The organism is Serratia proteamaculans, from assembly GCF_949794035.1.
In the GTDB taxonomy this organism is placed as follows: domain Bacteria; phylum Pseudomonadota; class Gammaproteobacteria; order Enterobacterales; family Enterobacteriaceae; genus Serratia; species Serratia proteamaculans.
Window position 1 is genome coordinate 1,259,641 of record NZ_OX461105.1, and the last position, 57,671, is coordinate 1,317,311.

48 protein-coding genes, 6 tRNA genes and 1 pseudogene (2 of these 55 only partly in view) are annotated in these 57,671 nt (G+C 55.4%); 18 read left to right on the forward strand and 37 right to left on the reverse strand.

The annotated features are described in order from the left end of the window. The 3 genes in view from holA to leuS are tightly spaced (at most 14 nt apart) and all read right to left on the reverse strand, a layout consistent with a single transcriptional unit that may run on beyond the window. Positions 1-705, reverse strand: partial view of a DNA polymerase III subunit delta gene (gene holA / locus QOT07_RS05860; RefSeq protein WP_099065412.1) — the 5' portion only. Its footprint begins 330 nt before the window's first position; 705 of the gene's 1,035 nt are visible here — the first part of the coding sequence; its start codon is at positions 703-705; its stop codon lies beyond the left edge, outside the window. Continuing rightward, a complete protein-coding gene (gene lptE, locus QOT07_RS05865; RefSeq protein WP_099065413.1) occupies positions 702-1,262 on the reverse strand; it encodes an LPS assembly lipoprotein LptE in 561 nt (186 codons plus the stop codon). The genes holA and lptE overlap by 4 nt, the downstream gene beginning before the upstream one ends. 14 nt (positions 1,263-1,276) lie before the next feature. Then, on the reverse strand, positions 1,277-3,859 hold the full coding sequence (gene leuS, locus QOT07_RS05870) for a leucine--tRNA ligase (protein WP_099065414.1): 2,583 nt from the start codon (positions 3,857-3,859) through the stop codon (positions 1,277-1,279). Positions 3,860-4,125: 266 nt separating this feature from the next. On the opposite strand from leuS, the gene QOT07_RS05875 reads away from it, so the two are divergent. After that, positions 4,126-4,608 (forward strand): zinc ribbon-containing protein, encoded by a 483-nt coding sequence (locus tag QOT07_RS05875; protein WP_085115576.1) that lies wholly within the window; start codon positions 4,126-4,128, stop codon positions 4,606-4,608. Between the two features lie 57 nt (positions 4,609-4,665). On the opposite strand, the gene QOT07_RS05880 is transcribed toward QOT07_RS05875, so the two are convergent. The 12 genes from QOT07_RS05880 to miaB all read right to left on the reverse strand — a co-directional run bounded on the left by QOT07_RS05880 (position 4,666) and on the right by miaB (position 16,591). Further along, on the reverse strand, positions 4,666-5,364 hold the full coding sequence (locus QOT07_RS05880; protein ID WP_099065416.1) for an FMN-dependent NADH-azoreductase: 699 nt from the start codon (positions 5,362-5,364) through the stop codon (positions 4,666-4,668). A gap of 150 nt (positions 5,365-5,514) precedes the next feature. Next, positions 5,515-6,447 (reverse strand): pyrimidine-specific ribonucleoside hydrolase RihA, encoded by a 933-nt coding sequence (gene rihA / locus QOT07_RS05885; RefSeq protein ID WP_283602715.1) that lies wholly within the window; start codon positions 6,445-6,447, stop codon positions 5,515-5,517. Between the two features lie 310 nt (positions 6,448-6,757). Continuing rightward, positions 6,758-7,483 carry an amino acid ABC transporter ATP-binding protein gene (locus QOT07_RS05890; protein WP_099065419.1) on the reverse strand — a complete coding sequence of 242 codons (726 nt, stop codon included), beginning with the start codon at positions 7,481-7,483 and terminating at the stop codon, positions 6,758-6,760. Further along, positions 7,483-8,157: a glutamate/aspartate ABC transporter permease GltK gene (gltK, locus tag QOT07_RS05895; RefSeq protein ID WP_085115580.1), complete on the reverse strand. Its 675-nt coding sequence runs from the start codon at positions 8,155-8,157 to the stop codon at positions 7,483-7,485. The genes QOT07_RS05890 and gltK overlap by 1 nt, the downstream gene beginning before the upstream one ends. Further along, positions 8,157-8,897 carry an amino acid ABC transporter permease gene (locus QOT07_RS05900; RefSeq protein ID WP_099065420.1) on the reverse strand — a complete coding sequence of 247 codons (741 nt, stop codon included), beginning with the start codon at positions 8,895-8,897 and terminating at the stop codon, positions 8,157-8,159. Before QOT07_RS05900 ends, gltK begins: the two co-directional genes overlap by 1 nt. A gap of 199 nt (positions 8,898-9,096) precedes the next feature. After that, on the reverse strand, positions 9,097-9,993 hold the full coding sequence (locus tag QOT07_RS05905) for an amino acid ABC transporter substrate-binding protein (protein ID WP_099065421.1): 897 nt from the start codon (positions 9,991-9,993) through the stop codon (positions 9,097-9,099). 381 nt (positions 9,994-10,374) lie between these two features. Next, complete coding sequence (gene lnt / locus QOT07_RS05910) at positions 10,375-11,904, reverse strand: apolipoprotein N-acyltransferase (protein WP_207976150.1); 1,530 nt, start codon at positions 11,902-11,904, stop codon at positions 10,375-10,377. Positions 11,905-11,911: 7 nt separating this feature from the next. After that, positions 11,912-12,790 carry a CNNM family magnesium/cobalt transport protein CorC gene (gene corC / locus QOT07_RS05915; protein WP_099065423.1) on the reverse strand — a complete coding sequence of 293 codons (879 nt, stop codon included), beginning with the start codon at positions 12,788-12,790 and terminating at the stop codon, positions 11,912-11,914. 84 nt (positions 12,791-12,874) lie between these two features. After that, the gene (gene ybeY / locus QOT07_RS05920; protein WP_085115585.1) at positions 12,875-13,348 is read right to left on the reverse strand and encodes an rRNA maturation RNase YbeY; all 474 of its coding nucleotides are present in this window, start codon (positions 13,346-13,348) and stop codon (positions 12,875-12,877) included. After that, on the reverse strand, positions 13,345-14,400 hold the full coding sequence (locus QOT07_RS05925) for a PhoH family protein (protein ID WP_085115586.1): 1,056 nt from the start codon (positions 14,398-14,400) through the stop codon (positions 13,345-13,347). The genes ybeY and QOT07_RS05925 overlap by 4 nt, the downstream gene beginning before the upstream one ends. A 215-nt stretch (positions 14,401-14,615) precedes the next feature. Beyond that, a complete protein-coding gene (locus QOT07_RS05930) occupies positions 14,616-14,951 on the reverse strand; it encodes a zinc ribbon domain-containing protein YjdM (protein WP_261432736.1) in 336 nt (111 codons plus the stop codon). A 203-nt stretch (positions 14,952-15,154) separates the two neighbouring features. Further along, a complete protein-coding gene (gene miaB, locus QOT07_RS05935) occupies positions 15,155-16,591 on the reverse strand; it encodes a tRNA (N6-isopentenyl adenosine(37)-C2)-methylthiotransferase MiaB (protein WP_207976143.1) in 1,437 nt (478 codons plus the stop codon). Between the two features lie 322 nt (positions 16,592-16,913). Here miaB and ubiF point away from each other — a divergent pair, with 322 nt between their 5' ends. Further along, positions 16,914-18,095 (forward strand): 3-demethoxyubiquinol 3-hydroxylase, encoded by a 1,182-nt coding sequence (gene ubiF / locus QOT07_RS05940; RefSeq protein WP_207976141.1) that lies wholly within the window; start codon positions 16,914-16,916, stop codon positions 18,093-18,095. A gap of 103 nt (positions 18,096-18,198) precedes the next feature. On the opposite strand, the gene QOT07_RS05945 is transcribed toward ubiF, so the two are convergent. The 12 genes from QOT07_RS05945 to nagB form a co-directional block, all read right to left on the reverse strand. Beyond that, positions 18,199-18,273: transfer RNA gene (locus QOT07_RS05945), tRNA-Gln, on the reverse strand. A gap of 19 nt (positions 18,274-18,292) precedes the next feature. Further along, a tRNA-Met gene (locus QOT07_RS05950) sits at positions 18,293-18,369 on the reverse strand. 37 nt (positions 18,370-18,406) lie between these two features. After that, a tRNA-Gln gene (locus QOT07_RS05955) sits at positions 18,407-18,481 on the reverse strand. Between the two features lie 47 nt (positions 18,482-18,528). Further along, positions 18,529-18,603: transfer RNA gene (locus tag QOT07_RS05960), tRNA-Gln, on the reverse strand. Between the two features lie 29 nt (positions 18,604-18,632). Beyond that, positions 18,633-18,717, reverse strand: a tRNA-Leu gene (locus QOT07_RS05965). Positions 18,718-18,727: 10 nt separating this feature from the next. Then, positions 18,728-18,804, reverse strand: a tRNA-Met gene (locus tag QOT07_RS05970). A gap of 220 nt (positions 18,805-19,024) precedes the next feature. Beyond that, positions 19,025-20,689, reverse strand: coding sequence for an asparagine synthase B (gene asnB / locus QOT07_RS05975; RefSeq protein WP_099065033.1), 1,665 nt, complete (start codon positions 20,687-20,689; stop codon positions 19,025-19,027). A 289-nt stretch (positions 20,690-20,978) separates the two neighbouring features. Beyond that, a complete protein-coding gene (gene chiC / locus QOT07_RS05980; RefSeq protein WP_219015586.1) occupies positions 20,979-22,433 on the reverse strand; it encodes a chitinase ChiC in 1,455 nt (484 codons plus the stop codon). A gap of 300 nt (positions 22,434-22,733) precedes the next feature. Beyond that, positions 22,734-23,486 (reverse strand): HAD-IIA family hydrolase, encoded by a 753-nt coding sequence (locus tag QOT07_RS05985; RefSeq protein WP_085115591.1) that lies wholly within the window; start codon positions 23,484-23,486, stop codon positions 22,734-22,736. Between the two features lie 67 nt (positions 23,487-23,553). Next, complete coding sequence (nagC, locus tag QOT07_RS05990; RefSeq protein WP_085115592.1) at positions 23,554-24,774, reverse strand: DNA-binding transcriptional regulator NagC; 1,221 nt, start codon at positions 24,772-24,774, stop codon at positions 23,554-23,556. Positions 24,775-24,801: 27 nt separating this feature from the next. Beyond that, the gene (gene nagA / locus QOT07_RS05995; RefSeq protein ID WP_261415487.1) at positions 24,802-25,941 is read right to left on the reverse strand and encodes an N-acetylglucosamine-6-phosphate deacetylase; all 1,140 of its coding nucleotides are present in this window, start codon (positions 25,939-25,941) and stop codon (positions 24,802-24,804) included. An 18-nt stretch (positions 25,942-25,959) separates the two neighbouring features. After that, positions 25,960-26,760, reverse strand: a complete 801-nt coding sequence (nagB, locus tag QOT07_RS06000; protein WP_012005664.1) for a glucosamine-6-phosphate deaminase — start codon at positions 26,758-26,760, stop codon at positions 25,960-25,962. Between the two features lie 334 nt (positions 26,761-27,094). On the opposite strand from nagB, the gene nagE reads away from it, so the two are divergent. From nagE to QOT07_RS06040, 8 genes and pseudogenes are all read left to right on the forward strand, one after another. After that, positions 27,095-29,041: a PTS N-acetyl glucosamine transporter subunit IIABC gene (gene nagE / locus QOT07_RS06005; protein WP_207976137.1), complete on the forward strand. Its 1,947-nt coding sequence runs from the start codon at positions 27,095-27,097 to the stop codon at positions 29,039-29,041. Positions 29,042-29,282: 241 nt separating this feature from the next. After that, a complete protein-coding gene (gene glnS, locus QOT07_RS06010) occupies positions 29,283-30,947 on the forward strand; it encodes a glutamine--tRNA ligase (RefSeq protein ID WP_283602716.1) in 1,665 nt (554 codons plus the stop codon). 581 nt (positions 30,948-31,528) lie between these two features. Beyond that, complete coding sequence (gene chiP / locus QOT07_RS06015) at positions 31,529-32,932, forward strand: chitoporin ChiP (RefSeq protein WP_099065037.1); 1,404 nt, start codon at positions 31,529-31,531, stop codon at positions 32,930-32,932. Positions 32,933-32,979: 47 nt separating this feature from the next. Beyond that, complete coding sequence (chiQ, locus tag QOT07_RS06020) at positions 32,980-33,306, forward strand: ChiQ/YbfN family lipoprotein (protein WP_099065038.1); 327 nt, start codon at positions 32,980-32,982, stop codon at positions 33,304-33,306. 14 nt (positions 33,307-33,320) lie between these two features. Then, complete coding sequence (locus QOT07_RS06025) at positions 33,321-35,978, forward strand: beta-N-acetylhexosaminidase (protein WP_283602717.1); 2,658 nt, start codon at positions 33,321-33,323, stop codon at positions 35,976-35,978. A gap of 76 nt (positions 35,979-36,054) precedes the next feature. Beyond that, complete coding sequence (locus QOT07_RS06030) at positions 36,055-37,200, forward strand: MFS transporter (protein WP_099065040.1); 1,146 nt, start codon at positions 36,055-36,057, stop codon at positions 37,198-37,200. A gap of 48 nt (positions 37,201-37,248) precedes the next feature. Beyond that, positions 37,249-37,323, forward strand: a pseudogene (locus QOT07_RS06035) (NAD-dependent epimerase/dehydratase family protein); the annotation flags it as partial. 131 nt (positions 37,324-37,454) lie between these two features. Next, positions 37,455-39,416 carry a glycosyltransferase gene (locus QOT07_RS06040; RefSeq protein WP_283602718.1) on the forward strand — a complete coding sequence of 654 codons (1,962 nt, stop codon included), beginning with the start codon at positions 37,455-37,457 and terminating at the stop codon, positions 39,414-39,416. A gap of 198 nt (positions 39,417-39,614) precedes the next feature. Here QOT07_RS06040 and fur read toward each other — a convergent pair whose 3' ends face one another. The 4 genes from fur to ybfF form a co-directional block, all read right to left on the reverse strand. Beyond that, on the reverse strand, positions 39,615-40,061 hold the full coding sequence (gene fur, locus QOT07_RS06045; RefSeq protein ID WP_085115541.1) for a ferric iron uptake transcriptional regulator: 447 nt from the start codon (positions 40,059-40,061) through the stop codon (positions 39,615-39,617). Between the two features lie 320 nt (positions 40,062-40,381). Further along, entirely contained in the window at positions 40,382-40,921 is a 540-nt protein-coding gene (fldA, locus tag QOT07_RS06050) for a flavodoxin FldA (protein ID WP_012005674.1), read from the reverse strand. Between the two features lie 229 nt (positions 40,922-41,150). After that, the gene (gene ybfE / locus QOT07_RS06055; protein WP_012005675.1) at positions 41,151-41,438 is read right to left on the reverse strand and encodes a LexA regulated protein; all 288 of its coding nucleotides are present in this window, start codon (positions 41,436-41,438) and stop codon (positions 41,151-41,153) included. Between the two features lie 291 nt (positions 41,439-41,729). Then, positions 41,730-42,503 (reverse strand): esterase, encoded by a 774-nt coding sequence (ybfF, locus tag QOT07_RS06060; RefSeq protein WP_219015591.1) that lies wholly within the window; start codon positions 42,501-42,503, stop codon positions 41,730-41,732. A gap of 241 nt (positions 42,504-42,744) precedes the next feature. Between ybfF and seqA the strand changes: the two genes are divergently transcribed. The 4 genes from seqA to QOT07_RS06080 all read left to right on the forward strand — a co-directional run bounded on the left by seqA (position 42,745) and on the right by QOT07_RS06080 (position 46,146). Next, positions 42,745-43,284: a replication initiation negative regulator SeqA gene (gene seqA, locus QOT07_RS06065; protein ID WP_283602719.1), complete on the forward strand. Its 540-nt coding sequence runs from the start codon at positions 42,745-42,747 to the stop codon at positions 43,282-43,284. A gap of 77 nt (positions 43,285-43,361) precedes the next feature. Beyond that, positions 43,362-45,005, forward strand: coding sequence for a phosphoglucomutase (alpha-D-glucose-1,6-bisphosphate-dependent) (gene pgm, locus QOT07_RS06070; protein WP_283602720.1), 1,644 nt, complete (start codon positions 43,362-43,364; stop codon positions 45,003-45,005). Positions 45,006-45,190: 185 nt separating this feature from the next. Further along, positions 45,191-45,847: a PadR family transcriptional regulator gene (locus QOT07_RS06075; RefSeq protein WP_283602721.1), complete on the forward strand. Its 657-nt coding sequence runs from the start codon at positions 45,191-45,193 to the stop codon at positions 45,845-45,847. Then, positions 45,847-46,146 carry a DUF3861 domain-containing protein gene (locus QOT07_RS06080; RefSeq protein WP_112350226.1) on the forward strand — a complete coding sequence of 100 codons (300 nt, stop codon included), beginning with the start codon at positions 45,847-45,849 and terminating at the stop codon, positions 46,144-46,146. The genes QOT07_RS06075 and QOT07_RS06080 overlap by 1 nt, the downstream gene beginning before the upstream one ends. 69 nt (positions 46,147-46,215) lie before the next feature. Here the strand turns inward: QOT07_RS06080 and kdpE are convergent, their stop codons facing one another. The 6 genes from kdpE to QOT07_RS06110 form a co-directional block, all read right to left on the reverse strand. Beyond that, the gene (kdpE, locus tag QOT07_RS06085) at positions 46,216-46,905 is read right to left on the reverse strand and encodes a two-component system response regulator KdpE (RefSeq protein ID WP_020825653.1); all 690 of its coding nucleotides are present in this window, start codon (positions 46,903-46,905) and stop codon (positions 46,216-46,218) included. An 18-nt stretch (positions 46,906-46,923) separates the two neighbouring features. Beyond that, positions 46,924-49,617: a two-component system sensor histidine kinase KdpD gene (kdpD, locus tag QOT07_RS06090; protein ID WP_283602722.1), complete on the reverse strand. Its 2,694-nt coding sequence runs from the start codon at positions 49,615-49,617 to the stop codon at positions 46,924-46,926. A 78-nt stretch (positions 49,618-49,695) separates the two neighbouring features. Beyond that, positions 49,696-50,265 carry a potassium-transporting ATPase subunit KdpC gene (kdpC, locus tag QOT07_RS06095; protein WP_261251796.1) on the reverse strand — a complete coding sequence of 190 codons (570 nt, stop codon included), beginning with the start codon at positions 50,263-50,265 and terminating at the stop codon, positions 49,696-49,698. Between the two features lie 19 nt (positions 50,266-50,284). Continuing rightward, positions 50,285-52,354 (reverse strand): potassium-transporting ATPase subunit KdpB, encoded by a 2,070-nt coding sequence (kdpB, locus tag QOT07_RS06100; protein WP_099065116.1) that lies wholly within the window; start codon positions 52,352-52,354, stop codon positions 50,285-50,287. Positions 52,355-52,509: 155 nt separating this feature from the next. Then, positions 52,510-54,198 carry a potassium-transporting ATPase subunit KdpA gene (gene kdpA, locus QOT07_RS06105; RefSeq protein WP_283602723.1) on the reverse strand — a complete coding sequence of 563 codons (1,689 nt, stop codon included), beginning with the start codon at positions 54,196-54,198 and terminating at the stop codon, positions 52,510-52,512. Then, complete coding sequence (locus QOT07_RS06110) at positions 54,198-54,287, reverse strand: K(+)-transporting ATPase subunit F (RefSeq protein ID WP_004949718.1); 90 nt, start codon at positions 54,285-54,287, stop codon at positions 54,198-54,200. The genes kdpA and QOT07_RS06110 overlap by 1 nt, the downstream gene beginning before the upstream one ends. A 445-nt stretch (positions 54,288-54,732) precedes the next feature. Between QOT07_RS06110 and QOT07_RS06115 the strand changes: the two genes are divergently transcribed. The 4 genes from QOT07_RS06115 to QOT07_RS06130 form a co-directional block, all read left to right on the forward strand. Beyond that, complete coding sequence (locus QOT07_RS06115) at positions 54,733-54,939, forward strand: YbfA family protein (protein ID WP_012005686.1); 207 nt, start codon at positions 54,733-54,735, stop codon at positions 54,937-54,939. Between the two features lie 144 nt (positions 54,940-55,083). Beyond that, positions 55,084-56,037, forward strand: a complete 954-nt coding sequence (locus tag QOT07_RS06120; RefSeq protein WP_099065123.1) for a YbgA family protein — start codon at positions 55,084-55,086, stop codon at positions 56,035-56,037. A 15-nt stretch (positions 56,038-56,052) separates the two neighbouring features. Continuing rightward, the gene (phrB, locus tag QOT07_RS06125) at positions 56,053-57,483 is read left to right on the forward strand and encodes a deoxyribodipyrimidine photo-lyase (protein ID WP_283602724.1); all 1,431 of its coding nucleotides are present in this window, start codon (positions 56,053-56,055) and stop codon (positions 57,481-57,483) included. A 22-nt stretch (positions 57,484-57,505) separates the two neighbouring features. Further along, on the forward strand, positions 57,506-57,671 hold the 5' portion of the coding sequence (locus QOT07_RS06130) for an MBL fold metallo-hydrolase (RefSeq protein WP_099065125.1). Its footprint extends 815 nt past the window's final position; only the first 166 of its 981 coding nucleotides appear in the window; the start codon lies at positions 57,506-57,508; its stop codon lies beyond the right edge, outside the window.

Sequence of the window (57,671 nt, forward strand, 5' to 3'; positions counted from 1 at the left end):
CTGCTGCAGGATATGCCAGGCGCGCTTGCTTTTGCCCGCCAGCAGGGCGTCCAGCCAGTGGAATGGCGTGAAGTGCGCGGCGTCATTGACCGCCAGTTCAACGCGCGGCAGGGTAAGCTTGCCGTCCGGGTGCAGCAGCGACAACCGTTCCAACGCCTGCGACAGCGCCAGCAGGTTACCTTCGTAGCAATAACACATCAGTTGATTGGCTGCGTCGTCCAGTTCCAGCTTCATGGCTTTGGCGCGTTGCGCTACCCAGCGGGGTAACTGCGCCTGTTCCGGTGTCTGGCAACTGACGTAAGCGCCATGCGGGCTGAGCGCCTTGAACCAGGCGCTGTTTTCCTGCGCTTTGGTCAGGCGTGGCCCACGCAGCATCAGTAAAATGTCGTCATGCAGCAGAGCGGCCAGCTTGATCAGCTGTTCGCCGATCGGGGCGGTCGGTCCGTTATCGGGGAAGATCAGCAGCAGCGTCTGACGGCTGGCGAACAGGCTCATGGCCTGACAGATACTGAAAATGGCGTCCCAGTCGGTATGGGCGTCGAGCGAAATGCTGTAGTGCTCGGTGAATTGTTGTTGCTGTGCCGTTTGGCGGATCAGATCCTGACTCTCCTGCAACAGCAGCGGCTCATTGCCACTCAATAAATAACAAGCGCGCAGCCCCTCTCGGAGCTGCGCGGCAAGTTGTTCAGGGTAAATACGGATCATTGATCGACGCGACTTGCCGCTTTTTCACCAGCGGCAGCAGCTTTTTGCTGAGTTTCTTCTTCCGCTGCGTGTACCGTCAGCAGTTTACGCACCAGTTGCTGGGCGGCCTGGTCACGCATTTCCTGGCGAATAATGTCCTGTTCGGAATCTTTTGCCAGTGCGGTCAGCGGGTTATCGAAGAACGAACGGAACACTTTCACGTTCAGCGGATACAGATCGTGACCCGGGATCAGCACCTGTGCCTGGACCGACAGTACCATCTGGTACTCAGCGGTTTTACCGTCCTGGAAGATCGAGGCGGTATCCTGGCTTTCAGTGGCGCCAATGATGCGCAGGGAAGGGAGATCCTTACGTTTTGCATCTTTGACAATGGTCACGTCGCTCAGACGTAATTGTTCACGCACCGAGCGGGTCAGCGGACCATAAGGGTCTGAGCTGTCCAGAATCAGCGTTTTCATTTCCGAGGGTACCTGCGTGGTGCCACGCAGGTGAAAACCGCAGCCGGCGGTGACCAGCACCGCCAACCCCAGCAACAGCGTCAGAATACGTTGTCGCACAATTCCTCCTTGTGTTAACCCACAACCAGGTTAAGCAATTTGCCCGGAACATAGATCACTTTACGAACCGTAACCCCGTCCAGATATTTAGCGACCAGATGTTCCTCAGCGGCGCGCGCACGCACCTGTTCTTCGGTTGCATCGGCTGCCACAGTGATTTTAGCGCGAACCTTGCCGTTGACCTGTACCACCACCAGCTTGGAGTCTTCGACCATGGCTTGCTCGTCGGCTTGCGGCCAGGCTGCGGTATCCACATCGCCTTCACCGCCCAACGCCTGCCACAGTGAGAAGCACACGTGCGGGGTGAACGGATACAGCATGCGAACCACAGACAGCAGCGCTTCCTGCAGCAGGGCGCGATCTTGCTCGCTTTCTTGCGGTGCACGAGCCAGCTTGTTCATCAGTTCCATCACGGCGGCAATCGCGGTGTTGAAGGTCTGACGGCGGCCGATATCGTCGGTCACTTTGGCGATGGTTTTGTGCAGATCGCGGCGCAGTGCTTTCTGGTCTTCGGTCAGCGTTGCTACGTTCAGCGGCTGCACTGCCCCTTTCTCCAGGTGTTCGTAGGCCAGTTTCCAGACGCGTTTCAGGAAGCGATTTGCCCCTTCTACGCCGGATTCTTGCCATTCCAGCGTCATTTCTGCCGGCGAGGCGAACATCATGAACAGACGCACGGTGTCTGCACCGTATTTCTCAACCATCACCTGTGGGTCGATGCCGTTGTTTTTCGACTTCGACATTTTGCTCATGCCAGCATAGACCAGTTCACGACCTTGTGGATCGGTGGCTTTGATAATGCGGCCTTTGTCATCGCGCTCAACGGTGGCGTCGACTGGGGAAACCCAGACGCGTTCGCCGCTGTTGCCGCTGTAATAGAAGGCGTCTGCCAGTACCATGCCCTGACACAGCAGGCGTTTTGCCGGCTCGTCGGAATCGACCAGGCCCGCGTCACGCAGCAGCTTGTGGAAGAAGCGGAAGTACATCAGGTGCATGATGGCGTGTTCGATACCCCCGACATACTGATCCACCGGCAGCCAGTAGTTGGCGGCGGCTGGATCCAGCATGCCCTCGTCGTACTGCGGGCAGGTGTAGCGCGCGTAGTACCAGGAAGACTCCATAAAGGTGTCGAAGGTGTCGGTTTCACGCAGCGCCGGCTGGCCGTTAACGGTGGTTTTCGCCCACTCGGGATCGGCCTTGATTGGGCTGGTAATACCGTCCATCACCACGTCTTCCGGCAGGATCACCGGCAGTTGGTCTTCCGGGGTTGGCATTACGGTGCCGTCTTCCAGCGTGACCATTGGGATTGGTGCACCCCAGTAACGTTGGCGAGAAACACCCCAGTCACGCAGACGGTAGTTAACCTTGCGCTGACCGACGCCTTTGGCGACCAGTTTGTCGGCAATGGCGTTGAAACCGGCCTGGTGATCCAGCCCGTCAAACTCGCCGGAATTGAACAGTGCGCCTTTTTCGGTCATCGCTTCGGCCAGGACATCCGGTTGGCTGCCGTCGAGTGTGAGTACGACCGGCGTGATCGGCAAACCGTATTTGGTGGCGAACTCCCAGTCACGTTGGTCGTGAGCCGGAACCGCCATTACCGCGCCGGTGCCGTATTCCATCAGCACGAAGTTGGCGACCCAAATCGGCACTTGCTCACCGGACAGCGGATGGATGGCGAACAGGCCGGTCGGCATGCCTTTCTTCTCCATCGTCGCCATTTCGGCTTCGGCCACTTTGGTGTTGCGGCATTCTTCGATAAATTCAGCCAGCGCCGGGTTGTTCACCGCGCCTTGTTGCGCCAACGGGTGACCCGCAGCGACGGCGACATAGGTGGCACCCATAAAGGTGTCTGGACGGGTGGTGTAAACGGTCAGTTTCTCTTCGCTGCCCGCTACATCAAAGGTGATATCCACCCCTTCGGAACGGCCAATCCAGTTACGCTGCATGGTTTTCACCTGCTCTGGCCAGCTTTCCAGCGTATCCAGATCGTTCAGCAGTTGGTCGGCGTAAGCGGTGATTTTGATAAACCACTGTGGGATCTCTTTACGCTCTACCTTGGTGTCACAGCGCCAGCAGCAGCCGTCGATAACCTGTTCGTTGGCCAGCACGGTCAGATCGTGTGGGCACCAGTTCACCGCAGAAGTCTTCTTGTAGACCATGCCTTTTTCGTACAGCTTGGTGAAGAACCACTGTTCCCAACGGTAGTAATCCGGATCGCAGGTGGCGATCTCGCGATCCCAGTCATAGCCGAAGCCCAGCAGTTTGAGCTGGTTCTTCATGTATTCGATGTTGTCGTAGGTCCACGGGGCCGGAGCGGTGTTGTTCTTGACCGCGGCACCTTCCGCCGGCAGGCCGAACGCATCCCAGCCGATCGGCTGTAGTACGTTTTTGCCTAGCATGCGCTGATAGCGCGAGATCACGTCGCCGATAGTGTAGTTACGAACGTGTCCCATGTGCAGACGGCCTGATGGGTATGGCAGCATGGATAGGCAGTAATACTTTTCCTTGCTCGCATCTTCGGTAACCTTGAAAGTCTGCTTCTCTTGCCAGTGAAGCTGTACGTTCGATTCTATGTCTTCTGGACGGTATTGCTCTTGCATGGCGGCTGGTGGTCCTGTAGGTGTAAAACAGCTACATCCGTAGCATTCTGTTGAGTACTTATAGATCCGCATAGCATAGCTGATAAGACCTCTCGGCAACAACACCAAGCGCCCGACTCGACGTATTTAAAAAATCCCCGCCATGATATGACTCACATCTTGAGGATCCCGTGCCTTGCCAAGTGACATCAGCAATTTACGGCTAAAATGATAAGGGATAGTTTGAAGAGGTAAGTCCCGTCACGTAAGTTCATCGAGGAGAGATTATGAACAAGGTTGCTCAGTACTACCGCGAATTGGTGGCATCTCTGACCGAACGCTTGAAAAATGGCGAACGTGATATTGACTCGCTGGTCGCGAGCGCTGAAAAACGGCTGAACGAAGCGGGTGAGCTGACGCGCGATGAAGTGGAGCAGGTGACCCTGGCGGTACGGCGCGATCTGGAAGAATTCGCTCGCAGTTATCAGGAAAGCCGGGAAGAATTTACCGACAGTGTTTTTATGCGGGTGATTAAAGAGAGCCTGTGGCAGGAACTGGCGGACATTACCGACAAAACCCAGTTGGAATGGCGCGAAGTGTTCAAGGACGTCAGCCACCATGGCGTTTACCACAGCGGTGAAGTGGTTGGGCTGGGGAATCTGGTGTGCGAGCAGTGCCACCATCATATGGCGTTTTACACGCCGGAAGTGCTGCCGCTGTGTCCGAAATGCGGCCACGACCAGTTTCAGCGTCGGCCTTTCGAACCTTAAGTTCTCCGCACCCTGGCCTTCTCCTGAGTGGAAAGGGCCGGGGCAGGGAGATCGTCATTAACCGAAAAGCTTTTTCATCAGGTTACTGAGAAAACCGCCGCCAGTCGGGGCCGTTGCCCGTTCAGGCTCGCTTGTGAGGGCGGTGTATACGGTTGCAGGGACTTTCTGTGCCACCGCGATACGGCTGTCCTGTGCCGCTTTTTCTGCCGCTTCCGGCCCGTAAGCAAACCCTTCCGCCAGCACGAATTCCACGTCCGTAATACCGATAAAGCCCAAGAACAGCTTCAGATAAGGCGTGATCAGGTCGGTTGGCGTCTCGGCGTGGATACCGCCACGGCTGGAGATTACGATCGCTTTCTTGCCGGTGACCAGGCCTTCGGATCCTTCAGAGGTATAACGGAAAGTTTGGCCGGCGCGTGCTATCAGGTCGAAGTAAATTTTCAACTGGGTCGGGATGTTAAAGTTGTACATCGGTGCGCTGATGATCAGGGTGTCATGCGATTTCAGTTCGGCAATCAGCTCATCGGAAAGTGCCAGCGTCTGTTGCTGATAGGGGGTTAAGGGTTTATCCCCGGCACTAAAACCGCCGATCACTTCACCGTTCAGTTCTGGCAGAGTGGGGTTGGCCAAATCGCGGAAGGTAAAGGTGTCACTTGGGTGCGCTTCTTGCCACTGTTGAACAAAAAAATCGACCAATTTTCCAGACTGGGAGTAATCGCCCAGAATACTTGATTTCAGGACCAGTATACGACTCATGCGGTTATCTCCAGGCTTGTTCTAAGGGCGTCAGCAATGCTGTGCGTTTAACAGCATCTTAGAGGCAAGCCGGGATCAGTGATAGCGTAAAAATTCGCTCAGTTAAATCAAAAAAATTGAACATTAGGGCGCATCTTGCGCCCCAGTGGGTCAGTAACGCGCAACGCGTTCAGCCAGCAGGCTGATAAACCCTTCACGATCGATAGCGGTCAGCACTTCCACGTTGGCCGCTTTGCCGGTTTGCTGGAATACATCTACTACCGTCATGCCCTGGGTGTATTCCCCTTTGGTTTCCACCCCGACCCAGCGTTCGATACTGCTAAACAACTGAGGGGCCAGCAGCCAGGCGATGGTGCAGGGGTCGTGCATTGCGGCACCCGGTAACCCACGTGGGTGGCTGAGATACAGCGGCAGGTAGAAGTCGAGCATTTCGGCCACCGCCTGTGCCACCGGGTTGTCAATTTGGCGGATACGTTCGATATCTTGTGGTAGCACCAGAGCCTGGTGGGTGACGTTCAACCCGGCCATGGTCAAGGGCACGCCGGACTTCAGTACCATCTCGGCGGCTTCGGGATCGACAAAAATATTAAATTCCGCCACCGGGGTGGTATTACCGGCGTTCATGCCACCGCCCATAAAGACGATGCGCTCGATGTTGCCTTTCAGTTCGGGGTGCTGGGCCAGCAGCAGGGCGATATTGGTCATCGGGCCGGTGACCACCAGGGTGATCGGTTCCGGGCTGCTGCGCAGTAGGCTGGCGATCAGCTCGACGGCGCTTTGCCCGACTGGCTTGAGGGTGGGCGTCGGCAGGTGGGTATTGCCCATGCCGGTTTTGCCGTGGACGTAGTCGGCAATCACCAGCTCACGCATCAGTGGGGCGGCGGCACCGGCCGCGACAGGGATGTCTTCACGCTTCATCAGCGTCAGCAGGCCGAGCGCGTTATGCAGGGTTTTCTCCGGCGTCTGGTTGCCGGCGGAGGTGGTGATGGCTTTAACGTCCAGTTCCGCTGAACTCAGTGCCATGGCGAGGGCAATGGCGTCGTCGAGGCCGGGATCGCAATCGATAATGATAGGGCGTGGCATATGTATCTCCTTTTTACCCGTCGTCTTTCAAGCTGCAGCGTTGTTACCTGCATTACAAGACCCATCCGTGGGTCTTGCCCCTTCGGGGCCGCTGCAAGCAGCGTTCAAATCTGTTCCCGACAGATTTGTCACTCACCCCAGTTACTTACTCAAGTAAGCGCCTGGGGATGAGCGAGCTGGTCGCCTAGCTGCAACTTGAAAGCCATAGGGTAGAGTTGTGCTGCGAGCATCGGATCAAAACCAGGGAGAAACAAGCGCTTTTAGTGCCGGGAAGGGGGAGATGCGCCCCGAATGGAGCGCATCAGATAAATCAGTGCAGGATTTTTGCCAGGAAGTCTTTGGCGCGCTCAGACTCAGGGTTGTTGAAGAAATCGTCTTTATTGCGGTCTTCGACAATTTTGCCTTCATCCATAAAGATCACCCGGTTGGCCACCTTGCGGGCAAAGCCCATTTCGTGGGTCACCACCATCATGGTCATGCCTTCGTTCGCCAGTTCGACCATCACGTCGAGCACTTCGTTGATCATTTCCGGATCGAGTGCCGAGGTCGGTTCATCGAACAGCATGGCGATGGGATCCATACACAGCGCACGGGCGATAGCCACACGTTGCTGCTGACCACCGGAAAGCTGCCCAGGGAACTTGTTGGCATGGGCGGTCAGGCCGACGCGCTCCAGCAACTTCAGGCCTTTCTCGCGGGAAGCGGCTTTATCACGCTTGAGCACTTTTACCTGTGCCAGCGTCAGGTTGTCGATGATCGACAGGTGCGGGAACAGCTCAAAGTGCTGGAACACCATGCCGACCTTGGAACGCAACTGCGCCAGGTTGGTTTTCTTGTTGTTGACCGGCGTCCCGTTCACCTGGATATCGCCCTGCTGGATCGGCTCCAGGCCGTTGACGGTTTTGATCAGGGTAGATTTGCCCGAGCCTGAAGGACCGCAGACTACCACCACTTCGCCTTTTTTGACTTCGGTGGTGCAATCGGTCAGAACCTGAAAGTGACCGTACCACTTAGAAACATTTTTCAGGGATATCATCAAACAGTCCTTTTCTTCAAATAGCTTACCAGCGCCGAGGCGGCGAGACTGATAACAAAATAGACAAAGCCGGCGAACAGGATCATTTCAACCTGGGTGCCGTCGCGCTCGCCGATGGTTGAGGCGGTACGGAAGAAGTCAGCCAGGCTCAGTACGTACACCAGCGAGGTATCCTGGAACAGTACGATGCCCTGGGTCAGCAGCAGCGGCACCATGGCGCGGAACGCCTGCGGCAAAATAACCAGCTTCATTGACTGCCAGTGGGTCATGCCCAGAGCCAGTGCGGCGGAAGACTGGCCGCGCGAGATGCTGATAATACCGGCACGGATAATTTCCGAGTAATAGGCCGCTTCAAACAGGGAAAAGGCTACCATAGCCGAGATCAGGCGAATATCGGTTTTCGGCGACAGCCCCAGAACTTGTTGTAATAAGCTTGGAACCACCAGATAGAACCACAGCAGTACCATCACCAACGGCACTGAGCGGAACAGGTTGACGTACAGGGCGGCGAACCAGCTGATTGGCTTGATCGGCGACAAACGCATTACCGCCAAAATGGTGCCCCAAAGGATACCGAAGACGATGGCGGTCACGGTGATCTTCAGCGTGATGAACAGACCCTGCAGCAGATAAGGGAAGCTTGGGACAATCGATGCCCAGTCAAATTCGTACATTATTTACTCCCCATATTGCCGGGCAACTGCACTTTTCTCTCTACCAGCCGCATAAACAGCATGATCACGGCGTTGATGGCGATATAAGCCAGCGTAATCGCGGTAAAGGATTCATAGGCGTGCGCCGAGTAATCCAGCAATTTACCAGCCTGGGCAGCCATGTCGACCAGTCCGATGGTGGAAGCGATGGCGGAGTTTTTCACCAGGTTAAGCATTTCCGAGGTCATCGGCGGCACAATCACCCGGTAGGCGTTCGGCAACAGCACGTAGCGATAGGTTTGCGGCAGCGTCAGGCCCATGGCCAGTCCGGCGGCTCTCTGACCGCGTGGCAGTGACTGAATGGCAGCGCGTACCTGTTCGCACACGCGAGCGGCGGTGAACAGCCCGAGGCACAGCATCGAAGAAACGAAGAACTGCACGTTAGGATCGAGTTCGGTTTTGAACCACATACCGATATTCACCGGCAGCAATTCAGGGATCACCAGATACCAGGTAAAGAATTGCACGATCAGCGGCACGTTACGGAAAAGTTCGACGTAACAGGTACCGAGGGTGGAAAGAAAGCGGTTAGGTACGGTACGCAAAATACCGAATAGCGAACCGACAAAGAAAGCGATAATCCATGCACAGACGGAGAGGGCCACCGTGACCTGAAAGCCGGACCAAATCCAGCCGAGGTAGGTGGTATTCCCAAACGGGGCCTGCTGCAGGAAGATACCCCAGTTCCAATCTATTGACATAACAAACTCCGTTAAGCGGGCGCAGAGCGCCTAAAGATTGATGACTATTCAGCGCCAATGGCACCGCGGCCAGTCGGGCTGACTTATCTGTGCGGGCATCGGTGGTGCGTTATGGGGAAAATGCGGGAGGGGAACGACCTCCCGCATGCCTGTCTGTCCCAGTCATCAACAGAGCCAGGTTGGCCTGGCGCCTGTTTTATTAGTTCAGTGCTTTATCGTTAGGCTCTTTGAACAGTTGCTTCATATCGTCTGACAGTTCGAAGTTCATGTTGAGGTTCTTCGGTGGGATCGGTTGTTTGAACCACTTATCAAACCATTTGGCCGCTTCACCTGAAGTCTGAGCCTGAGCGATGGTGTCATCGACCAGTTTTTTGAACTCAGGATCGTCTTTACGCAACATACAGCCGTAGGCTTCTTTCGACTGTGGTGTGGCGATGATTTCCCATTGGTCCGGTTTCTTCGCTTTCGCGCGTTCACCTGCCAGCAGAGCGTCATCCATCATAAAGGCGACTGCGCGGCCGCTTTCCAGGGTGCGGAATGAATCACCGTGGTCTTTGGCGCTGATGATACGCATGTTCATTTTGTTGCTGTCGTTCAGTTTATTCAGCAGTACTTCTGAGGTAGTACCGGATGTCACCACCACGGCTTTACCGGCCAGATCTTTGAAATCTTTGATGTCAGACCCTTTTTTCACCAGCAGACGGGTACCGACCACGAAGATGGTGTCAGAGAAGGCGGCCTGTTTCTGGCGTTCAAGGTTGTTGGTGGTCGAGCCGCACTCGAAGTCAAAGGTGCCGTTTTGCAGCAGTGGAATACGGTTCTGCGAGGTGATCGGCAGCATTTTGACCTGCAGATCCGGAGCGTTCAGTTTTTTCTTAACCGCTTCAACGATTTGGTTGGAGTAGTCCTGGGAGTAACCCACAACTTTCTGCTGGTTGTCGTAGTAGGAGAACGGCACTGACGATTCGCGGTGGCCGACAACGATCACGCCGTTGTCTTTGATTTTCTTCAGCGTACCGGTCAGTTCTTCCGCATGGGCTACGTTAGCCGCCATACCGATCAGCAGTAACGATAACGCCAATTTACGCATTTGCATGGTCCAACTCCTTTGCTGTTGTGGTAGCTCAAATTCAAAGAGCATCAGATTCTAAATGGAGATTTATTGCTCAAGTATAAAGATAGTCCTAGAACAGATAACCGTTAGAAAATAGCCGATTGTGAACGGATTGAAACTAAAATGTTTCATTTTTTGAGACGCCACGCGCACCAAATTAATGCAACAAAATATCAATGCACCCTTATGGTGCCAGTGATGCTCTCAGGTTGTGCACGGATGCGACGAAACGTCAGCAAAAGTAAATCGGTTCTAAATCACGGAGTAATTAAAGCAAGGAGTGTGCCAGAAGCATTGATTTGGCAATGATTTTGGACCGGTGGGGGAAACAGCGGGGCGCGCGGATGGCAACGCCCCGGGGGATTATTTACGACGCAGGCCGAGGACCAGCGCCAGACCGCCGAGCAGCAGGGTGATGATCCACAATGGCGTGGCGCCAAAGCGGGCATAAGGGGTAATGCCGGTGGTTGGGGTCATTTTCACCTCCAGCACCTTGCGAGTGAACTGCGGGATCTCTGCAATCACTTCACCATTGGCATCGACAGCGGCAGTCACGCCGTTGTTGGTGCTGCGCAACAGGGGTCTGCCCAACTCCAGTGCACGCATGCGCGCCATCTGGAAGTGCTGCCACGGGCCGATGGAATGGCCAAACCAGGCATCGTTGGAGATGGTCAGCAGGAAGTTGGTGTCCGGGCGGAAGTTATCGCGCACCTGCTGGCCGAGGACAATTTCATAACAAATCGCCGCCGTCAGGTTATAGCCCTTCACGCTGAGCTGTGGCTGGACGTAATCGCCGCGGCTGAATGAGGACATCGGCAGGTCGAAGAAGGGGGCCAGTGGCCGCAGCAGCGTTTCCATCGGCACAAACTCGCCGAACGGCACCAGATGGTGCTTGTTATAGCGGTCTTTGGCCGGATAAGTGTACGGCGTCGGTTCACCCAACACGATGGCACTGTTGTAAATTTGCTGGCCCTGTGGGGTGGCGCGGACGTCAACAATGCCGGTGATCAGACTGCTGTTTTTGGCTCGCATCAGGTCGTCCATCATGGTCAGGAAACCGTTCTGGCTGGCTTCGTAATCCGGGATGGCAGATTCCGGCCAAATGATGATCGGCGCTTTGCCCATATAAGGACGGGTTTCATCCAGATAGGTTTGCAGCGTACTGACCAGCGCTTTGGGATCCCACTTCATCGACTGAGCGATATTGCCCTGCACCATGGCGACGTTGACCGCCTTGTCCGGCTGTGGGGTATACCAGTGCAACTGGCGCAGCGGCCACGGTAACAGCAACAGGGCGACAGCTACCACCGCCGGCGTGATGCGGCGTTGATTGATGGCATATACCAGCAGCCCGGCGATCGCTATCAGCATAAAGGTGATGGTATCTACCCCCAGCAGCGGCGCCACGCCTTTCAGCGGGCCGTTGAGCTGGCTGTAGCCGAACTGCAACCAAGGGAAACCGGTCAGCACCCAGCCGCGCAGAAACTCAGTGACCTGCCACAGCACCGGTGCGGCAATCGCCAGACGGTACCAACTGGTGGTTGGCCAAAGGCGTGCCAGCAAGCCGGCGAACAGCCCGGTATACAGCGACAGATAGGCGGCGAGCAGCGCCACCAGGAAAATATTGACGGAGAACGGCATGCCGCCGAAGTCGGCAATGCTGACGTAAACCCAGTTGATCCCGGTACCGAACAGGCCGAAACCCCAGCAGAAGCCGAGCAGAGCAGACTGTTTGGTGGTGCGATTGAGGGTAACGGCCAACAGGCCGAACAGGGAGACAATGGCCGCTGGCCAGATATCGTAAGGAGAAAACGCCAGCGTGCCGCTGGCACCAGTCAACAGCGCCAGCAGGGCGCGAACCCACTGGCGATCAAGGTAAGAGGCTTTAGCCATGTTCGATTTATTCTTCCAGTTTCGGTTGCGGAGAATCGTCCGGAATTTTTACATGAACCTGGATGATACGTCGACTGTCGGCCATCGCAACTTTAAATAAGTAACCTTCGATTTCAATGGTTTCCCCCCGTGCTGGCAGGTGACCGAAGGCTTGCATGACCAGGCCACCGATGGTGTCGACCTCGTCGTCGCTGAAGTGGGTACCGAAGGCTTCGTTGAAGTCTTCAATCGGTGCCAGCGCGCGCACGGTATACATATGACGGCTGAGCTGGCGGATATCCACATCGTCCTCGTCGTCATACTCATCTTCAATTTCGCCGACAATCAGTTCCAGAATGTCTTCGATGGTGACCAGGCCGGACACACCGCCGAATTCGTCAATGACAATCGCCATGTGATAACGCTGGGAGCGGAACTCCTTCAGCATCCGATCGACCCGCTTGCTTTCCGGCACCACTACTGCGGTACGCAGCACCTTGTCGATGCTGAACTCCTCGGTTTCTGCGCGCATAAACGGCAGCAGATCCTTGGCCATCAGGATGCCTTCGATGTGATCTTTATCTTCGCTGATCACCGGGAAGCGCGAGTGGGCGGATTCGATAATCACGTCCAGGCACTCTTCCAGCGTTTGGTTACGCTTGAGCGTCACCATCTGGGAGCGCGGGATCATGATGTCGCGCACGCGCTGTTCGGCGATATCCATCACGCCTTCCAGCATGTCTCGGGTATCGGGATCGATCAGGTCGTTTTGCTCGGAATCACGGATCAGCTCTACCAGATCGCCACGGTTTTTAGGTTCGCCGTGGAACAGCTGGTTAAGGATAAGAGTAAAGAACCCCTTCTTGGGACTGGGGCTGTCATTGCTTTGTGAATGGTCGTCGCTCATGGCGTTTTAGTTAATATCACTCATGTCAGAGTTAGGGGAGTCAGCGACAGCCCCATACAGGGGCTGTGGGGAAATCAACTGACGTCAGAGGGGGTCTTTTTCCGCCAGGTACGGGTCCGGGTAACCCAGTCCGTGCATGATTTCGGTTTCCAAAGACTCCATTTCTTCGGCTTCATCGTCTTCGATGTGGTCATACCCTAGCAGATGAAGGCTGCCGTGAACAACCATATGCGCCCAGTGGGCCTCCAGCGCCTTGTCTTGCTCAACGGCTTCACGCTCAACCACCTGCCGACAGATGATCAAATCGCCCAGCAGCGGCAGCTCGATGCCCGGAGGGGCTTCGAAGGGGAATGACAGCACGTTGGTCGGTTTGTCCATGCCACGATAGGTCAGGTTCAGTTCATTGCTTTCGGCCTCGTCCACCAGGCGAATGGTCACCTCGGCCTCTTCCTGAAACTGCGGCAGCACGCCTTCCAGCCAGTGCTGGAAGGTGGCTTCGTCCGGCAAGCCGCTGTTGTCTGCACAGGCCAGCTGCAGATCCAAAATCACCTGACTCATCGTGTCTCCTGCTCGGAGGCGAGGGTCGCCTCACGTTGACGTTGTTCTGCAATCGCATCTTTGCGCTTTTGTTCGGCGGCTTCCCAGGCTTCATAGGCGATTACCACGCGGGCGACCACCGGATGACGCACCACGTCTTCACTATGGAAGAAGTTGAAGCTCAGTTCTTCGACGTCCGACAGCACTTCTATCGCGTGACGCAGGCCGGATTTTTGGTTGCGCGGCAGGTCTATCTGCGTCACGTCACCGGTAATCACCGCCTTTGAGTTAAAGCCGATGCGCGTCAGGAACATCTTCATCTGTTCGATGGTGGTGTTCTGGCTCTCATCAAGGATGATAAACGCGTCGTTCAGGGTGCGACCGCGCATATAGGCCAGCGGCGCAACTTCAATCACGTTACGTTCAATCAACTTCTCCACGCGCTCGAAGCCCAGCATTTCAAACAGGGCGTCGTACAGCGGGCGCAGATAAGGATCGACCTTCTGGCTCAGATCCCCCGGCAGGAAGCCCAGTTTTTCACCGGCTTCGACCGCTGGGCGGGTCAGCATAATGCGGCGTACGTCCTGGCGTTCCAGCGCGTCTACCGCAGCGGCAACCGCCAGGTAGGTCTTGCCGGTACCAGCCGGGCCAATGCCGAAGGTAATGTCATGGTCGAGAATATGGGCGATGTACTGCGCCTGGTTTGGCGTCCGTGGTTTCACCATGCCGCGTTTGGTTTTGATGGTGACCGCTTTGCCGTAATCCGGCACGCTGTCGGCAACCTGTTCCAGCACCCGGCTTTCTTTGATCGCCAGATGGATCTGTTCTGGATCGATATCCGGGATCACGCCGCGAATGGGGGAAGTGTCCACATACAGGTGGCGCAGAATATCGGCGGCGGCTACCACGCACAGGTTCTTGCCAACCAGCTTAAAGCGATTGTCACGACGGTTGATCTCAATGCCCAACCGGCGTTCGAGTTGTTTGATATTGTCATCAAACGGGCCGCACAGGCTGAGCAATCGCTGATTGTCTGCCGGCTCTAACAAAATTTCTTGTGTTGCGACGTTCAAACTATTCCTCAAGGCTCATATCGGGCCTGGTTGATTTTCGGTACGCGCATTCAGGGCAAACCCTGAGGTTCTCTACTTTGAATTATTCATGGTGCGAAGCACGGGCGCAAGTTTACCCATGATCTATCTGTGCGCCGACGGTGTAATTCAATGGGCGGCAGAGGAAAAACGCGGCCAAAACAGCCGCGTACTGACTTGAGAATAGGGACCGGGGATCAGTTCTTTTTCACGAACTCGGATTTCAGCTTCATTTGGCCAAAGCCATCGATCTTGCAGTCGATGTTGTGGTCGCCTTCCACCAGACGGATGTTCTTCACCTTGGTGCCAATTTTCAGCATCGAAGAGCTGCCTTTGACCTTCAGATCTTTCACTACGGTCACGGCGTCGCCGTCGGCCAGCAGGTTGCCGTTGGCATCTTTGACAATCAGGGCATCGTTGTCTTCTACCGGGGCGCTGTCGCTCCACTCATGGGCGCACTCAGGGCAGATAAACAGGTTGTTGTCCTGATAGGTGTATTCGGAATTGCACTTCGGGCAGTGTGGGAGTTGCATGCTATGTCGCCTCTTTAATCATCAAAAAAATAAAAAAAAGAAAAATTGCCGGGCGTATGGCCCGACAGAGAAATAAAGGGGTATGTGCTAATTGTCATCCCAAAATAATTGGCGCTGCATCAAGGCGGCAAGAACGTGAATCTCCGGGAGCTTAGAAAACTAAGTGACCGGGGCGAGCGTGCGCAGCCAACACAGATGCAGCTTCAAGTATGAAGGGAAGGTTGGTAAATGCCGACACCCAGCGCATTCTCTTTGCGGGTACGGGCGATCACCGACTGCGGGGATTCATGTACGCGCAGGTCCATCTGCTGTTCGGTACGCACCACTGCGCCACGCAGTGAATTGGTCAAGATTTCGGTGATTTCCACATCAACGAACTGGCCGATCATATCCGGCGTGCCTTCAAAATTGACCATGCGGTTACAGGCGGTACGGCCTGCCAGCTCCATCACGCTTTTACGTGAGGTGCCTTCCACCAGAATGCGCTGTACGGTGCCGAGCATCCTGCGACTGAACTGCAGCACCTGCTGGTTGATGCGATCCTGCAGGATATACAGGCGCTGTTTCTTTTCGTCTTCGCTGACGTCGTCCACCATATCGGCCGCCGGGGTGCCAGGGCGCGACGAGTAGATAAAGCTGAAGCTGGTGTCGAAGTTAATCTCGGCAATCAGGTTCATGGTCTGTTCGAAGTCGGCCTGGGTTTCCCCCGGGAAGCCGATAATAAAATCAGAGCTGAGCTGGATGTCCGGCCGCGCCTTGCGCAGTTTGCGAATGATCGCTTTGTATTCCAGTGCGGTGTGCGCGCGCTTCATCATGGTCAGTATGCGGTCTGAGCCGCTCTGTACCGGCAGATGCAGGAAACTGACCAACTCCGGAGTGTCTTCATACACCGCGATGATATCGTCGGTGAATTCAATCGGATGACTGGTGGTGTAACGGATGCGGTCGATCCCGTCGATGGCCGCCACCAGGCGCAACAGTTCGGCAAACGAACAGATGTCGCCGTCGTAGGTAGCACCGCGATAGGCATTAACGTTCTGGCCAAGCAGGTTGACTTCACGCACGCCTTGCGCCGCCAGTTGGGCGACTTCGAACAGCACGTCATCGCTTGGACGGCTCACTTCTTCACCGCGAGTATAAGGCACCACGCAGAAGGTACAGTATTTGTTGCAGCCTTCCATGATGGAGACAAAGGCGGTTGGGCCTTCAGCGCGGGGTTCCGGCAGGCGGTCGAACTTTTCGATCTCCGGGAAGCTGATGTCGACGATCGGGCTGCGGGTGCCCTGCACGTGGTTGAGCATTTCCGGCAGGCGATGCAGGGTTTGCGGCCCAAACACCACGTCGACGCAGGGCGCACGGCTGCGAATGTGTTCGCCTTCCTGCGAGGCCACACAGCCCCCCACGCCGATGATCAGCGCCGGGTTCTTTTCTTTCAGCAGTTTCCAGCGCCCTAACATGGCGAAAACCTTTTCCTGCGCTTTCTCGCGGATCGAGCAGGTATTCAGCAGCAGCACGTCGGCTTCTTCAGCGTTGTCGGTCCATTGGTAACCGTGCGTGCTTCCCAGTAAGTCCGCCATTTTTGATGAATCATATTCATTCATCTGGCAGCCCCAGGTTTTGATATGTAGTTTTTTGGTCATTGACTTGCCATTACTCAGTGCGGAGCGAAAGTTGCGATACGCGACATGCAGGGTGCTTATAACTTATGGCTTTCAAGTTGCAGTTAGGCGGCAAGTTCGGGAGTCCCCAGGCGCTTACTCAGGTAAGTAACTGGGGTGAGCGAATGCAGCCAACAACGCTGCAGCTTGAAAGACGACAGGTATATTGTAAACATTTGACGCCGTTGTGACCAGCGCGGGGAAAACGGCATGCGACCTGAAGCCAAATTAAAAATCCGTTACACTGATGCCAAACGCCATGTCGGTGGGGATGGCGATAATTAACCAAGAAAAAATAGCCAATATGAACACTTCTCAAAAACGGTATGACGCGGTGGTGGTAGGTGGCGGCATGGTCGGCGCGGCCGCTGCGTTGGGGCTGGCGCAGGCCGGCTGGTCGGTAGCCTTGCTGGAACATCAGGCACCACAGGCGTTCGATGCGCAAAGCCCGCCGGATTTGCGTATTTCCGCGATTGGCTGCACCTCGGTCGGGTTGCTCAAGCAGCTCGGCGCCTGGTCGGCGGTGCAAGCGATGCGCACCGCACCCTACCGCCGGTTGGAAACCTGGGAGTGGGCATCGGCACGGGTGGCGTTTGACGCCGCTTCGCTCGGCCTGCCGGAACTGGGTTTTATGGTGGAAAACCGTATTCTGCAACTGGCGCTGTGGCAGCAACTGGAGCAGTGCGACAATCTGACGCTCTGCTGCCCCGCCAGGCTGCGTTCGCTGCAACGTAATGATGACCATTGGCAAGTGACACTGGACTCTTCTGAGACGCTACAGGCGCGTCTGGTGGTTGGGGCTGACGGTGCCAACTCGCAGGTGCGTAATCTGGCGGCCATCGGCACCAGCGGTTGGCAGTACCGCCAGTCCTGCATGCTGATCACCGTCGAAACCGGTGCGCCGCAGCAGGATGTGACCTGGCAGCAGTTCTTCCCTTCCGGGCCACGCGCTTTCCTGCCGCTGTACGATCAATGGGCTTCACTGGTGTGGTATGACAGCCCGCAGCGTATCCGTCAGTTACAGGCGATGCCGCCGGCACAGCTTGAGCGGGAAATCGCGGAGGCGTTTCCTGCACGTCTGGGGGCGGTGAAAGTGCACGCCGCCGGTTCTTTCCCGCTGGCACGCCGTCATGCACAACGCTATGTGTTGCCGGGGCTGGTGTTGCTCGGTGACGCGGCGCATACCATTAATCCGTTGGCCGGGCAGGGGGTGAACCTGGGCTATCGTGATGTGGAAGCCTTGCTGGCGGTATTGAGTGAGGCGCGGGAACAGGGCGAGGACTGGAGCACTGAAGCGGTGTTGATGCGTTATCAGCGTCGCCGCCGTACCGATAACCTGCTGATGCAAAGCGGTATGGATCTGTTTTATACCGCCTTCAGCAATAATTTGGCGCCGTTAAGCGTGGCACGCAATATTGCGTTGATGGCGGCCCAGCGGGCGGGCAAGCTGAAGGAACATGCGCTGAAATACGCACTGGGCTTGTAGCGGCGGATTCGGGATAGGGCGTCGGGTACGGCGCCTTCATCACCCCGTATTTTACCTGAACGCCAGACAGCAAAAAGCCCGCCGAAGCGGGCTTTTCTAAATGTGGCTGGGGTGCCAGGATTCGAACCTGGGTATGCTGGTATCAGAAACCAGAGCCTTACCGCTTGGCGACACCCCAATTGTAAAACAGTAAAATATGGTGGCTACGACGGGATTTGAACCTGTGACCCCATCATTATGAGTGATGTGCTCTAACCAGCTGAGCTACGTAGCCATTTTCGATATTTTACTTTAAAAGTCAATAGTGTTGATGGCTGGGGTACCTGGATTCGAACCAGGGAATGCTGGTATCAAAAACCAGTGCCTTACCGCTTGGCGATACCCCATCAACAAATTTTCAACTCCTTCTTACTGCATCAAACCATTTAAAAAATGGCTGGGGTACCTGGATTCGAACCAGGGAATGCTGGTATCAAAAACCAGTGCCTTACCGCTTGGCGATACCCCATCTGATGCCTGCAACTCGATGAAAAGAAATGGTGCGGGAGGCGAGACTTGAACTCGCACACCTTGCGGCGCTAGAACCTAAATCTAGTGCGTCTACCAATTTCGCCACTCCCGCAAAAAAAAGATGGTGGCTACGACGGGATTTGAACCTGTGACCCCATCATTATGAGTGATGTGCTCTAACCAGCTGAGCTACGTAGCCATCTTTTTTCGCGCAACCTTCATCGGCGTTGCGGGGCGCATTATGCGTATATGGCCGTTTTGCGTCAACAAGTTTTTTCCCGAAAAAGCGACCGGATGTGTTGTTTGTCTGGGTTGTGAACATTATGGCGATAAAATCATCAATTCAGACAATTAATGGTTGAAAACATCAACAAAAAGGCGGGCCCGAAGGCCCGCCCAGGGAATAAAACGCAGGACGCTTATTTGTAGGCGGACTGGTGAACGCCGACTGCACGACCAGAAGGATCGTCCATCTTTTTGAATGACTCATCCCATTCGATGGCTTTCGCTGAAGAACAGGCCACTGACGGGCCACCAGGTACGCATTCAGCCGCGCTTGGCAGCGGGAACAGCTCTTCGAAGATTTCGCGATACAGGTAGCCTTCTTTGGAGCTCGGCGTGTTGTACGGGAAACGGAAACGTGCAGTTTCGAGCTGTTGATCGCTGATCTGCTTGGCAGCGACTTCTTTCAGCGTGTCGATCCAGCTGTAGCCAACACCGTCAGAGAACTGCTCTTTCTGGCGCCAGGCCACGCTGGCCGGCAGGTAGGACTCAAAACATTCACGCAGGATATGTTTTTCCATTTTGCCATTGCCGCACATTTTGTCTTTCGGGTTGATACGCATTGCCACGTCGAGGAATTTTTTATCCAGGAACGGCACGCGGGCTTCCACACCCCAGGCGGACATCGCCTTGTTGGCACGCGCACAGTCAAACATATGCAGCGCCAGCAGTTTACGCACGGTTTCGTCGTGGAACTCACGGGCATCCGGTGCCTTATGGAAGTACAGGTAACCGCCGAACACTTCATCGGCCCCTTCACCAGACAACACCATCTTGATGCCCATCGCCTTGATCTTGCGTGACATCAGGTACATCGGGGTAGAGGCGCGAATGGTAGTCACGTCATAGGTTTCAATGTGATAAATCACGTCGCGAATGGCGTCCAGGCCTTCCTGCACGGTGAAATGAATTTCATGGTGCACGGTGCCCAGGTGGTTAGCCACTTCCTGAGCGGCACGCAGATCCGGTGAACCTTCCAGGCCGACGGCGAAGGAGTGCAATTGTGGCCACCAGGCTTCGCTACGCTCTTGATCTTCCACACGGCGCGCGGCGTATTTTTTAGTAATGGCGGAGATCACTGAAGAGTCCAGGCCACCAGATAGCAGCACGCCGTAAGGCACGTCGGACATCAGGTGGCTTTTTACCGAGTCTTCCAGCGCGTTGCGCAGGGCGTTGGCGTCGGTCACGTTGTCTTTAACCACGTCGTAATCGAACCAGTCACGCTGGTAGTATTCGCGGATCTCACCGTCCTGGCTCCACAGGTAGCTGCCCGCCGGGAATTCTTTAATGGTGCGACAAACCGGCACCAGCGCTTTCATTTCAGAAGCGACATACAGGTTGCCGAATTCATCATGGCCCATGTACAGCGGGATAATACCCAGATGGTCGCGGCCAATCAGGTAGGCGTCTTTCTCTGAGTCGTACAGAGCGAAGGCAAACATGCCCTGCAGATCGTCGAGGAAGTCGGTACCTTTTTCCTGATACAGCGCCAGGATCACTTCACAGTCGGAACCGGTCTGGAACTCATAGCGATCGCTCAGCTGCTGGCGCAGCGCCTGGTGGTTGTAAATTTCACCGTTAACCGCCAGGACGTGGGTGTGCGCAGCGTTGTACAGCGGTTGGGCACCATTGTTGACGTCGACAATCGACAGGCGCTCATGCACCAGAATGGCTTTATCGCTGGCGTAAACACCGGACCAATCCGGGCCGCGGTGGCGCATCAGACGGGACAGCTCCAGCGCTTTCTTACGCAGTTCAACGGGATCAGACTTCAGATCGAGCACACCGAAAATAGAACACATATACCGACTCTCCTAACGACTTTTTTAGACTGTGATGTTGTTTTTGCTGTTATAGGCAGCGTGGCCGGCTCATCAACGATGGCGCGGTTTTGCTGCGTTGTGTTTATGAAAATGCGTCAAAAGCGGCAGGGGATGCAAGCGTTTTAGCGCTGCGCTGAAAAATAGTTGTTTGGGGTCGGTCGAAAATTAGCGGATATTCAGTTAATGGCGGTTTAAATTGACGGATATGTAATTTTTTGACGAATAGATGAGTTGCCGGAGAATTTTACCGGCAACTCATTGCAGACTATCAGGCGGTCAACTGCCACAGGGTAAAGGCTGCATCTGGCGTCCAGCCCGCGTTAGAGGTGTGGGCCTGAAGGCAGGTGTATTTCTTGCCTTTATAGGTCACCACATCACCGGCTTTATAGCTGTGGTTGTTCTGCCACTCGCTTGGGCTCGGATCGGGTGGTGTACCGCCGTCAGCCGTTTTCACCGCCAGCGCACTGCTCGGCAGCGAGGTATTGCCCTGGTTGTCGGTGGCCGTGACAAAGTAACTGTACTGAGTCGCCGGTGCCAGGCCGCTGTCTTGTAGCGACAGGCCGCCGGTCTGGCCGATCGCGCTGCCGTTACGGTAAACCGTATATTGGCTAACAGGATTGACGCTGCTGGCGGCCGCCCAGTTTAACGTCAACGACGTTGAGGCGATCGCGGTGGCGTTCAATGCCGTCGGCGCATCAGGCTTTCCCGGCGGTGGTGTTACACCCCCCTGGATCAGCGCGGCGTAACGCGTTTTAAACTCCCAGTTATAAGCTACGCCAGCTTTGCTTTTGCCGTTGTCCCAGTTAACTGACCAGGTCATCAGGCCTTTGATCGACAGACCCTTGGCATCGAGACGAGCAAAGGCGTTATAGACCGCCATTTTATCGACCACATAACCGGTGGCGGCAGCGTCATTGTTGGTTGGCAGACCAATAACAAATTTGGCCGCCGGGATTTTGGTATAACCACGGGTGCCGGTGACCAGGCTTTCGGTCAGGTAATACAGGAAGTCTTCTTTCATGGCGTCGTTATTCTGGGTGATCCAGGCGCCTTTACCGCCATTGGCTTCATCAACCCAGATGCCGTCACCGCCCTGGTTATAATATTGCGGCGCGATAAAATCGTAATAGCCTTCGAGCGCGGTAATATAATCCAGGTAAGTGCCGTTGGTGCGTAAATAAGGGAATTCTGGTGCCATGCTGACAATGAAATTTTTGCCCTCGGCGGCATAATGCGCTTTTACTTTTTTCAGTGCGGCTGGCAAAACGGTTTTATTATTGGCTGCGCCGATGGCCGCCTGCTCCAGATCGATATCCAACCCGTCGAAACCGTAGGTTTCCACCAGGCGGATAATCTCATTAGCCAGTTTGTCTTCGTCGCCGGTTTTCAATTCGATATGCGCGTCTGCACCACCCAGTGAAATCAGTACGGCACGGCCCTGACTGTTCAGCACGCCGACCTGGCGGCGGAACTCGGTATCGGACAGGTTGTAAGGTTTGAAGGTGGGAATACCGTCGCCTTTCATAAACGCCACGGCCACCACGTTATATTCGGCCGGGATGTCGGTCAGGTTCATATTGGCGAATTGCCCTTGCTGATAACCGTCACTGGCACCGGCGGCCCAGTTGTGCCAAAAACCCATCATGATTTTTTTATTGGTCATGTCCGGCATGATGGCTGCGTCATCTGCTGCTTGTGCATTGATAATATTATTGGTGCTCATGGTAACCTCGTTAGGGTAGGTAAGATTATTTCCACTGACCGCCAAGGTTTATTATTGGCGGGGCGTAAATATATAGTGCGGGTTTTTAACGAGGCTGGGGTGAAACCTTTATTGACCAATAATAAATTAAATTCAACTTGGGGAATATACCCTAAATAATTGGAGTTGCATTGAGGCGGCAAGTTTGTAAGTCCACAGGAGCATAGATAACTATGTGACTGGGGCGCATAAACGCAGCCAACAAAAATGCAGCTTCAAGTATGACGGGTATAAGGGTGGCCGTGATGGCCACCGCAGGCATTAGAAAATATTGATATCGGCAACCGAAGGGAAGATATAGCTCGGGCGGAACGGCATGGTTTCTACATCGTTCAGCGTTGAGACACCAGACAGTACCAATACGGTCTCCAGACCGGCCTGGAAGCCCGCCAGGATATCAGTGCGCAGGTTATCACCGACGATCACCGTTTCTTCTGAGTGCCCCTGCATTTTGTTCAGCGCAGCGCGGATGATCCATGGGCTTGGCTTGCCCACGTAAAACGGCTTGCGGCCGGTGATCTTTTCGATCGGGGCACACAGCGCGCCACAGGCCGGGACAAAACCATGGCCGTGGGTATCCGGGTTGGTGGCAATAAAGCGCGCGCCGTTGTTCACGAAGTAGGCGGCCTTGTGCATCATGTCCCAGTTGTAGGAGCGGGTTTCGCCGACAATCACGAAGTCAGGGTTGATATCGGTAATGGTGAAACCGGCTTTATACAGCTCGTGAATCAGTGCGCCTTCGCCGACCACATAGGCTTTTTTACCTTCCTGACGGCGCAGGAAATCGGCGGTGGCCATGGCAGAGGTATAAAACGCGCTTTCCGGCACTTCGAGCCCGGCAGCGGAGAAGCGGTTCGCCAGATCCTGCGCAGTCTGCGATGGATAGTTGGTCAGCACCACCAGCGGCATGCCCTGTTCCTGAATGCGTGCCAGGAAAAGATCGGCGCCGGGAACCGGCGTGTTGTCATGCAGCAGCACGCCGTCGATATCACATATAACGTTTTTGATTGTCATTGTTGCTGTTTCTCATGATTTGCGGCAGGCAAAACGCGAAGATAGCACACCTGCCTGAAGCGGCGGATCAGCTTTCCAGCAATCGCTGTAATAGCACGCCGTTGAGCATCGCCCGCTTGGCCAGGGCGAAAGCGCCGATCGCCGAGCGATGATTGAGTTCGGAGGTGACCACCGGCAGATTTTTGCGGAAGTCTTTCAACACCTGGGTATTGATGCAGCTTTGGATTGCCGGCAGCAGTACTTTTTCTGCCTCGGTAATTTCACCGGCGATCACCACTTTCTGCGGATTAAACAGGTTGATGGCGATAGCCACCGCCTTGCCCAGGTAGCGGCCAACGTGTTCGATCACTTCGCTGGCCAGCAGGTCGCCGCGGTTGGCGGCTTTGCAGATGGCAGCGATGCTGCAATCGTCGAGGGTCAGCTTGCTGGGATAGCCCTGGGTCAGTAACTGGCGCACGCGGTGTTCAATCGCAGCGTTGGCGGCGACGGTTTCCAGGCAGCCGAAGTTGCCGCAGTGGCAGCGCTCGCCCAGCGGGTCGATCTGAATATGACCGATTTCACCGACGTTGCCGTTGTTGCCGAGGAAAATCTGGCCGTTAACGATAATACCGGCACCGGTGCCGCGGTGCAGACGCACCAGAATAGAATCTTCGCAGTCGCGGGTGGCGCCAAAATAATGCTCCGCCAGCGCCAGGCTGCGGATATCGTGGCCGACAAAGCTGGTGACGTTAAAACGCTGCTGCAGGTTGTCTACCAGCGCCCAGTTGTTGACGCTGATATGGGGCATATAACGCACCACGCCCAGCGCCGGGTCAACCAGACCGGGCAGGATCACCGAGATGGCGATCAACTCACGCAGCTTGCGCTGATAGTTTTCGATAAATTGGGCAATGGCGATAAACAACGCGTTTTCCAGTGTCTCCTGGGTGCGTTCCGGCAGCGGGTAGTGTTCTTCACCGAGCGATTTGCCGCTCATGTCGTACAGGGTGATGGTGGCGTCGTGCCGACCGAGGCGCACGGCCACGGTGTGGAAATTCCGGGTTTCGGAGACAATGGAAATGGCGCGGCGGCCGCCGGTAGAGGCTTGCTGATCGACTTCTTTGATCAGCCCGCGCTCCAACAGCTGGCGAGTAATTTTAGTGACGCTGGCGGGCGCTAGCTGGCTCAGTTCGGCAATTTGAATGCGCGAGATCGGCCCTTGTTGGTCGATCAGACGGTAAACCGCCGCGCCGTTGAGTTGCTTGACTAAGTCAACGTTCCCTATCTGTGCCTGTCCGCCAGTACTCATCAATAATTTTACTCGCTATTCATTAAATTAAACCTCGTTACCGTTAACGAGCGTCTTGGTGATATTAAAATCACGGGTAAATGCGGTCAGGTTCGCCACTTTACCGGCTTCGATAGTGCCTAAACGGTGGTCCACGCCGATAGCGCGCGCCGGATACAGCGTCGCCATGCGCAGTGCTTCGTCCAACGCAATACCGACGTGCTCAACGCTGTTTTTTAACGCGTCAATCATGGTCAGCGCTGAGCCGCTCAGGGTGCCGTTTTCGTCCACGCACAGCCCATCACGATAGTATATTGTTTTACCGGCAAAAATAAATTGGTCGATATCGGCACCTGCCGGCGCGGTGGCGTCGGTGACCAGCACCAATTTATCACCTTTCATGCGCTTGGCGTTACGGATACTCGCCCAGGCCACGTGATGGCCGTCGGCGATAATGCCGGTATAGACCTCAGGTGTGTCGAAAATCGCCCCCATCAGCCCCGGTTCACGCCCGGTGATATATGGCATGGCGTTGTACAGGTGAGTGGCGAAGGTGATACCGGCGGCAAAACCGATACGGGCCTGATCGTAAGTCGCATTCGAGTGCCCGGCGGACACCACAATGCCGGCCTCGGTCAATTGCTTGATAAAGTGGGGCTCCACCATTTCCGGCGCCAGCGTGACCTTGGTGATCACATCGGCATTGGCGCACAGATAGTCGATCATCTCGCTGGTCGGTTTGCGGATAAACGCCGGGTTATGGGTGCCTTTCTTCAGTGGGCTGAGGTACGGCCCTTCCAGATGCAGGCCAAGCGCCTGATTGGGGTGTTTTTTCAGATAAGCGCGCATCACTTCGATGCTGTGCTTCATAAATTCGTCGCTGCTGGTGATCAGCGTCGGCAGATAGCTGGTACAGCCGGATTTTTCGTTGGCGCGCTGCATGATCTCCAGCGTCTGTTCCGAAATGGCTTCCAGCGAATCGTTAAATTGCACGCCGCCACAGCCGTTAAGCTGCACGTCGATCAAACCGGGGGCCAGGATAGCGCCACCCAGATCGCGCGTTTCAATGCCGGCCGGCAGGTCAGCCAGCGGGCAGACTCGTTCAATCAGCCCATCAGCGATAACAACTGCGTGGTCGTCAAGTACGTCGTGGCCGGTATAAATACGGCCGTGGGTTAAAGCGAACATCGTAGCCCCCTGCAAGAATTAAAGACTCTTAACGCTTTCCGCTTCTAACTCGCGGAAATATTTAACGGTTTTGACTTTCAGTTCCATGGTGGATGGCTCATCGCACACCACAACGGCCTTGGCATGCAACTGCAGGCAACTGATGGTCCACATGTGGTTGATGTTGCCTTCCACTGCGGCTTCCAGCGCCTGTGCCTTGGCGTGGCCGGTCACCAGAATCATCACTTCTTCTGCGTCGAGCAGCGTACCTACACCGACGGTCAGGGCAAACTTGGGTACCAGGCTGACATCACCGCCGAAGAAGCGGGAGTTGGCGATACGGGTATCTTCAGTCAGGGTTTTGATGCGAGTCCGAGAGGCCAAAGATGAAGCCGGTTCGTTAAACGCGATATGACCGTCGATGCCAACGCCACCCATAAACAGGTTGATCTTGCCGTAGGATTTGATTTTCGCTTCGTACTGGCGGCACTCGGCGTCAACGTCCGGCGCATTACCATTCAGCAGGTTGATATTTTCACTTGGGATATCAACGTGATCAAAGAAATTACGGTACATGAAGGTATGATAGCTTTCCGGGTGTTCCTGCGGCAGGCCAACGTATTCATCCATGTTGAAAGTCACCACATGCTTAAAGCTTACTTCACCTGCTTTGTGCATCGCAATCAGATGTTTGTAGGCTTCCAGTGGAGTCCCGCCGGTGGGCAGGCCGAGAACAAACGGACGCTCCGCAGTAGGCTTGAATGCGTTGATGCGCTGGACGATATGGCGGGCGGCCCATTTGCCGACTTGTGCAGTATCTTTCAGTGGGATAAGTCTCATCTAACACCTCTTGGGGTAAGTAAACTAAAGCTATACTGGTTCGAGCCTGAACGAGAGCCTTAAGCTTAACCCAGCTTTATGATTCTCACGTGATGCGTCAGGTCCGATGATTTTTTTAATGATAAAATAAGTTTTGTGTGATGGCTAGCAATGTGGCAGCTTAAGACTGCTTTTTGGTGATATAAATCACAAAAAAGGAGGTTTTAATTTGCGATACGAAATAATTTTTTTACACTCCACGTGTTGTCGTTCGTCCAGAGTTAATCGCAGTGTGTGATGGCGCTTGCGTAAAATATGATAAAGCCCATAAAAGGGCATTAGGGGGAATACTAAGGTGAACATACTCGGCTTTTTCCAAAGATTGGGCAGGTCGTTGCAACTGCCAATCGCAGTACTGCCCGTTGCGGCGCTTTTGCTACGCTTCGGCCAGCCTGACTTACTCAATATTTCGTTTATCGCACAGGCCGGTGGATCAATCTTCGATAACCTGGCGTTAATCTTTGCTATCGGTGTGGCGGCAACCTGGTCGAAAGACAATGCCGGTTCGGCCGCATTGGCAGGCGCGGTGGGTTACTTCATTCTGACCAAAGCAATGGTCACCATTAACCCGGCGATCAATATGGGCGTGTTGGCGGGTATCATTACCGGCCTGGTGGGCGGTGCGGTCTATAACCGTTGGTCCGGCATCAAACTGCCAGAGTTCCTCTCCTTCTTCGGCGGTAAGCGTTTTGTCCCTATCGCTACCGGCTTTTTCTGTTTAATCCTGGCCGCCGTCTTTGGTTATATCTGGCCGCCGGTGCAGAATGCTATTCATGCAGGCGGTGAATGGATTGTGTCCATGGGCGCTATCGGTTCCGGTATTTTCGGTTTCGTTAACCGTCTGCTGATCCCAACCGGCTTGCATCAGGTGCTGAACACCATTGCCTGGTTCCAGATTGGTGAGTTCACCAACGCTGCCGGTACCATCTTCCACGGCGACATCAACCGCTTCTACGCGGGTGACGGCACTGCCGGGATGTTCATGTCCGGCTTCTTCCCGATCATGATGTTTGGTCTGCCGGGTGCGGCACTGGCCATGTATTTCGCTGCGCCGAAAGAACGTCGCCCAATGGTTGGCGGTATGCTGCTGTCCGTTGCCCTGACGGCTTTCCTGACCGGTGTGACCGAGCCGCTTGAATTCCTGTTCATGTTCCTGGCTCCGCTGCTGTACCTGGTCCATGCCATTTTGACCGGTATCAGCCTGTTTGTAGCCACCTTGCTGGGCATTCACGCCGGGTTCTCCTTCTCTGCGGGTGCCATCGACTATGTGTTGATGTACAACTTGCCGGCCGCCAGCAAGAACGTCTGGATGCTGGTCCTGATGGGCCTGGTCGCCTTTGCGGTGTACTTCGTGCTGTTCTCGGTCATTATTCGTGCCTTCAACCTGAAAACGCCGGGCCGTGAAGATGCGTCTGACGATGTTGTCGCTCCTGAAGCCAACAGCAATACCGATGAAGGCCTGCGCGCACTGTCTCGCAGCTATATTGGTGCCATCGGCGGTTCTGACAACCTGACCGGCATTGATGCCTGTATCACCCGTTTACGTCTGACGGTTAAAGACTCTTCCAAAGTGCTCGATGCCAGCTGTAAGCGCCTGGGTGCTTCCGGCGTAGTGAAACTGAACAAACAAACCGTTCAGGTGATTGTGGGTTCTAAAGCTGAAGCCATTGCCGACGGTATGCGTGCGGTGATTGCGACCGGCCCGGTTCCTGCGGCAGAAGTGGCGCCGGCAGCCGGCGTGAGTGCAGTAAAATCGCAGGCCGTGCCTAATGCACCGAAGGTCGCCTTCGAGTCGCTGGTGGCCCCGGTCACCGGTGAAGTGGTGGCGTTGGAACAGGTTCCTGACGAAGCCTTTGCCAGCAAAGCGGTGGGTGATGGTCTGGCGATCCGCCCGACCGACAAAATCGTGGTAGCACCGGCAGACGGCACCATCGTGAAAATCTTCAACACCAACCACGCGTTCTGTCTGGAAACCGACAAGGGTGCGGAGATTGTGGTGCACATGGGGATCGACACCGTTGCGTTGAACGGTCAGGGCTTCAAACGTCTGGTTGAAGAGGGTGCTGAGGTGAAAGCCGGCCAGCCAATCCTTGAACTGGATCTGGAATTCCTGAACGCCAATGCCCGCTCGATGATCAGCCCGGTAGTGGTCAGTAACTCTGACGATTACGCCGGTCTGACGGCGCTGGCCACCGGTTCTGTGGTTGCCGGCCAGACCAAATTGTTTGAGATCCAGAAATAAACTGTTTTACCTGAGTAGTACCCGGGGTGTTTAACGAGTCATGACGGAACGCACCCTACCTTTGGCGGGAAGAGAGTAATCTCTTCCCGCTTTTTTATGGGCAAAGTTTGCCCCCTCATGGTGCTGTGGTCTCTCGCGGTGCAACGTTGCGCATTTTTCGTGAAACAAACGGTTGTTTCCGGGCGTGGCTTGTTGGATCATAGGCGGTTATGTGTAGCGCTTTGCATTGAGGAATAATGAAATGAGTGAGGCTGAAGCCCGCCCAACCAATTTTATCCGTCAGATCGTCGATGAAGATCTGGCGTCCGGGAAACACACGTCAGTCCATACCCGTTTCCCGCCGGAGCCAAATGGCTATCTGCATATCGGCCATGCTAAATCCATCTGTCTGAATTTCGGCATCGCTCGCGATTACCAGGGTCAATGTAACCTGCGTTTTGATGACACCAATCCGGTGAAAGAAGACATCGAGTTCGTTGAGTCGATCAAACACGACGTGGAGTGGCTGGGCTTTGAGTGGAGCGGCAACGTCCGTTACTCCTCAGATTACTTCGATCAACTGCACAACTATGCGGTGGAGCTGATCAACAAAGGCCTGGCCTACGTCGACGAGCTGTCGCCTGAGCAGATCCGTGAATATCGCGGCAGCCTGACGGCTCCGGGCAAAGACAGCCCGTACCGTGGTCGTAGCGTGGAAGAGAACCTGGCGCTGTTTGAGAAAATGCGCAACGGCGAATTCGCCGAAGGTACCGCTTGCCTGCGTGCCAAAATTGACATGGCTTCATCCTTTATCGTGATGCGCGATCCGGTGCTGTACCGTATCAAATTCGCTGAACACCATCAGACCGGCAACAAGTGGTGCATCTACCCGATGTACGATTTCACCCACTGCATTTCCGATGCGCTGGAAGGGATCACCCATTCGCTGTGTACGCTGGAGTTCCAGGACAACCGCCGTCTGTATGACTGGGTGCTGGATAACATCACCATCCCTTGTCATCCGCGTCAGTACGAGTTCTCGCGCCTGAATCTCGAGTACGCCATCATGTCGAAGCGCAAGCTGAACCAGTTGGTGACCGAGAGCATCGTTGAAGGCTGGGATGACCCGCGTATGCCGACCGTCTCCGGTCTGCGTCGCCGTGGCTATACCGCAGCATCCATCCGCGAGTTCTGCCAGCGTATCGGCGTGACCAAGCAGGATAACAACGTCGAAATGATGGCGCTTGAGGCCTGTATTCGTGAAGATCTGAACGAGAACGCACCGCGTGCGATGGCCGTGCTGGATCCGGTGAAGGTGATCATCGAAAACCTGACCACCGGCGTAGAAATGGTGACCATGCCTAACCACCCGAACAAGCCGGAAATGGGCAGCCGCGAAGTGCCGTTCAGCCGTGAGATTTATATCGATCGCGCCGACTTCCGTGAAGAAGCCAACAAGCAGTACAAGCGTCTGGTTCTGGGCAAAGAAGTTCGCCTGCGCAATGCTTACGTGATCAAGGCGGAACGCATTGAGAAAGATGCTGAAGGTGAAATTACCACTATCTTCTGCAGCTACGATCCAGAAACGTTGAGCAAGGATCCTGCCGATGGCCGTAAGGTTAAGGGCGTGATCCACTGGGTTTCTGTCGAGCACGCGTTACCGGCTGAAATCCGCCTGTACGATCGCCTGTTCAGCGTACCAAACCCAGCGGCGGCAGAGGATTTCCTCACCACCATCAACCCGGAATCGCTGGTGATCAAGCACGGCTTTGTGGAGCCAAGCCTGGCAGTTGCACAGCCGGAAAAAGCCTACCAGTTCGAACGTGAAGGCTATTTCTGCGCTGACAGCCGTGACTCTTCTGCTGAGCACCTGGTGTTTAACCGCACCGTGGGCCTGCGTGATACCTGGGCTAAAATTGGCGCCTGAGTGCTGATCAATAGCTAACGCGATAAAGCGCAACGTCGGTTGCGCTTTTTTTATGCCTGCCAGCCCCATTTTCTCCCCCGTTAAAGCGTTTAATTCCTCAATCTATTTTTAAATTTTAATCAGGCGGTTGTACCAGCAATTTCTTGATAAAAATCAGCAGTCATATAACATCACCTTATATATTCGCGATGCGAATTAATGTCATTTAGAGAGCGCTCTCATGTTTTTTCTTCTGACTGACTTTTTTGATTAAGCTGAAACCATTAATCGTCTCTGATTGACCTGATATCAATATTTATTCTGATTTAATTGAATTTTTTATTCGACAGCCTCTTTGCATAGCCACGTAACATAATCTCATCGATATGTGCTCTTTGTCATACTTTGACAAATCTCTCTCATAATTCATTTGATAATTCGCGTCGCGAAAAATAGTCTGTCTGTAGCAATAAGTGCTGTGGGGTTTGAGCCCGTCAGCAATATTTTTTTACCCGATTGGGTTTTTTATTAGCGGTCGTGCAGGGCAGTGGTGAACACGGGCGACTGCAACTTTTAAAGTTAAGTCAAAGAGGAATTTCATTATGGGTACGCACGGTGCTCAGCGTAAAACGCTGGCGCTCGCAGTCGCGGGTGCGCTGTTGGGAACAGGGTTTGCCATGGCCCCTGAGGCGAAAGCCGCAGGATTTATCGATGATTCCACGATGACCGGCGGTGTGTATTACTGGCAGCGTGAGCGTGACCGTAAAGATCTCAATCCGACCAGTGACGATTACAATGAATACACTACCAACCTGTCGCACTCGACCGCCAACCTGAGCCTGGATTTTGCTTCGGGCTATGCCTGGGACATGTTTGGTGTGGACGTCGGAGCCTTTACCGCCATTGAACTGGCCGAGTCCAGCGCCAGCGGCCACCCGAATGAAATTGCGTTCTCTTCCAAAAACCGTACCTATGATGAAGACTATTCCGGCGATAAAGGCGGCATCAGCCTGTACAAAGCCGCGGCTAAATTCAAGTATGGCCCTGTCTGGGCGCGCGGCGGTTATATCCAGCCAAGCGGACAAACCCTGCTGGCACCACACTGGAGCTTTATGCCCGGTACCTATCAAGGGGCCGAGGCCGGAGCCAAGTTTGACTACGGTGATGCCGGTGAGTTGAGCTTCTCCTACATGTGGACCAATAAGTACAAAGCACCATGGCATATCGAGATGGACGACTTCCGCCAGAACGACAAAAAAACCGGCGTCTCCTATCTTCACTCTCTGGGTGCCAAGTATGACTTCAAAAATGATTTGGTACTGGAAGCGGCCTTCGGCCAGGCCCAGGGCTATGTGAATCAGTACTTCACCAAGGCATCTTACAAGTTTGATTTGGTAGGCAACCCGCTGACCACCAGCTATCAATTCTACGGTACCGAAGACCGTATCAGCGACAAGAACGACCCCAACAGCATTTACGACGGCCTGGCCTGGCTGCAGGCGTTGACCTTTGGTTACACCACCGGCCAGTTCAACTGGCGTCTGGAAGGCACCATGGTCAAGGCTGAAGGTAATCAGGGCTACTTCCTGCAACGCATGACCCCAACCTACGCCTCTTCCAACGGCCGCCTCGACGTCTGGTGGGATAACCGTTCCGACTTCAACGCCAACGGCGAAAAAGCGGTTTACGCCGGGGTGATGTATGACCTGAGCAACTGGAACCTGCCGGGTATGGCGGTTGGCGGTTCTTACGTTTACGCCTGGGATGCCAAGCCGAGCACCAACCCGATGTATGACCAGAGCCAGCGCCTGAAAGAGAGCGCCTGGAGCCTGGACGCGATGTACACCATTCAGGAAGGCCGCGCCAAAGGCACCTTGCTGAAACTGCACTACACCCAGTATGACAACCACACCAACATCCCAAGCTGGGGCGGTGGTTACGGCAACATCTTCCAGGACGAGAAAGACGTCAAGTTTATGGTTATCGCGCCATTCACCATCTTCTGATGCGTTCCCCGGCGGCTGCGCCGGGGACACTTAAAGGGAAAATTTTGATGAAAAAAATCATGCTGATGTTAGCCGCGGCAGTCACGCTGAGTGCCTGTGTGCAGCCCGCCGCACCGCCGGAAGATGCCAAACTAAAACAGGCCTACAGCGCCTGCATTAATACCGCAGAAGGTTCACCGGAAAAATTGCAATCGTGCCAGGCGGTACTGAACGTGCTGAAACAAGAGAAGCAGCACCAGCAGTTCGCCGAGAAAGAAACGGTGCGAGTGATGGATTATCAGAACTGTATTCAGGCAGTTCACAGCGGTAACGGCCAGGCCTACGACGCCAAGTGTGGCCAGATTTGGAAAGAGATCCACGATAACAATAATTAAGGATGATGCTAAAAATGAACAAATTCAAATTGAGTACGCTTGCTGCATTAACGGCAACCGTTGGATTATTTGGCAGCGTGGGGAATGCGTTGGCCAATCAGCCGCTGGTGGATCAACTAAGCCAGCTAAAATTGAATTTGAAAATGGTTGATAACCGGGCCGCCGACAGCGGCCTGGATTGCGGTAAATTGGGTGCCGACTGGGCAGCCTGCAACAAGGTATTGATCAGCCTGACCAACGATCATCAGGAGATTAAAGGTCACGACTGGGCGATTTACTTCCACAGCGCCCGTCAAACCATGAGAGTGGATAATGATCAGTTCAAAATAGCTCACCTGACAGGCGACCTGTACAAACTGGAGCCGACCGATAAATTTACCGGCTTCTCGGCTGGTCAAACGGTTGAAATCCCGATCATTGCCGAATATTGGCAGCTGTTTAAAACCGACTTTGTCCCCCGTTGGTACGCCGCTTCGGGCGATGCCAAGCCAAAAATTCTGGTCAACACCGATACCGAAGATTTGAACCAGTTTGTGACGCCCTTTACCGGCGACCAGTGGAAGCGCATCAAGGATGATAACAACATCCTGATGACGCCGGCTTCCCGCTTTACCAAAAACGCCGAGTTGAAAACCTTGCCTGCAGCCTCGCTGCGCGGCCAGATTGTACCGACGCCACTGCAAGTGAAAGTGCATCCGCAAGATGTGGATCTGAGCAACGGCGTTGCGCTGGAACTGAGCGCGTTGTCCAAACCGGCGGCGGACGCGGCGACCCAACGTTTCGCACTGTTGGGCGTAAGCCATAACGCGGCGGGCTACCCTGTCAAAACCGATATTCAGTCGGGTAAATTCAAAGGTGAGCTGGCGGTGCCGGGAGCCTATGAGTTGAAGATTGGCAATAAAGAAACGCGGGTGATTGGCTTCGATCAGGCCGGGGTGTTCTATGGCCTGCAGTCCATTCTGTCGCTGGTACCTACCGACGGCAGCGCTAAAATCGCTACCCTCGACGCCAAAGATGCACCACGTTTCCAGTATCGCGGCATCTTCCTCGACGTGGCGCGTAACTTCCATCATAAAGATGCGGTACTGCGCCTGCTTGACCAAATGGCGGCTTACAAGCTCAATAAATTCCACTTCCATCTGAGTGACGACGAAGGTTGGCGTATTGCCATTCCAGGCCTGCCTGAACTGACTGAAGTCGGGGGCCAGCGTTGCCACGATCTGAGCGAAACCACCTGCCTGTTGCCACAGTACGGACAGGGGCCAGAGGTGTATGGCGGGTTCTTCTCGCGTCAGGATTACATCGAGATCATTAAATACGCTCAGGCGCGCCAGATTGAAGTGATCCCGGAAATCGATATGCCGGCACATGCCCGCGCTGCCGTGGTCTCTATGGAGGCGCGCTATAAAAAGCTGCATGCCGCTGGTAAAGAGCAGCAGGCCAATGAGTTCCGCCTGGTGGATCCGACCGATACCTCCAATACCACCTCGGTGCAGTACTTCAATCGACAAAGTTACCTTAACCCATGCCTGGATTCGTCCAAGCGCTTTGTTGACAAGGTGATCGGCGAAATTGCCCAGATGCACAAAGAGGCCGGGCAACCGTTGCGCACCTGGCACTTTGGCGGCGACGAAGCGAAAAATATTCGTTTGGGTGCCGGCTATACCGATCAGGCCAAGCCCGAAGCAGGCAAAGGCATTATCGATCAGAGCAAAGAAGACAAGCCATGGGCGAAGTCCCAGGTCTGCCAAAAGATGATCAAAGACGGCAAAGTCGCCGATATGGAACATCTGCCAAGCTACTTTGGTGTGGAAGTCAGTCAACTGGTGAAAGCGCATGGCATCGACAGAATGCAGGCCTGGCAGGACGGCCTGAAAGACGCGAAAAATGCCAAGGCCTTCGCCACTCAACGGGTTGGGGTTAACTTCTGGGATACGCTGTATTGGGGCGGTTTTGATAGCGCCAACGACTGGGCGAATAAAGGTTACGAAGTGATCCTTTCCAACCCGGATTACGTTTACATGGACTTCCCGTATGAGGTGAACCCGGACGAGCGCGGTTACTACTGGGGCACCCGTTTCAGCGACGAACAGAAGATGTTCAGCTTTGCCCCGAACAACCTGCCGCAGAACGCCGAAACTTCGGTTGATCGCGATGGCAATCACTTTACCGCCAAGAGCGACAAGCCGTGGCCGGGTGCTTACGGTATCTCCGCCCAGATGTGGAGTGAAACTCAGCGCACTGACGATCAAATGGAGTACATGATCTTCCCGCGTTCCTTGTCAGTGGCTGAGCGCGCATGGCATCGGGCGGATTGGGAGCAGGATTATAAGGTGGGTCGGGAATATAAAGGTGGCGAAACCCACTTTATCGACAGCCAAAAACTGGATCGGGACTGGCTGCGTTTTGCCAATATCCTCGGCCAGCGAGAGTTGGCGAAACTGGACAAGGGCGGCGTGAGTTATCGGTTGCCAGTGCCGGGTGCCCGCGTGATGGGGGGCAAACTGGAGGCTAATATCTCGTTGCCGGGTCTGGGCATTGAGTATTCCACCGACGGTGGCAAGCAATGGCAGCGTTACGATGCCAAAGTCAAGCCTGGCGTCACCGGTGAGGTGCTGATCCGTGCGGTCAGCCCAGACGGCAAACGCTATAGCCGCGCCGAGAAAGTGTAATCCCTGAGCCACGGCCCGTCTGTTTGCAGGCGGGCCGTTATTGATGGTTAACAGCAGCGACCGACGGTAATCAGAGATGAATTCGATACGGCTGACCTTTATGGTCGTTGCTTTTTTTTCCGGGATTGCCGGGGCACTGCAAATACCGACCCTAAGCCTATTCCTCACCACCGAGGTGCGGGTGTCGTCATTATGGGTCGGTTTTTTTTATGCGGTTAACGCCGGGGTCGGCATTATTGTCAGTTTTTTATTGGCGAAAAAATCAGATCGCCAGCGTGACCGGCGTTATTTGATTTTAATCTGTTATTTATTGGCGGCAGGGAACTGTCTGTTATTTGCTTTTAATCGCAATTACCTGACGTTAATTACGGCGGGCGTGCTGTTAACCGCCATTGCCAATACGGCGATACCGCAATTATTCGCTCTGGCACGAGAGTACGGGGAGCGTTCATCGCAAAACGTCGCTATGTTCAGCGCCATCATGCGCGCCCAACTTTCTTTGGCCTGGGTTTTTGGTCCGCCGTTGGCTTTTATGCTGGTGGTGAATTATGGCTTCACGGCGATGTTTATTTTTGCCGCCGGCATATTTCTGCTGGTCACACTGCTGGCCTGGTGGATATTGCCCGAGGTCGCTCGCCCCGTGGTGGGCGATGACGTCGCCATACAGCAAAAAACAGTCTTCGATAAAGACATTAGCCTGCTGTTTTTCGCCTCGGTATTGATGTGGACCTGCAGCGCGATGTATCTGATTGATGTGCCGCTGTATATCACGGCCGAGCTGGGTTTGCCGCAAAGTCTGACCGGCTGGATGATGGGCATCGCCGCCGCAATCGAAATCCCCATCATGATCCTGGTGGGACGTTACGTAAACCGAGTGGGCAAGCGCCTGATGATGGCGGGGGCCATGGTGGCCGGCATCGTGTTTTATGCCGGGATGCTGTGGTTTACCTCGACCACCGGGTTACTGGCTTTGCAGCTGTTTAACGCCATTTTTATCGGCATTATTGCCACCGTCGGCATGCTGTATTTCCAGGATTTAATGCCGGAACGGGCGGGTATGGCCACCACGTTATTCACCAACAGCATTTCTACCGGCGTGATCCTGGCCGGAATATTACAAGGGATCCTGACCGAGTACGGGCCACATTCCTCCGTTTATCTGTTAGCCATATTACTGCTTTGTATTGCTTTACCTGTCGGTTTTAAGACCCGGGAAGTTTAGGTGGTTTCTGAGTGAGTCGTTTATTTTAAACACAAACAAGGATATATGATGGCTATATTGGTGACGGGCGGCGCCGGTTATATCGGCTCGCATACGGTGTTGGCGCTGTTGGAATACGGTGATGGAGAGGGGCTGAATAAAAAAAAGGATTTTGGTGTTCAGACATTTATGTTCAGCTCTTCGGCCAGGGCTTACAGACCAGTGAAATATAGAAATTCTTCTACACCGCTGCCAAATCAGTACGGATGGTAGCGATGAAGCTTAACGATGGGCATTTGGGTGTTCTCCAGGATGATCTGTTTCGAGCCGAATACGAGGCACGGATCCACGACCTGAAGTTTGAGTTTGTGAAGTATCAACGTGAAGCCTCGTTGGTCATATTGGAACGTTTTCAGCGTGGGGTCACTCAACTGCGTGAATGGCTGACGGCACATGGGCATTTATTCGATGCCGCCCGCTGTTCTTCACTCTTTTGCGTTCCTACCCGCCCGCTGGCAGCGAGTGAAAAACGGCTGCACCGAATCTGGCTGGGGGGCGCTATCCCTGACGATGCCAGAGAGGTTATCTCCCAATGGGGGGACGCGCAGCAGGCGGTGGCTAGCGCCGAGACGACTGACTGGGTCGGCATGTTGTGGGTTTGGGACGCGCAGCAACTGGCAAGGGATGCGTATTTCATCCCCGTACCGGTGAGAAAAGGTGGCTACCTGGGGGAGTATGATGCCGGTAATCATCGCCTGCAGGTGCATTCACTGAGCGAACTGGCGCAAAAAAGGGTCGGCGACAACCTGGGCTTTATCCATCAACTGCATGATAAGCGCTATTACGCCACGCTTTCCGACTACTTCCGCTTTCTGATTTTGATCGAGATGGGGGGGCTGTACATGGATATCGATACCATACCCCACCGATCGGCGACGCTGTTTTTGATCAAGCCTGAACTGCCAGATTATCTTCAGTTTCTGGCTGGGGGCGAGGTCAGCCACGTCAGCTGGCTGAATCTGTTTCTCGATGAAACCGGCATGATAGTCAGCCGCAAGGGGGATATCTCGCTGTGCCAGATGCTGGCGGGGTTGGATCAGATCTATGCGGCGGAAAGTGGCGAAGTCCCGGACAAGAATTCGGTTTATGAACGGAAGCTGTTTGATCCCTTTTATCAACTGTGGAGTCGCTATATAGGCTGTACGTTCCTCAGTCATGATCGCTTCTGCCGGGATTACGGTGTCCTGTATAACGCTGACCCGCAGGCGGTCACCTGCGGAGTCCGTGGCATGCGCCTGTTGGAGGATGTGATCACCGATGAACGGTTACCGCTGTCACAGGAAGAGCAACGCAGTTATCTGCAATGTGTCAGCCGTTTGGAGCAGGTGGATTGGCGGCTTGAACAACCCTTGGATCTGGCACGCCATGCGGAAATATTTACCGTCGATGAAGTGCCGCGTATGGCCTATCCAGCGCAGATCCGTTCCGATATCGACCATTACCACTATTATTCCGTGCTTTCCCATGACCGCCAGCTTGATCGGGTAAATCAACTGTTTGGAGAATACCTGATCGCCGATAACCGGCGGCAGATTACGGCGGGTAATTACTGGTGCCAGACCACAGGAGAGGGGGATGCGGTGTTGTCGGAGTCGGGGGGATCATTGCATTTTCTACCGGGACGGCAGGCGAGTGAAACAGATAAAACCCGCATGGCGAAGCTGATTTTTAGTACCAGCTACCTGGAGTACTGTTCTGCTGGCAACCGGGCCGGGCTGGATCTGGTGTCGGTACAGCAGGCACAAAATATCGAGCCTTATCTGGATCTGATCACGGTGGCTTACGATCGGCGCGGGACGTTTGTCGGCTTTTTCAATGCGGCTACTGTCAGTGAGCTGTATGGCGTAAAAGCGGATTACCACTACCGCGATGAACTGAAGCCGCTTGATGAGGCTTACGATCACTTTGTGCAAAGCCTGTGCACTGAGGATGATTATTTTATCTGTAGCCTGGCGATTGAAAGCCAGTTTCGCGGACAGGGGCATTTTAACCCGATGTTCGCCCTGATAAAGCAGCAGGCTGATCGGCACCAGGCGAAAAACATTGTGCTGTGTGTATGGCAAAGCAGTGAGGCCAGCCAAATTTATCTGAACAAAGGGTTCCGTGTCCGTGGTGTATTCGATCAGGCCTGGTCGTTGTTCTTTGACCGGCTGCTGTTTCTTGAGTATGAGCTGTGAAGAGTTTGCCCATCCGCGTGTCGGCGGGTGAGTTGACGGTGAAGTGAGTGTAAGTGGGAAGTGAGAGAGAAGTGCCGCTGCAATTGTCGTATTTCAAGCTGTGAACTTTCCCCGGACCTGTCCGGGGATTTTTTTATCCGCTCGTCGCAGGCATAAAAAAACCGCCGTTAAGGCGGTTCTTGATGCCGGTTAAGGGCATTATTTTTTGTCGTGCAGAGTGTCGTCTTCGCGGCAGTCACCAATTGCACAGTGGCCGTACAGGTACAGACTGTGATTGCTGAGCTTGATGCCGTGTTGTTTGGCGATATCACGCTGACGCGCTTCGATAGATTCATCGCTGAATTCGATCACTTTGCCGCAGTCCAGGCAAATCAGGTGATCGTGGTGATGCTGCTGGGTCAGTTCGAACACGGACTTGCCGCCTTCGAAGTTGTGACGGGTCACGATACCGGCATCATCAAATTGGTTCAGTACGCGGTAAACTGTAGCCAGGCCAATTTCTTCGCCCATATCTATCAGTTTTTTGTACAGATCTTCCGCACTGACGTGATGGCATTCCGGATTTTGCAGTACTTCCAGGATTTTGAGTCGCGGAAGCGTGACTTTTAAGCCGGCCTTCTTCAATGCGGTGTTGTTGTCAGTCATGCGGATTCAGTCCTGTTACTATGCTAATCAAGTTGAGGCGTTCTCGCCTGTGGCATCGGTCGGCACAAAGAGTTAATTGCGTCTCATTATAGAACCGGTTGACCTAAATAGAAACCGCCGGTTGTTAACAAAGATATAATTGCACTATTGCATGTCACACACGCAACGTCTTGATGGGCGGGATAAACCGATAACTCAGTCTACCTTGACGATGTGGGAAGTTACAAATTTGTATCTTCGATTGCAGTAATCAGTACTGCCAATGATGGCCCTGCCGGCAACACTATGCACTCTGCAGGGCTTTTGTTCAACCTTTGGCGTTACCCGACAATTTCGGCCAGGCTCAGCTCTTCGACGATTTGTTTTACCCAGCCTTCAACACGTTCGTTGGTCAGCTCCGGTTGACGATCTTCGTCAATCGCCAGGCCGATGAAATGGCTGTCGCTTGCCAATCCTTTAGAGGCTTCGAAATGGTAGCCTTTAGTTGGCCAGTGGCCGACAATGGCGGCACCACGCGGTTCAATGATGTCGCGGATGGTACCCATCGCATCACAGAAATATTCTGCGTAGTCTTCCTGATCGCCACAGCCGAACAGCGCTACCAGCTTGCCGTTGAAGTCGATGTCTTCCAGCGTCGGGAAGAAATCATCCCAGTCACACTGGGCTTCGCCGTAGTACCAGGTTGGGATGCCGAGCAACAGGATATCGAAACCTTCCAGGTCTTCTTTGCTGCTTTTGGCGATGTCGTGAATTTCGCACACATCGTCGCCAAACTGTTGCTTAAGAATTTTCTGGATCATCTTGGCAATGTTTTCGGTATTGCCAGTGTCGCTGCCAAAGAAAATGCCTACATTAGCCATATCGCGTATAACCTTTAAATTCAATTAATTGCATTACACGATGTTAGCGCTGACCACGATAACACCGATTAAAATGATGCCATGACAAGGGATATCCCTCACCGGTAATTGCGTATCATGCCAGAAATTTACCCCGGGGTTTTATCGCGTTTATGCGATGCCGGGTGGAATAAAACGATGTTGATCGGGCGTCATCCTTAACGCCGCGCCGCATGTGCGGCTGCAATGATCAATGTTCTGGCTGGTCGTCCGCCAGTTGTGCCAACAGCATTTGCTCAATAAGCTCGCTGCGGCTGATATTCCGCTGTTCCGCCAGTTTGTTCAGGGCGTCCACCGCATCCGCGTTGATCTTCAGTTCTACACGCCGTAAGCCACGGACTTTATCGCGTCGAAGCTGATTACGCTTATTGATTCTAAGCTGTTCATCTCGGGATAGCGGGTTGGTTTTCGGGCGCCCCGGACGGCGTTCATCTGCGAACAGATCCAGCGTCGTGCGATCCGTTTGTTCTTTTGCCATAGGTAGCGGTACTGCAAGGGAGTTTGCATCTAAAAGCGCGTAGACGCTTCTGGATGGTTCGGTTAACACACTTCGGGCCAATAAACCCTAACCCAAATTTACCCCCAGCCTGGCGTTAATGAACACGCCCGGCACGGCGGCAAAATTATAGCGCGCCATATTACCCCAGCAGGTGGAGCAACGACAATGCTTAACTGAACTCAAAACGCGCTAAGCCGTTATCTTTAGCGCGTTTTTTCACCAGATGGCTATTTTAGGCGGAGTCTGCACTGTTATAAGGTCGCGTTCGGCTCAGGCTTCACCGAGAAAACGGTGAATGGCACGCAGCACCGCCTCTGGTTTTTCCGCATGCACCCAGTGTCCGGTACCGGCGACCACATGCGCGCGAGCCTGCGGGAACTGGCGGGCAATATCTGCGCGGTAGCTGTCCTGCACGTAGGGTGACAGGCCACCGCGAATGAATAATGTAGGATGTGGCCAGGCGGGCACTTCCTGCCAGCCGGTGATGTTTTCGTATTGCTCGATCAATACCGGCAGGTTAAAGCGCCATTCGCCCTGGTGGAAGGATTTCAGCAGGAACTGGATCACCCCTTCCTCTTGCAGATAGTCGCGCATCAATTCCGCCGCCTGCTGGCGTTGGGTGATACCGGCCGCGCTTACAGCCTGTAAGGCGACAAAAATTTCGTCGTGGCGGCGGGTCTGATAATCCACCGGCGCCACATCAATAATGATCAGTTTCTCCACGCGTTCAGGTGCGATTGCCGTTAGCGCCATCGCCGCTTTGCCACCCATCGAGTGGCCGATCACAATCACCTTGTCCAGCTGCAAATCATCCAGCAATGCCAGCAGATCCTTCGCCATCTCCGGGTAGGTCATCACCGCTGAGCGGGGCGACAGGCCGTGGTTACGCAGATCGACCTTAATCACGCTGTGTTGTTGGTTGAGATCGCGCGCCAGCACACCGAGATTGTCCAGATTGCCGAACAGTCCGTGGATCAGGATCACCGGCAGCGCGTCGGACTCGGTAGCCAGCAGTTGATAATGTAATTTCATGGCAAAGTTCATACTGAGAGAGATTCAGATTAGGGTATCATGATTGAAACTCACGATGAATAACGCGGATTTTTCATGGTAAGGTGCTGGGTTGGCAGGGCCGATGCCAAGCAGGCTTTAGGTAATTGTCTGCTTTTGCCGTGTTGAGGCACATTGTTATGTTCGCACCTGCGCTTTTAACCTTATAATCCCATGACTTGAATGCCGGATCTGGCTTCAGGTTCTAAGTAGAAAAAAACAGTACTGGATAAAGATGAAAACTATTGAAGTCGACGAAGAGCTCTACCGTTATATTGCCAGCCACACGCAACATATTGGTGAGAGCGCGTCCGATATTTTGCGCCGCATGTTGAAGTTTACCGCAGGTCAGCCGTTACGTGCTGTGCCGGCCAGCAGTGCTCAGAGCGCCGAGCAGGATAAGATTGTCGCCGTGTCGCGTCCGCGCGATCGCGTGCGTGCCGTACGTGAGCTGTTGTTGTCGGACGAGTATGCCGATCAGAGCAGAGCGGTACATCGTTTTATGCTGGTACTTTCCACCCTGTATACCCTGGATGCGGCTGGTTTCTCCGCTGCTACCGATGCGTTGCATGGTCGTACCCGCACTTATTTTGCCGGCGATCAGCAAACCCTGCTGGCGAACGGAACGCACACCAAACCGAAGCACGTTCCGGGCACGCCTTACTGGGTGATCACCAATACCAATACCGGTCGTAAACGCAGCATGGTGGAACACATCATGCAGGCTATGCAGTTCCCCGTGGAACTGACAGAAAAAGTTTGCGGCACTATCTAATTTAGCGAACAGCCCGTCATGGTGGCCGTGAGCGACATATTGCCAGGCCGCAGGACAGGGATTAGGGAGATATGTCGATGGCGAATAATCCACGTGCCGGGCAGCCGGCTCAGCAAAGCGATTTGATCAACGTAGCTCAGCTGACGTCGCAGTACTATGTACTGCAACCTGAAGCGGGCAATGCGGCACACGCGGTGAAGTTCGGAACTTCAGGCCATCGCGGCAGTGCTCTGCGCCATAGCTTTAATGAAAACCATATTCTCGCTATCGCGCAGGCGATTGCCGAAGTCCGTCATCAGCAAGGGGTGACCGGCCCATGCTACGTGGGTAAAGACACCCATGCGCTGTCCGAGCCGGCCTTTATTTCCGTGCTGGAAGTGTTGACCGCCAACGGCGTCGATGTGATCGTGCAGGAAAATAACGGCTTCACGCCAACCCCTGCGGTCTCCCATGCCATTTTGTGCCACAACCGCAACGGTGGGGCACTGGCCGACGGTATCGTCATCACCCCGTCCCACAACCCACCGGAAGACGGCGGCATTAAATATAACCCGACCAACGGCGGTCCGGCCGACACCAATCTGACTTCAGTGATCGAAAAGCGCGCCAATGAACTGCTGTCATTGCAGTTGAAAGGCGTACAGCGTCAGTCACTGGATAAGGCCTGGAACAGCGGTCGCGTGCACGCACAAGATCTGGTGCAACCCTATGTCGAAGGGTTGGTGGATATCGTCGATATGCCCGCTATCCAGCGCGCCGGCCTGAAGCTGGGCGTTGACCCGCTTGGCGGTTCCGGCATTGCCTACTGGCAGCGTATTGCCGAGCATTACAAACTGGATCTGACGTTGGTGAACGATGCTATCGATCAGACCTTCCGCTTTATGCACCTGGACCACGATGGCGTGATCCGCATGGACTGCTCGTCAGTTCCGGCGATGGGCGGTTTGCTGGCGCTGCGCGACAAGTTCGACCTGGCGTTTGCCAATGACCCGGATTACGACCGCCACGGCATTGTTACACCGAAGGGCCTGATGAACCCGAACCACTATCTGGCAGTGTCTATTAACTACCTGTTCCAGCATCGTCCGCAGTGGGGCGCTGATGTGGCGGTGGGTAAAACGCTGGTTTCCAGCGCGATGATTGACCGTGTGGTCACCGATCTGGGCCGTAAGCTGGTGGAAGTGCCGGTGGGCTTCAAATGGTTTGTTGATGGTCTGTTCGACGGCAGCCTGGGCTTTGGTGGCGAAGAAAGCGCCGGGGCATCCTTCCTGCGTTTCAACGGCACCCCTTGGTCGACTGACAAAGATGGCATGATCATGTGCCTGCTGGCGGCGGAAATCACCGCGGTGACCGGCGAAAACCCACAGAATCACTACGAAGATCTGGCCAAACGCTTTGGCGCGCCTAGCTACAACCGTATTCAGGCGCCGGCAACTTCAGCGCAGAAAGCGGCATTGTCCAAGCTGTCGCCGGAAATGGTCAAGGCCGACACTTTGGCGGGTGATCCGATCACCGCACGACTGACGGCAGCTCCGGGCAACGGTGCACCGATTGGCGGTCTGAAAGTGATGACTGACAACGGTTGGTTTGCCGCGCGCCCATCCGGTACTGAAGAGGCTTACAAGATTTATTGTGAGAGCTTCCTGGGTGCTGAGCACCGCGAAAAGATCGAGCATGAAGCGGTAGAAATCGTCAGCGCAGTGCTGGCCTCCGCCAAGTAATCTTTCCCTGCCTGATAAAAAGCGCTGTTTTTACAGCGCTTTTTTTATGCCTGCAATTTAGATATATCTTTTTAATCAACCCCTCTTGCGCATTTAGATATATCGATCTAGATTAGATATATCGAAGTGACTTAGATATATCTAAATCACCTCGTCAACTGATTATCCATTGAGAGGTATACCCTATGTTTCACCGTTTAGATTTACACCGTCGTCACGGTTGCCACCCTGACAGCGAAGAAGGGCACGGCCATCATCATCGCCGTCGCGGCGGGCGTCATCACTTTGGCGGCGATCACGGCGAAGAGCATGGCCGGGGCGGGCGCGGGGGCCGTGGTGGTGGTCACCGCATGTTTGAACATGGCGACCTGCGGTTGGTGTTGCTGGCGCTGGTGGCACGTAAACCGAGCCACGGTTATGAACTGATCAAGGCCATTGATGAGGCGTCTTCCGGCCTGTATGTGCCAAGCCCTGGGGTGATTTATCCGACCCTGACGCTGCTGGAAGAGCAGGATTTCCTCGAGCCGATCACCAGCAGTAACGGCCGCAAAAGTTATCAGATCACCGAACTGGGTCAGAGTGAACTGCAAAAGCACCAGGCCGCTGTCGACGTGATCCTGGCCCGTTTGGCGGGTGTCGGTCGCGGACATCATCATCACGGTAATCTGGCTGAAGGCATCTCCGAAGCCATGAACCGCCTGCGCAGTTTGCTGCGTGGCAACGTGATGCGTGCGGATCTTTCACCGCAGCAGGTTGAGAACATTAATGCGGCGCTGCTGACCGCCGTGGCGGCGATTGAAAGCGAAATGAACATTGCCCCGACGGCACAGGAGAGTGAATGATGCCAGGCCACCGTTTTCGCATTACCGTTGAAGCCCTGAGCGATCGCAAAGGCGAACCGGTAGATAAAGCACCACTGAGTTTTGAAGTAGAAAACCACGACGACATTCTTGGCATCGTTGAGCGCATCAAAGCGCGTGAAGATCTGAACTTTGGCGAGAACAACAGTGCGGCCTTTGCGGTTGGCCTGAAGCTGTTTTCCGAAGTGATGATCGAAAACCGCAAGCATCCGGTATTTGCACCGCTGCGCGAAGCGTTCAAGGAATTTATGATGGGATTGAAGAAAGGTCCTAACGCGTAGGGGCGCCGCATGCTGCGCCCGTTTAATCAAATACCGCGTCAGGTTAACCGTATGCTGCGCCCGTTAACCTTAAGGCATAAAGCGGTAACCGACGCCGGTCTCGGTCAGCAAGTGTTTCGGCCGGGCCGGGTCGGCCTCCAGTTTCTGTCGCAGATGCCCCATATATATCCGTAGATAATGACTATGCTCGACATAGTTTGGCCCCCAGACGTGGCTCAGTAATTGACGCTGGGTGATCACCTTGCCGGAGTTGGCCAGCAGTTCGGCCAGCAGACGGAACTCTATCGGCGTCAGGTGCAGATCTTCACCCTGACGCAGTACCCGGCGGTTGATCAGATCGACGGTGATTTCGGAGAAGCTGACCAAGGGGCTTTCTTGCAGGCTACCGGAATGACGACGCAACGCGACCCGCACGCGGGCCAGCAGTTCGCCGATACCAAACGGTTTGCTGAGGTAGTCGTCTGCCCCGGCGTCGAGCGCGGCGATTTTGTCTTCCTCCGCATTGCGTGCCGACAGCACGATCACGGGAATGGCGCTCCACTGCCGCAAATCGCGGATATAGTTCAGCCCGTCGCCGTCTGGCAACCCTAAATCGAGAATAATCAGATCCGGCTTGCGCGTGCCGGCTTCAATCAGCCCGCGTTGCAACGTTTCGCTTTCAAACACCCGCAGGCCTTCACTTTCCAGTGCGGTGCGGACGAAACGCCGGATCTCTTTCTCATCTTCGACAATCAGAATATTGGTTGGCGTGCTGCTCACAAGGCTCCCGGTAATTAATTACAGATCAAAGGCTTCGCTGTCTATCTCAGGCGGTTTCTCCAGCGGCAGAACAAAGCGGAAGCTGGCACCGCCATTGGCTCCGTTTTCTGCCCAGATACGGCCACCGTGCACTTCAATAATGGCACGGCAAATCGCTAACCCCAAACCCACGCCGGGGATCGCCGATTCTTTATTACCGCGGGAAAACTTATCGAAAATAAGCTGCATTTTCCCTTCGGGAATGCCCGGTCCATCGTCCCAGACCTCGACTTCCAGCCAGTCTGGCAGCGTATGGGCACGAATACCGATAGTAGCATCGTAACCGGCATATTTATTGGCATTTTCCAACAGGTTAGTGAATACCCGTTCCAGCAGGCTGCCATCGCAGTTGACCAAGACCAGCTCCGGTGGCAGCTCCACTTTGATCTGATGCTGGGTCATCAGCGGCTCCAGCATGTGCAGTGATGCGCCGACGATCTCTTCCAGCGACTGCCACTCTTTACGCAGGTTAAAGCCGCCGGATTGAATACGCGCCATATCCAGCAGATTATTCACCAGCCGGGTGGTGCTCAGCACCTGCTGGCGGATCTGACTGGCCTGGGGCGCATGGTTGGAGCCTTCTGCCGCCAGATCGAGCGTCAGAATCTCTGCCTGACCGAACAGCACCGTCAGCGGGGTGCGTAAATCGTGGGACAGTGCTGCCAGTAACGAGTTGCGCAGTTGTTCGCGCTCGGCGTCAAGCTTGGCTTCCTCGGCGCTGCGCGCCAAATGCAGGCGTTCCAGTGCACTGGCAATCAACACCGCAAAGGTCTGTAGCAGCCGCTGTTGCTCCGGCACCATCAGCTGGCGCAGGTTGCTGGGCTCGATGGCCAACAGGCCGAAGGTTTGCTTCGACGTGGCTAGCGGTAACAGCTGATAGGGCACGCCAGGCAGAGTGTCGGTACCGGCCCCGGCCGGCATACCCTTGTCAAAGCTCCAGCGGGCAATGGCCTCATCCACCGACAGCAATCCGCCGGTTTCGCCGACCATTTGCTGCAGTTTGCCGTCTTCCTGTGGCAGCAGCAGCACGGTTTTTGCCTGGAAACTGCTGGAAAGGAAGTGGCGGCTGGTTTTGGCGATGTCTTCGGTGGTCAGCGCCTGGCTCAGCCCACGGGAGATCTCATACAGATGGCGAGCCCGTTGCTCGCGATAACGCGCCACCCTCGCCTGATAACGCACGCCGGCGGTCAGGTTACCGATGGTGATTCCTACAATCAGCATCACGCCAAAGGTCAGCAGATACTGCATATCGCTGACGGCAAACGACCATTGAGGCTGAACGAAAAACAGGTCAAAGCTGGCGACGTTAATCACCGCCGCCAGCACCGACGGCCAGCGGCCAAAGAACAGTGCGACAATGGCAACGCCAAGCAAGTAGACCATCACCAGGTTGGCTTGATCGAAGCCTGGCAGCAGCCAGCGGGAGAGCAGGGTGATCAGGGCGCACAGTGCGACGGCGACCGCGCAGCCGCGCAGTTGGATACGCCATTTCTCGCTAAAGCTTCGGCTGTCATGCTCTTTACCCGGTGACGGCAGGCTGTCATTTTCCAGCGCGACGATCACCAGATCAAGATCGGGCCCCAACCGGCCGAGACGATCGGCAAAACTGCCGCGCAGCTTCCAGCGTTGTTCGCTGCGGCGGCCAATGATGATTTTGCCCAGGTTGTGCTCGCGGGCGTAACGCAGCACCGCGCGTTCTTCATAAGGTTCGGACAGGGTCGCGGTTTCAGCGCCCAATTCTTGCGCCAGCCGCAGTGCCCGCAGGATCGCCCGGCGCTGACTCTCCGGCAAACGGTGTAACTTGGGTGTTTCTACATATACCGCGTGCCAGTGACAGCCCAGTCGGGCCGCCAGCCGGGCGGCGATGCGCACCAGCTTTTCGTTGCCGTTGTTATGGCCGACGCACAGCAGGATACTGTCACGGGTGTGCCATACGCGCTCACGGCCCTGGGTATCGCGGAAGGCACGCATCTGGTCATCGACCCGATCGGCGGTGCGGCGCAGGGCCAATTCGCGCAGGGCGATTAAATTGCCCTTGCGGAAAAAGTGCTCGATGGCGCGCTCGGCCTGGCCGGGGATATACACCTTGCCTTCATTCAGCCGCTGGCGCAGATCGTCCGGCGGCAGATCGACCAGCACCACTTCAGTGGCTTCATCGAATACATGATCGGGAACCGTTTCACGCACCCGCACCCCGGTCACGCCGCCGACCACGTCGTTCAGGCTTTCCAGGTGCTGCACGTTGACGGTGGTCAGCACGTCGATACCGGCGTCCAGCAACTCTTCGACATCCTGCCAGCGCTTCGGATGACGCGAGCCGTGGGCGTTACTGTGCGCCAGTTCATCCATCAGGATCATTGCCGGGTGGCGTGCCAGCGCGGCGTCGAGATCAAACTCCTGAATCTGTCGGCCACGATACTGAATACGCTTTTTCGCCAGCAGATCCAACCCGTTCAGCAGTGCTGCGGTTTCACTGCGGCCATGGGTTTCCACCACGCCGACCAGCAAGTCCAGCCCCTGGGCACGCAGCCGCTGCGCCTCCTGCAGCATGGCATAGGTTTTACCCACCCCGGCACAGGCGCCGAAGAACACCTTCAGGCGGCCGCGGGGTTTTTCATTGGCCAGCGCTAGCAGGCTGTCAGGGTCAGGGCGCTGTTGTTCCTCATCCACCATCGGAGTTCCTTTTGCAGCAACGTAAAGCGGGTCCGGCATGCCGAACCCGAGAACTATTTTTTAGCAGCACGCGAGGCACTATTTCAATGCGTCGAGTGCCAGATTCAATTTCAGCACGTTGACCACCGACTCACCCATAAAGTTGGGGGTGGCCTGATCGGTACTTTCATCGATCAGTTTGGCGACCTGCTCCGGTGCCAGTTGACGCGCCGCCGCAACCCGCGCCAGTTGATACTGTGCCGCCGCGGGGGAAATTTGCGGATCCAGGCCGCTGCCGGAAGCGGTCAGCAGATCGACCGGGATCGGGCCTTTCATCGCCGGATTAGCCTGACGCAGTTGCGCCGCACGCTCGGCAATGGCTTTGTCCAGTGCCGGGTTGGTGGCGGCCAGGTTGCTGCCGGCAGACGCCATGGCATTATAGGCTGAATCACCGGTGGCAGAAGGGCGGCCCCAGAAATACTCGGGCTTGGTGAAGTTTTGGCCGATTAACGCCGACCCCACCACTTTGTCGCCCTGGTACAGCAGCGACCCGTTGGCCGCACCGGAAAACAGCAGTTGCGACAGCCCGGTGGTCAATAGCGGATAGGCGATACCGGTAATCAACGTCAGCAGGATCAACATCACCAGCGAAGGTCGTAAATAAGACATTTTCATTTCCTCTTAATGATTAACCGGCGATATGCAAGGCGACCAGGATCAGGTCGATCAGCTTGATACCAACAAACGGCACCAGCAGACCGCCCACGCCATAAAGCCACAGGTTCCGACGCAGCAGCGCAGCGGCGCTCATTGGTTTGTAGCTCACCCCTTTTAGCGCCAGCGGGATCAGGAACACGATCACCAGGGCGTTGAAAATAACCGCCGACATAATGGCGGAAGCGGGGGAGTGCAGGTGCATCACGTTCAGCGCATTCAACTGCGGATAGGTTGCCGCGAACGCCGCCGGGATAATGGCAAAATACTTCGCCACGTCGTTGGCGATACTGAAGGTGGTCAGCGAACCGCGGGTCATCAGCATTTGTTTACCGATGTGCACCACTTCAATCAGCTTGGTTGGGTTAGAGTCCAGATCGACCATGTTGCCCGCCTCTTTGGCGGCCTGGGTACCCGAGTTCATCGCCACCGCCACATCGGCCTGCGCCAGTGCCGGGGCGTCGTTGGTGCCGTCGCCGGTCATCGCCACCAGGCGACCTTCCGCCTGATATTGACGGATCAACGCCAGCTTGGCTTCCGGTGTTGCTTCCGACAGGAAGTCATCGACTCCGGCTTCGGCGGCAATGGCGGCAGCGGTCAGCGGGTTATCACCGGTGATCATCACCGTTTTGATGCCCATCTTGCGCAGTTCGACAAAGCGCTCTTTGATGCCGCCCTTGACGATATCCTTCAGCGCCACCACCCCCAACACGCGCGGTCCTTCGGCCACTACCAGCGGCGTGCCGCCGGTACGTGCCACGCTGGCCACCAGGTCATCCACCGCCTGCGGGAAGTGACCCTGATTGGACTCCACGTGGCGACGAATGGCATCCACCGCCCCTTTGCGGATCATACGGTCCTGCACGTTGACACCGCTCATGCGCGTCTGGGCGGAGAAGGGCACGAAGGTGGCGTTCAGCGCCTGCAGGTCACGTTCACGCAGGTTAAAGCGCTGTTTGGCCAGGACCACGATGCTGCGGCCTTCCGGCGTTTCATCCGCCAGGGACGACAACTGTGCGGCGTCGGCCAGTTCCTGTTCTTTAACGCCCGGCGCAGGCAGAAACTCGGAGGCCTGACGGTTACCCAGCGTGATGGTGCCGGTTTTATCCAGCAGCAGCACGTCAACGTCACCGGCGGCTTCCACCGCACGGCCACTGGTGGCAATCACGTTGGCACCCAGCATCCGGCTCATCCCGGCCACGCCGATGGCGGACAGCAGGCCACCGATGGTGGTGGGGATCAGGCAGACCAGCAAGGCCACCAGCACGGTGATGCTAACTACCGACCCGCCATTGGCGGCGTCCACGCTGTATTGCGAGAACGGGAACAGCGTGGCGGTTGCCAGCACGAACACCAGGGTCAGCGCCACCAGCAGAATGGTCAGCGCCACCTCGTTCGGGGTTTTGCGACGCTTGGCGCCTTCCACCATGGCAATCATCCGATCAAGGAAGGTTTCGCCCGGGTTGACGCTGCACTGCACCACCAGCCAGTCGGACAGCACGCGGGTGCCGCCGGTGACGGATGAGAAGTCGCCGCCGGATTCACGGATCACCGGTGCCGATTCGCCGGTAATGGCGCTTTCATCCACCGATGCACCGCCTTCCAGCACTTCGCCGTCGCACGGAATGGTATCGCCGGCTTCCACCAGCACCACGTCACCCTTGCGCAGGCTCTCGGCGGAGACTTTCTCGGTGGCGCCATCGCGACGTGGCCCGGCCAGTTTCTTCGCCCAACTGGTTTTCTTGGTGCCCCGCAGGCTTTCTGCCTGGGCTTTGCTACGCCCTTCGGCCAGCGCTTCGGCAAAGTTGGCGAACAGCACGGTAAACCACAGCCACATGGCGATGCTGCCGGTAAAGGCGGCGCTGCCGTCGGTCTGTTTGGCCAGGATCGCCAGCCAGATGGCCGTGGTCAGAATGCTGCCGATATACACCACGAACATCACCGGGTTGCGCCACTGGGTGCGTGGATCCAGTTTTTTCAGCGCATCGATCAGCGCGGTACGGACCAGCGCCGGTTCAAACAGGGCGCGTTGTTTGCGAGTCATCTTTTATTCTCTCTCTTTATTTCATTCCCTATGGATTTCGAGTTGCAGCTAGGCGGCCAGCTCGCTCATCCCCAGGCGCTTACTTGAGTAAGTAACTGGGGTGAGCGAGTGCAGGTAACAACGCTGCGGCTCGAAAGGCGACGGGAATGCGCCTGTTATTTGGTCAACCAAAGTTGCAAATGCTCGGCCACCGGTCCCAGCGCCAGCGCCGGTACGAAGGTCAATGCGCCCACCAGTAACACGGTGCCGACCAGCAGACCGATAAACAGCGGTCCGTAGGTTGGCAGAGTGCCGTTGCCCGCAGGCTGACGCTTCTTGGCGCACAGTGAGCCGGCAATCGCCAGCACCGGCAGGATCACCCCGAAACGGCCGATGAACATGGCGAATGCCAGCAGCAGGTTGTAGAACGGCGTGTTGACGCTCAGCCCACCAAAGGCGCTGCCGTTGTTATTGGCAGCGGAGGAAAGTGCATACAGCACTTCGCTGAAACCGTGAGCACCCGGGTTCAGGATGCCGGCGCGGCCCACATCGGTGGAGATGGCCAACGCGCTGCCCAGCAGCACCAGGGTCGGTGTGACCAGGATCGCCAGTGCGGTCATTTTCATGTCATAGACGTCGATCTTTTTGCCCAGGTATTCCGGCGTGCGGCCGATCATCAGTCCGGCGATAAACACCGTCAGCAGCACGAACAGCAGCATGCCGTACAGGCCGGAGCCGACGCCGCCGAACACCACTTCACCAATCTGCATCAGCCACATCGGCACCATGCCGCCTAGTGCGGTGAACGAGTCATGCATCGCGTTGACTGCACCACAGGACGCGGCGGTGGTGACGACCGAGAACATGCTGGTGGCGAGAATGCCAAAGCGTGATTCTTTGCCTTCCATATTGATGTTGCTGGCACTGCCCAACTCGCTCAGATGCGGGTTACCCGCCAGTTCGGCGAACATCACCACCACCACGGCCACGATGAAGATCAGCGACATCGCCCAGATCAGCGCATGGCCCTGACGGTTTTCACCGGCCGCCTGACCGAAGGCAAAGCACAGCGCGCAGGGGATCAGGAAGATTGCCAGCATTTGCACAAAGTTGGTCAGCGCGGTCGGGTTTTCGAACGGGTGTGCCGAGTTGACGCCGAAGAAGCCGCCGCCGTTGGTACCGAGCATCTTGATCGCTTCCTGTGAGGCCACCGGCCCCATCGGCAGCGTCTGCTGCGCGCCTTCCAGCGTGCTGATATGCAGGTAAGGCAGGAAGTTTTGCAGCGTGCCCTGGCTGACGAAGAACAGCGCGATCAGCAGTGAGATCGGCAACAGCACGTACAGCGTCACGCGGAACAGGTCGATCCAGGCGTTACCTATGGTGGCGCTGGACCGGCGGGTGAAGGCGCGGATCAACGCAAAGGCCACGGCGATGCCGGTAGCCGCAGACAGGAAGTTCTGCACGGCTAGCCCGGCCATCTGGCTAAGGTAGCTGAGGGTGCTCTCACCGCTGTAGGCCTGCCAGTTGGTATTGGTGACAAAGCTGACGGCGGTATTGAACGCCAGATCCCAGGACAGGCCAGGGAAACCCTGTGGGTTAAGCGGCAGTGAGCCTTGGCTCATCAGCAGTACAAACAGCAGCACCAGACCCAGCAGGTTGAACCACAGGATCGCCAGTGCGTACTGCCACCAGTTCATCTCGGCGGTGGTCGTGCCGGCACAACGCCAGACGGCGGCCTCTGCCCGACGCAGCGCGGGCAAGGGTTCACCTTCGATCAGGCGCGCCAGGAAACTGCCTAACGGCCGGGCCAGCAGCAAAAGCACCAGTATGAAGCTGGCAATCAATAAAAAGGCTGAAGCTGCCATCAGAAGTCCTCCGCGTTGAACAGGGCATAAACCAGATAGCCCAACAGCAGCAGGACCAACAGCGCACCACCAATAACGCTGATACTCACAGGACACCTCCAGAGGTGTAGTTTTTGATAGAGCGAGTGTAGGGAGGGCGGTAGAAAGAAGATGAAAAAATAGCGTCGGTCGGTGTAAAAAAAGTATAAAAATGGCTGAAATTACAGCGAAAAATGGCTTTTCATCGAGGGGGTTGTGGGGGGCGGCGAGTTTGGATCAGCGCTTTGCCTTTCCAGGCAGAGCGGTTGGCGTAAACAGGCGGTCAATATCCACAATGTAACCAATGGTTAGTTAATTATTAACTTGCTTGTAACAAAATTACGCAATGGCGCATTTATTTGCGATTTTTTGACCAATTTAGTGGTCGGATGAGTAGTAAACTTTCATCAGTTGCGCTAAAATTTTGTCCAGTTACCAAATCATCCCGTTTTAATGGTTTACGCCAGTGCTGTTTCCAAGACAAATCGACGGCCGGGCGTTTTTAAGGAGGTTCGCATGTCTATCTACCCAGCTTATTCATTGCATCGGATTCTCCTGCGTCGCAGCGCAGTGATCCTGGCAGGTGTGTTGGCTTTACCGGTAATGCTGTTCCGCAGCGACCGCGCCCGTTTTTACAGCTATTTGCACCGCGTCTGGTCAAAAACCAGCGATAAACCGGTCTGGCTGCAACAGGCGGAACTGGCGGCCTGCGATTTCTACTGATCGCCCCCGCTTTCCCCTGAAACCCTCGCTTCTCAGCGAGGGTTTTTTTATGGGCGCTATTCGGCCTTGGTGCTGGTAACGTTCGTCTCCTGACGCAAATTCCTCTACACTTTTAACATCATCCAATACTGCGGGAGCCCATCAATGAGTGACAAAATTCCTATCGGGATCAGCGCCTGCCTGTTGGGCGAGACGGTGCGTTTTGACGGCGGACACAAACGGCTGGCCTTCGCAGTGGAACAACTGGCGCCCTATGTAAAGTTTGAGGCGATTTGCCCGGAAATGGCGATCGGCCTGTCGACGCCGCGTCCGGCGCTGCGGTTGATCAAAAAACCACATCATGTGGCGCTGCGCTACAGCAACGACGACAGCATCGATGTGACAGACAAGATGCAGCAGTTTTCCGCCCAGCGAATTGCCGCTTTGCAGCACCTGTGCGGCTACATTGTTTGTGCCAATTCGCCAAGCTGCGGGATGGAGCGGGTGCGGCTGTATGATGAAAACGGTGAGGGCGCACGTAAAAGCGGCGTCGGGCTGTTCACCGCCGAGTTGCAACGCCAAATGCCCTGGCTGCCGGTGGAAGAGGACGGACGGCTGAATGACGCAACGCTGCGGGAAAACTTTGTCGAACGAGTTTACGCGCTGTATGAGCTGAACATGCTGTGGCGCAAGGGGCTGACCCGAGGCGGGCTGATCGCCTTCCACAGCCGCTATAAGCTGTCGCTATTGGCGCATTCGCAGCCGGAATACCGTGAGCTCGGGCGTTTTGTGGCAGACGTGGATAAATGGACCTCGCTGGAGGCGTTCGCGATTGAATACCGCAGCCGGCTGATGAAACTGCTGGCGCACAAGGCGACGCGCCGCAATCACACCAATGTGTTGATGCACGTGCAGGGGTATTTCCGCAGCCACCTGAGTTCGGCGCAGCGCCAGGAACTGGCACAGTTGATCGACCGTTATCGGCAGGGCGTGCAGCCGCTGCTGGCACCGATCACGCTGCTCAAACATTACATGGCCGAATACCCCGATCGCTATCTGGCCGATCAACGCTATTTCGAACCCTATCCCGAGGCGTTGCGCTTGCGTTATGGCCACTAACTGACAAGGAGTTTTATGACCACGCATCTGGTCTGGTTGCGCAACGATCTGCGTATGACCGACAACAAAGCGCTGCATGCCGCCTGCAGCGATCCCGACGCCCGAGTGCTGGCGGTATTTATTGCTACTCCGCAACAATGGCGGCAGCACGAGATGGCGCCGCGTCAGGCCGAATTTATCCATGCCAATTTGCTGCAGATGCAGCAGGCCCTTGCCGAACGGGGCATTCCGCTTAGCTACCACCAATGTGATGATTTTGCCGCCTCGGTTGACTGGCTGACGGCGTATTGCGCGCAGGAGCGGGTGGATACGCTGTTTTACAATCGCCAGTACGAAATCAACGAACGCCAACGCGACCAACGGCTGGAGCAGCGTTTGTCCGGGCAGGTGATTTGCCAGAGCTTTGATGACAGCCTGCTGTTGCCGCCGGGCAGCGTGAAAACCGGCGGCGGTGAAATGTACAAAATCTATACGCCATTCCGTAAAGCCTTTATCCAGCGCCTGACCGAATCCGACGTTCGCTCCTTACCGGCACCGAAACCCCGGGCGAGCGGAGCATTGTCGGTAGCTGCCGTCCCTGCGGGATTTGATTATCCGCCGGCCGAGCCTTCGGGGGATTTTCCCGCCGGGGAAGAGGCGGCGTTGCAACGGCTGCGTACCTTTTGCCGTGAGCAGGTGCAGGATTACCTTGAACAGCGGGATCGGCCTGCTATTGCCGGTACCAGCAGCCTGTCGCCCTATCTGGCGATCGGCGCATTGTCGCCACGACAGTGTTTCAACCGCCTGCGCGCTGAATGTCCACAACTGCTCGAAAATCACGACAGCGGTGCCTTTGGCTGGCTGAATGAGCTGATTTGGCGCGAGTTTTATCGGCATCTGATGGTGGCCTATCCTGCGTTATGCAAGCACCGTCCCTTTATCGATTGGACGGATAGGGTACGCTGGCGGGATAACCAAGCCCTGTTGCAGGCCTGGCAGCAGGGTGCCACCGGCTACCCGATTGTCGATGCTGCCATGCGCCAGTTGAATACCACCGGCTGGATGCACAACAGGTTACGCATGATCAGCGCCAGCTTTCTGGTGAAAGACCTGCTGATCGACTGGCGTGCCGGTGAACGCTATTTCATGTCCCAACTGTTGGACGGCGATCTGGCGGCCAATAACGGCGGTTGGCAGTGGGCGGCCTCAACCGGCACCGACGCCGCGCCGTATTTCCGCATCTTTAACCCGACCACTCAGGGCGAACGTTTTGATCCGCAAGGCACTTTTATCCGTAAATGGTTGCCCGAGCTGGCGGATGTACCGGACAATGCTATCCATCAACCCCATCGCTGGGCGGAACAACAGCAGCGTGTGCTGGATTATCCGCTGCCGATTGTCGACCACAAGCAGGCGCGGCTGGAGACGCTGGCTGCCTTTGAAGCGGCGAAGCGCGGGGAATATTAAGGCAACAGCAAGGAGCGAAATAATGATGAAAAAGGTGCTGGCCCTGTGTCTGAGTGGCTATTCAGCCCTGGCGCTGGCCGGCTTTGACGTGGTGGCGCTGGGCGTGGACGGCGGCGTCAGCGACGGCAATCTGACCTCCTACCTGATCCGCAACGACAGCCAGCCGCAGTATCTGGCGCTGGATGCCG

Coding starts and splice junctions, on each gene's coding strand:
- ybeY (WP_085115585.1), bottom strand. CDS start 13,348: ATGAGTCAGGTGATTTTGGATCTGCAGCTGGCCTGTGCAGACAACAGC.
- rihA (WP_283602715.1), bottom strand. CDS start 6,447: ATGCCACGCCCTATCATTATCGATTGCGATCCCGGCCTCGACGACGCC.
- QOT07_RS05875 (WP_085115576.1), top strand. CDS start 4,126: ATGAACAAGGTTGCTCAGTACTACCGCGAATTGGTGGCATCTCTGACC.
- nagB (WP_012005664.1), bottom strand. CDS start 26,760: ATGAGACTTATCCCACTGAAAGATACTGCACAAGTCGGCAAATGGGCC.
- nagC (WP_085115592.1), bottom strand. CDS start 24,774: ATGAGTACTGGCGGACAGGCACAGATAGGGAACGTTGACTTAGTCAAG.
- seqA (WP_283602719.1), top strand. CDS start 42,745: ATGAAAACTATTGAAGTCGACGAAGAGCTCTACCGTTATATTGCCAGC.
- QOT07_RS05985 (WP_085115591.1), bottom strand. CDS start 23,486: ATGACAATCAAAAACGTTATATGTGATATCGACGGCGTGCTGCTGCAT.
- kdpB (WP_099065116.1), bottom strand. CDS start 52,354: ATGACTCGCAAACAACGCGCCCTGTTTGAACCGGCGCTGGTCCGTACC.
- QOT07_RS05930 (WP_261432736.1), bottom strand. CDS start 14,951: ATGCAACTCCCACACTGCCCGAAGTGCAATTCCGAATACACCTATCAG.
- chiP (WP_099065037.1), top strand. CDS start 31,529: ATGGGTACGCACGGTGCTCAGCGTAAAACGCTGGCGCTCGCAGTCGCG.
- QOT07_RS06040 (WP_283602718.1), top strand. CDS start 37,455: ATGAAGCTTAACGATGGGCATTTGGGTGTTCTCCAGGATGATCTGTTT.
- chiC (WP_219015586.1), bottom strand. CDS start 22,433: ATGAGCACCAATAATATTATCAATGCACAAGCAGCAGATGACGCAGCC.
- QOT07_RS06075 (WP_283602721.1), top strand. CDS start 45,191: ATGTTTCACCGTTTAGATTTACACCGTCGTCACGGTTGCCACCCTGAC.
- chiQ (WP_099065038.1), top strand. CDS start 32,980: ATGAAAAAAATCATGCTGATGTTAGCCGCGGCAGTCACGCTGAGTGCC.
- phrB (WP_283602724.1), top strand. CDS start 56,053: ATGACCACGCATCTGGTCTGGTTGCGCAACGATCTGCGTATGACCGAC.
- QOT07_RS06025 (WP_283602717.1), top strand. CDS start 33,321: ATGAACAAATTCAAATTGAGTACGCTTGCTGCATTAACGGCAACCGTT.
- ybfE (WP_012005675.1), bottom strand. CDS start 41,438: ATGGCAAAAGAACAAACGGATCGCACGACGCTGGATCTGTTCGCAGAT.
- kdpA (WP_283602723.1), bottom strand. CDS start 54,198: ATGGCAGCTTCAGCCTTTTTATTGATTGCCAGCTTCATACTGGTGCTT.
- QOT07_RS05880 (WP_099065416.1), bottom strand. CDS start 5,364: ATGAGTCGTATACTGGTCCTGAAATCAAGTATTCTGGGCGATTACTCC.
- QOT07_RS06115 (WP_012005686.1), top strand. CDS start 54,733: ATGTCTATCTACCCAGCTTATTCATTGCATCGGATTCTCCTGCGTCGC.
- leuS (WP_099065414.1), bottom strand. CDS start 3,859: ATGCAAGAGCAATACCGTCCAGAAGACATAGAATCGAACGTACAGCTT.
- ybfF (WP_219015591.1), bottom strand. CDS start 42,503: ATGAACTTTGCCATGAAATTACATTATCAACTGCTGGCTACCGAGTCC.
- lnt (WP_207976150.1), bottom strand. CDS start 11,904: ATGGCTAAAGCCTCTTACCTTGATCGCCAGTGGGTTCGCGCCCTGCTG.
- ubiF (WP_207976141.1), top strand. CDS start 16,914: ATGAACACTTCTCAAAAACGGTATGACGCGGTGGTGGTAGGTGGCGGC.
- QOT07_RS06080 (WP_112350226.1), top strand. CDS start 45,847: ATGCCAGGCCACCGTTTTCGCATTACCGTTGAAGCCCTGAGCGATCGC.
- fldA (WP_012005674.1), bottom strand. CDS start 40,921: ATGGCTAATGTAGGCATTTTCTTTGGCAGCGACACTGGCAATACCGAA.
- QOT07_RS06120 (WP_099065123.1), top strand. CDS start 55,084: ATGAGTGACAAAATTCCTATCGGGATCAGCGCCTGCCTGTTGGGCGAG.
- QOT07_RS05890 (WP_099065419.1), bottom strand. CDS start 7,483: ATGATATCCCTGAAAAATGTTTCTAAGTGGTACGGTCACTTTCAGGTT.
- pgm (WP_283602720.1), top strand. CDS start 43,362: ATGGCGAATAATCCACGTGCCGGGCAGCCGGCTCAGCAAAGCGATTTG.
- QOT07_RS05900 (WP_099065420.1), bottom strand. CDS start 8,897: ATGTCAATAGATTGGAACTGGGGTATCTTCCTGCAGCAGGCCCCGTTT.
- corC (WP_099065423.1), bottom strand. CDS start 12,790: ATGAGCGACGACCATTCACAAAGCAATGACAGCCCCAGTCCCAAGAAG.
- glnS (WP_283602716.1), top strand. CDS start 29,283: ATGAGTGAGGCTGAAGCCCGCCCAACCAATTTTATCCGTCAGATCGTC.
- nagA (WP_261415487.1), bottom strand. CDS start 25,941: ATGTTCGCTTTAACCCACGGCCGTATTTATACCGGCCACGACGTACTT.
- asnB (WP_099065033.1), bottom strand. CDS start 20,689: ATGTGTTCTATTTTCGGTGTGCTCGATCTGAAGTCTGATCCCGTTGAA.
- QOT07_RS05905 (WP_099065421.1), bottom strand. CDS start 9,993: ATGCAAATGCGTAAATTGGCGTTATCGTTACTGCTGATCGGTATGGCG.
- fur (WP_085115541.1), bottom strand. CDS start 40,061: ATGACTGACAACAACACCGCATTGAAGAAGGCCGGCTTAAAAGTCACG.
- kdpC (WP_261251796.1), bottom strand. CDS start 50,265: ATGTCTTATTTACGACCTTCGCTGGTGATGTTGATCCTGCTGACGTTG.
- QOT07_RS06030 (WP_099065040.1), top strand. CDS start 36,055: ATGAATTCGATACGGCTGACCTTTATGGTCGTTGCTTTTTTTTCCGGG.
- gltK (WP_085115580.1), bottom strand. CDS start 8,157: ATGTACGAATTTGACTGGGCATCGATTGTCCCAAGCTTCCCTTATCTG.
- miaB (WP_207976143.1), bottom strand. CDS start 16,591: ATGACCAAAAAACTACATATCAAAACCTGGGGCTGCCAGATGAATGAA.
- kdpD (WP_283602722.1), bottom strand. CDS start 49,617: ATGGTGGATGAGGAACAACAGCGCCCTGACCCTGACAGCCTGCTAGCG.